General features: G+C 27.8%; 41 protein-coding genes, 5 tRNA genes and 2 other annotated features (1 of these 48 running past the window's edge). Of the genes, 44 read left to right on the forward strand and 2 right to left on the reverse strand.

Features of this window, described 5'->3' with window-relative positions; genetic code table 11:
* Positions 1-1,038: 1,038 nt before the first annotated feature.
* The 12 genes from AZI32_RS00005 to AZI32_RS00060 all read left to right on the forward strand — a co-directional run bounded on the left by AZI32_RS00005 (position 1,039) and on the right by AZI32_RS00060 (position 12,025).
* Complete coding sequence (locus AZI32_RS00005; RefSeq protein WP_061993881.1) at positions 1,039-2,742, forward strand: peptide ABC transporter substrate-binding protein; 1,704 nt, start codon at positions 1,039-1,041, stop codon at positions 2,740-2,742.
* Positions 2,743-2,970: 228 nt separating this feature from the next.
* The gene (locus tag AZI32_RS00010) at positions 2,971-4,668 is read left to right on the forward strand and encodes a peptide ABC transporter substrate-binding protein (protein ID WP_061993882.1); all 1,698 of its coding nucleotides are present in this window, start codon (positions 2,971-2,973) and stop codon (positions 4,666-4,668) included.
* Positions 4,669-5,086: 418 nt separating this feature from the next.
* Positions 5,087-6,778, forward strand: coding sequence for a peptide ABC transporter substrate-binding protein (locus AZI32_RS00015; RefSeq protein ID WP_061993883.1), 1,692 nt, complete (start codon positions 5,087-5,089; stop codon positions 6,776-6,778).
* A gap of 378 nt (positions 6,779-7,156) precedes the next feature.
* Positions 7,157-8,821, forward strand: a complete 1,665-nt coding sequence (locus AZI32_RS00020; RefSeq protein WP_061993884.1) for a peptide ABC transporter substrate-binding protein — start codon at positions 7,157-7,159, stop codon at positions 8,819-8,821.
* An 81-nt stretch (positions 8,822-8,902) separates the two neighbouring features.
* Entirely contained in the window at positions 8,903-9,148 is a 246-nt protein-coding gene (locus AZI32_RS00025) for a small, acid-soluble spore protein, alpha/beta type (protein ID WP_061993885.1), read from the forward strand.
* 167 nt (positions 9,149-9,315) lie between these two features.
* Positions 9,316-10,053 carry a class I SAM-dependent methyltransferase gene (locus AZI32_RS00030; protein ID WP_061993886.1) on the forward strand — a complete coding sequence of 246 codons (738 nt, stop codon included), beginning with the start codon at positions 9,316-9,318 and terminating at the stop codon, positions 10,051-10,053.
* Between the two features lie 38 nt (positions 10,054-10,091).
* Positions 10,092-10,973, forward strand: a complete 882-nt coding sequence (hslO, locus tag AZI32_RS00035; protein WP_061993887.1) for an Hsp33 family molecular chaperone HslO — start codon at positions 10,092-10,094, stop codon at positions 10,971-10,973.
* A gap of 641 nt (positions 10,974-11,614) precedes the next feature.
* Positions 11,615-11,690: transfer RNA gene (locus tag AZI32_RS00040), tRNA-Val, on the forward strand.
* 4 nt (positions 11,691-11,694) lie between these two features.
* Positions 11,695-11,771: transfer RNA gene (locus tag AZI32_RS00045), tRNA-Asp, on the forward strand.
* A 19-nt stretch (positions 11,772-11,790) separates the two neighbouring features.
* Positions 11,791-11,866 (forward strand) — tRNA-Phe (locus AZI32_RS00050).
* Positions 11,867-11,872: 6 nt separating this feature from the next.
* Positions 11,873-11,947, forward strand: a tRNA-Gly gene (locus AZI32_RS00055).
* Between the two features lie 4 nt (positions 11,948-11,951).
* Positions 11,952-12,025 (forward strand) — tRNA-Cys (locus AZI32_RS00060).
* A gap of 253 nt (positions 12,026-12,278) precedes the next feature.
* Here the strand turns inward: AZI32_RS00060 and AZI32_RS00065 are convergent.
* The gene (locus tag AZI32_RS00065; RefSeq protein ID WP_061993888.1) at positions 12,279-12,986 is read right to left on the reverse strand and encodes a DUF6873 family GME fold protein; all 708 of its coding nucleotides are present in this window, start codon (positions 12,984-12,986) and stop codon (positions 12,279-12,281) included.
* A 349-nt stretch (positions 12,987-13,335) separates the two neighbouring features.
* On the opposite strand from AZI32_RS00065, the gene ytxC reads away from it, so the two are divergent.
* The 21 genes from ytxC to AZI32_RS00170 all read left to right on the forward strand — a co-directional run bounded on the left by ytxC (position 13,336) and on the right by AZI32_RS00170 (position 41,656).
* Complete coding sequence (gene ytxC, locus AZI32_RS00070) at positions 13,336-14,235, forward strand: putative sporulation protein YtxC (RefSeq protein WP_061993889.1); 900 nt, start codon at positions 13,336-13,338, stop codon at positions 14,233-14,235.
* A 63-nt stretch (positions 14,236-14,298) separates the two neighbouring features.
* Positions 14,299-14,412: a sequence feature (ribosomal protein L20 leader region), on the forward strand.
* Positions 14,413-14,502: 90 nt separating this feature from the next.
* The gene (gene infC / locus AZI32_RS00075) at positions 14,503-15,000 is read left to right on the forward strand and encodes a translation initiation factor IF-3 (protein ID WP_061993890.1); all 498 of its coding nucleotides are present in this window, start codon (positions 14,503-14,505) and stop codon (positions 14,998-15,000) included.
* Between the two features lie 22 nt (positions 15,001-15,022).
* Positions 15,023-15,220: a 50S ribosomal protein L35 gene (rpmI, locus tag AZI32_RS00080; RefSeq protein ID WP_010293075.1), complete on the forward strand. Its 198-nt coding sequence runs from the start codon at positions 15,023-15,025 to the stop codon at positions 15,218-15,220.
* Positions 15,221-15,237: 17 nt separating this feature from the next.
* On the forward strand, positions 15,238-15,597 hold the full coding sequence (gene rplT / locus AZI32_RS00085) for a 50S ribosomal protein L20 (protein ID WP_010293074.1): 360 nt from the start codon (positions 15,238-15,240) through the stop codon (positions 15,595-15,597).
* Positions 15,598-15,792: 195 nt separating this feature from the next.
* The gene (locus AZI32_RS00090) at positions 15,793-17,112 is read left to right on the forward strand and encodes a TrkH family potassium uptake protein (RefSeq protein WP_061993976.1); all 1,320 of its coding nucleotides are present in this window, start codon (positions 15,793-15,795) and stop codon (positions 17,110-17,112) included.
* Between the two features lie 11 nt (positions 17,113-17,123).
* Positions 17,124-17,783 (forward strand): TrkA family potassium uptake protein, encoded by a 660-nt coding sequence (locus AZI32_RS00095; RefSeq protein WP_061993891.1) that lies wholly within the window; start codon positions 17,124-17,126, stop codon positions 17,781-17,783.
* An 11-nt stretch (positions 17,784-17,794) separates the two neighbouring features.
* Positions 17,795-18,568 carry an RNA methyltransferase gene (locus AZI32_RS00100; RefSeq protein WP_061993977.1) on the forward strand — a complete coding sequence of 258 codons (774 nt, stop codon included), beginning with the start codon at positions 17,795-17,797 and terminating at the stop codon, positions 18,566-18,568.
* 111 nt (positions 18,569-18,679) lie between these two features.
* Positions 18,680-18,905 (forward strand) — a binding site (T-box leader).
* A gap of 215 nt (positions 18,906-19,120) precedes the next feature.
* A complete protein-coding gene (pheS, locus tag AZI32_RS00105) occupies positions 19,121-20,137 on the forward strand; it encodes a phenylalanine--tRNA ligase subunit alpha (RefSeq protein ID WP_061993892.1) in 1,017 nt (338 codons plus the stop codon).
* 28 nt (positions 20,138-20,165) lie between these two features.
* Entirely contained in the window at positions 20,166-22,544 is a 2,379-nt protein-coding gene (gene pheT / locus AZI32_RS00110) for a phenylalanine--tRNA ligase subunit beta (protein ID WP_061993893.1), read from the forward strand.
* A 284-nt stretch (positions 22,545-22,828) separates the two neighbouring features.
* The gene (gene zapA, locus AZI32_RS00115) at positions 22,829-24,046 is read left to right on the forward strand and encodes a cell division protein ZapA (protein WP_061993894.1); all 1,218 of its coding nucleotides are present in this window, start codon (positions 22,829-22,831) and stop codon (positions 24,044-24,046) included.
* 236 nt (positions 24,047-24,282) lie between these two features.
* Complete coding sequence (locus AZI32_RS00120; RefSeq protein WP_061993895.1) at positions 24,283-25,284, forward strand: glycosyltransferase; 1,002 nt, start codon at positions 24,283-24,285, stop codon at positions 25,282-25,284.
* Positions 25,285-25,505: 221 nt separating this feature from the next.
* The gene (locus AZI32_RS00125; protein WP_061993896.1) at positions 25,506-27,863 is read left to right on the forward strand and encodes a U32 family peptidase; all 2,358 of its coding nucleotides are present in this window, start codon (positions 25,506-25,508) and stop codon (positions 27,861-27,863) included.
* Positions 27,864-27,877: 14 nt separating this feature from the next.
* Complete coding sequence (locus AZI32_RS00130) at positions 27,878-30,244, forward strand: endonuclease MutS2 (protein ID WP_061993897.1); 2,367 nt, start codon at positions 27,878-27,880, stop codon at positions 30,242-30,244.
* A 649-nt stretch (positions 30,245-30,893) separates the two neighbouring features.
* The gene (locus tag AZI32_RS00135; RefSeq protein WP_061993898.1) at positions 30,894-31,370 is read left to right on the forward strand and encodes a DUF523 domain-containing protein; all 477 of its coding nucleotides are present in this window, start codon (positions 30,894-30,896) and stop codon (positions 31,368-31,370) included.
* A 49-nt stretch (positions 31,371-31,419) separates the two neighbouring features.
* Positions 31,420-32,433 (forward strand): alpha-hydroxy-acid oxidizing protein, encoded by a 1,014-nt coding sequence (locus AZI32_RS00140; protein WP_061993899.1) that lies wholly within the window; start codon positions 31,420-31,422, stop codon positions 32,431-32,433.
* Between the two features lie 928 nt (positions 32,434-33,361).
* Positions 33,362-34,258 carry a phosphate butyryltransferase gene (locus AZI32_RS00145; protein WP_061993900.1) on the forward strand — a complete coding sequence of 299 codons (897 nt, stop codon included), beginning with the start codon at positions 33,362-33,364 and terminating at the stop codon, positions 34,256-34,258.
* Between the two features lie 85 nt (positions 34,259-34,343).
* Positions 34,344-36,110 (forward strand): indolepyruvate ferredoxin oxidoreductase subunit alpha, encoded by a 1,767-nt coding sequence (iorA, locus tag AZI32_RS00150; protein WP_061993901.1) that lies wholly within the window; start codon positions 34,344-34,346, stop codon positions 36,108-36,110.
* Between the two features lies 1 nt (position 36,111).
* Complete coding sequence (locus tag AZI32_RS00155) at positions 36,112-36,687, forward strand: indolepyruvate oxidoreductase subunit beta (RefSeq protein ID WP_061993902.1); 576 nt, start codon at positions 36,112-36,114, stop codon at positions 36,685-36,687.
* 352 nt (positions 36,688-37,039) lie between these two features.
* Positions 37,040-37,885 (forward strand): hypothetical protein, encoded by an 846-nt coding sequence (locus tag AZI32_RS00160; RefSeq protein WP_061993903.1) that lies wholly within the window; start codon positions 37,040-37,042, stop codon positions 37,883-37,885.
* 309 nt (positions 37,886-38,194) lie between these two features.
* Positions 38,195-39,643, forward strand: a complete 1,449-nt coding sequence (locus tag AZI32_RS00165; protein WP_061993904.1) for an oligosaccharide flippase family protein — start codon at positions 38,195-38,197, stop codon at positions 39,641-39,643.
* Between the two features lie 210 nt (positions 39,644-39,853).
* Positions 39,854-41,656, forward strand: coding sequence for a cell wall-binding repeat-containing protein (locus tag AZI32_RS00170; protein WP_061993905.1), 1,803 nt, complete (start codon positions 39,854-39,856; stop codon positions 41,654-41,656).
* A gap of 118 nt (positions 41,657-41,774) precedes the next feature.
* Here the strand turns inward: AZI32_RS00170 and AZI32_RS00175 are convergent, their stop codons facing one another.
* Positions 41,775-43,265 carry an aminotransferase class I/II-fold pyridoxal phosphate-dependent enzyme gene (locus tag AZI32_RS00175; RefSeq protein WP_061993906.1) on the reverse strand — a complete coding sequence of 497 codons (1,491 nt, stop codon included), beginning with the start codon at positions 43,263-43,265 and terminating at the stop codon, positions 41,775-41,777.
* A gap of 1,071 nt (positions 43,266-44,336) precedes the next feature.
* On the opposite strand from AZI32_RS00175, the gene AZI32_RS00180 reads away from it, so the two are divergent.
* From AZI32_RS00180 to AZI32_RS00230, 11 genes are all read left to right on the forward strand, one after another.
* Positions 44,337-45,404 (forward strand): tetratricopeptide repeat protein, encoded by a 1,068-nt coding sequence (locus AZI32_RS00180; RefSeq protein ID WP_061993907.1) that lies wholly within the window; start codon positions 44,337-44,339, stop codon positions 45,402-45,404.
* A gap of 323 nt (positions 45,405-45,727) precedes the next feature.
* Complete coding sequence (locus AZI32_RS00185) at positions 45,728-47,569, forward strand: nucleoside-diphosphate sugar epimerase/dehydratase (protein ID WP_061993908.1); 1,842 nt, start codon at positions 45,728-45,730, stop codon at positions 47,567-47,569.
* A gap of 267 nt (positions 47,570-47,836) precedes the next feature.
* Positions 47,837-49,156, forward strand: coding sequence for a nucleotide sugar dehydrogenase (locus AZI32_RS00190; RefSeq protein ID WP_061993909.1), 1,320 nt, complete (start codon positions 47,837-47,839; stop codon positions 49,154-49,156).
* Between the two features lie 84 nt (positions 49,157-49,240).
* Complete coding sequence (locus tag AZI32_RS00195) at positions 49,241-50,440, forward strand: glycosyltransferase (protein WP_061993910.1); 1,200 nt, start codon at positions 49,241-49,243, stop codon at positions 50,438-50,440.
* A gap of 22 nt (positions 50,441-50,462) precedes the next feature.
* Positions 50,463-51,599 carry a glycosyltransferase family 4 protein gene (locus AZI32_RS00200; RefSeq protein ID WP_061993911.1) on the forward strand — a complete coding sequence of 379 codons (1,137 nt, stop codon included), beginning with the start codon at positions 50,463-50,465 and terminating at the stop codon, positions 51,597-51,599.
* 12 nt (positions 51,600-51,611) lie between these two features.
* Positions 51,612-52,718 carry a Gfo/Idh/MocA family oxidoreductase gene (locus AZI32_RS00205; RefSeq protein WP_061993912.1) on the forward strand — a complete coding sequence of 369 codons (1,107 nt, stop codon included), beginning with the start codon at positions 51,612-51,614 and terminating at the stop codon, positions 52,716-52,718.
* A gap of 27 nt (positions 52,719-52,745) precedes the next feature.
* On the forward strand, positions 52,746-53,486 hold the full coding sequence (locus tag AZI32_RS00210) for an acyltransferase (protein WP_199869229.1): 741 nt from the start codon (positions 52,746-52,748) through the stop codon (positions 53,484-53,486).
* Between the two features lie 61 nt (positions 53,487-53,547).
* Positions 53,548-54,612, forward strand: a complete 1,065-nt coding sequence (locus tag AZI32_RS00215; RefSeq protein ID WP_061993914.1) for a glycosyltransferase family 4 protein — start codon at positions 53,548-53,550, stop codon at positions 54,610-54,612.
* 17 nt (positions 54,613-54,629) lie between these two features.
* Entirely contained in the window at positions 54,630-55,934 is a 1,305-nt protein-coding gene (locus AZI32_RS00220; protein ID WP_061993915.1) for a flippase, read from the forward strand.
* A 4-nt stretch (positions 55,935-55,938) separates the two neighbouring features.
* Positions 55,939-57,015 (forward strand): leucine-rich repeat domain-containing protein, encoded by a 1,077-nt coding sequence (locus AZI32_RS00225; RefSeq protein ID WP_061993916.1) that lies wholly within the window; start codon positions 55,939-55,941, stop codon positions 57,013-57,015.
* Between the two features lies 1 nt (position 57,016).
* A protein-coding gene (locus AZI32_RS00230) for an O-antigen polymerase (RefSeq protein WP_061993917.1) crosses the window boundary here: on the forward strand, positions 57,017-57,671 show its start. It continues 701 nt past the right edge of the window; the window shows 655 of its 1,356 coding nt (coding positions 1-655); the start codon lies at positions 57,017-57,019; the stop codon falls past the right edge of the window.

The raw sequence follows: 57,671 nt of genomic DNA on the forward strand, positions 1-57,671 counted from the left end.
GAACAGTTGTGGTTATTACTACTCACTTCGTTCCTAGTAATTATCAACGTATCTTTTTATAAATTTGCAAAGCAAATTATATTGATAGATTTTTAAAAATCATTTTCAGAAAGTGGTTGACACTTTCATCCTAAATTCATAATTCATAATTCATAATTCATAATTCTTAATTAACTATATTTGTACTTGTTTTTCTCAACTGATAACAAAAATTTCATGAATAAATTTAAATGGGAGCTTGTATGCCTATATTACTCACTATGCTCCTAATAATGCTAAACATACTTTTTTAGGAACGGCTTTGACTTCTTTAGGTTTTATTGATATCCTTCCGATTTTATTGAAAAAGCAACTTACGGAAAATAGATTTCGGTACGCCTGTCCTTCTTGTTGCCGCTGTAAACTTTGAATATAACTTTAGTTAGTTTTATATCTTTAACTTAGATTTTACCTGCTCTAATTTAAAGAAAATAGTAATTATAAGTTAAAATTTTAGTTTAGAAATCCCTAGGGATAAAGTTAAGCCTAAAAATTCCTAAATTATAGAGTTAAAAGTAATAATGAAAAGAAAGGTATTTTATTTAAATAGGGTTGCTTAGATTTTCACCTATTTTTAAAGCTTTATATAAATGTTCACATTTATATAAAAAAGTTTAAAAATACTAATTTTCCATGTGAAAAAGTATTAAAATAGTTTCCTTTTTAAATAAATAATAAAGATTGTTAACTGGAAAAACTTGCAACAAGCTCGAAGAAAATTGTCAAAAGATAAGGGAAATACCTGTAAAAACCTTTTCAAATCTATAAGCGGCCTTACAATATTCAGAAATTTGAATTTATATTATTAAAATATTTCAAAGTTCATAAAAAAGTAACTTGATTTGAGTAGTAGTTTAATATAATCTATAGATATAAATAAATATTACAATTAAGTAAAAAAAAGTAATTTTTTTAATTATATTCAAATATATATATAAGTATACAATGTGCCAAGTGAATTATTCATTTACTTAGGTTAATAAAAGGGAGGCTATTTTTATGAAAGGTAAAAGATTATTAGCGGCTTTATTAACACTTTCTTTAACTGCATCTTTAGCTTTAACTGGTTGTGGAGAAAGTAAAAAAAATGATGACAATGCAGCAGGTGGAGATAATAAAGAAGAAGCGAAAATGGATGATGAGCAGTATATAAATGCGTGGTTAACTCAAGAACCTAAAACATTAGACCAATCAAAATCAAGTGATTTATATTCATCTATTATTTTAACCAATATAAATGAAGCACTAACAAGAGTGGAAACTGATGAAAGTGGCAAGGAAGTAATTAAGGAGGCTGGAGCAGAAAGTTGGGAAAAATCAGAAGATGGTCTAAAATGGACATTTAAATTAAGGGATATGAAGTGGTCTGATGGTCAGCCGGTAACAGCTGAACAATATGTTTATGGTATAACTAGGACGTTAGATCCAGATGTTGGTTCGCCATATGGATTCTTATTGTTCCCAATTAAAAATGCACAAGTATATAATGGTGGAAAAGGTAAATTGGAAGATGTAGGGGTAAAGGCTATAGATGATAAAACTATAGAATTTACTTTAGAAAATCCATGCTCTTACTTTTTAAATTTAACATATTTTAAAGTAATGCAACCACAAAGAAAAGATATATTAGAAAAGTATGGAGATAAATATGGAACAGAAGCAGAAACTATGATGTCTTGTGGACCTTTTAAAATTAAAGAGTGGGTACACAATAATAAAGTTGAATTGGAAAAAAACCCTGAATATTGGGATGCAGAAAATGTTAAATTAGAAAAAGCAACAATGAAGATTATAAAGGAAACAAGTTCTGCTATGAATGAGCTTTATAATGGTTCTTTAGATATGGCTAATGTTAATAAACCAGAATGGATAAAGAAATTTGATGAAAGTGGAAATTTTGAAATATTAAAAGGTTATGATGGTTCATCAGCATATATGTTCTTTAACCACAAAGACCAATATTTTCAAAATGCAAAAATAAGAAAAGCATTTATGCTAGCAACAGATAGAGAAGGTATGTGTGAAACATTATATAAAGGTTTAGCAGAACCAGCATTAGCTTGGTGTCCTCCAGCAGTTTTAATTGGTGATGAAGAGTATAGAAAAAAAATTGAGTTCAATCCTGTTGAGGAGCTTAAAAAAGAAAACCCAGATGCAAAGGCTTTATTTATAGAAGGATTAAAAGAATTAGGTTTAGATCCAGATCCATCTAAGCATACAATAACATTTTTACAAGCAGGAACAGATGCAACATCTAAAGAATTTGCTGATTTTGAACAACAAAATTTCCAAAATGTATTAGGGGTTAATATAAAATCAGAATTTTGTGAATGGGCTGTTTTCCAAAGCAGAGAAGAACAACTAGATTACCAAATAGCTTCAATGGGATGGACAGGAGATTATAATGATCCTATGACATTCTTTGATATGTGGATGTCTACAGCTGGAGTTGTACACAACGGCTGGAAAAACGAAAAATATGATGAAATAATACAAAAAACAACTAAAACTATAGATCCAGAAGAAAGAGCTAAATTATTTGCAGAGGCAGAAAAAATGTTAGTTTATGATGAAGCGGTGTTTAGTCCAACGGTTTATAGATTTAAAAATTCATATGTTCGTAAGTATGTAAAAAATGCAACAACAAAAACATTTGGTGTTGGAATCATGGATCTTAAATACTTATATACTTCAGGACGTTAATAAAAAAGTTAAGGGTTATTCCAGTTATGGAGTGGCCCTTTTAAAAACATTTAAAGATACAAATTGAAAATAATACATAATGGTAAAAGTTTTATTGGCTATGAATAAAATAATGCAACTGTTAATATATGATTTAAATTATATTAATAAGACTTAAAAATAGAATTACTTAAGCTGGTTAAGAATATATATAAGTGAGGAATAAAAAATCTTAAGGGGGTAGGGAATATGAAAGGGAAAAGGTTATTGGCAGCTATATTGACAATTTCTTTAGGAATGTCTATTTTTTTAGCAGGATGTGGAAATGAAAAAAAAGGTGAGAATAGTAAAAATGACAATAAAGAAGAAGCAAAAATGGATAAAGATCAATATTTAAATATGATTTTAGGTGCAGAACCTAAAACATTAGATCCATCTAAAGCAACAGATACAGTGTCATCTCAAATTTTAGGAAATGCAATGGAAGCTATAACACGTTTAGAAGTAGATAAGGATGGAAAAGATACGATTGTACCAGCTGGTGCAGAATCTTGGGAAATGTCCGAAGATGGAACAAAATGGACTTTTAAAATGAGGGATATGAATTGGAGCGACGGACAAAAGGTTACTGTAGATGATTATATATATGGTATAACTAGAACTTTAAATAAAGAAACAGGTTCTCCATATGCGTATTTGTTATATCCTATAAAAAATGCACAGGCATTTAATACAGGAAAAGCTAAAGCAGAAGATTTAGGACTTAAAAAAGTTGATGAATCTACCTTAGAATTCACACTAGAATCACCATGTACCTATTTCTTGGAACTTACTTATTTTAAAGTTATGGAGCCTCAAAGAAAAGATTTAATAGAAAAGCATGGAGATAAATATGGAACAGAGGCAAATACATTTTTGTTTACAGGTCCTTATATGATAACTGATTGGGTGCATCAAAGCAAAGTTGAGTTAGTTAAAAATCCTAATTATTGGGATAAAGATGCAGTAAAGTTAGAAAAAGTCACTATGAAGATTATAAAAGAAGAAAGTTCAAGAATGAATGAATTATATAATGGCTCTATAGATTTAGCTGGTGTTTCTAAACCGGAATGGATAGAAAAGTTAGATGAAACTAACAATTTTGAGGTTAAAAAAGGTTATGATGGTACTGCTTGGTATATAGCGTATAATTTTACAGATCCATATTTAAAAAATGCAAAGATAAGAAAGGCATTTACTTATGCGATGGATAGAGAAGGAATGAGTAAAACTTTATTTAGAAATTTAGCAGAACCGGCAACAGCTTGGTGTCCTCCAGGAATACAAATTGGTGGAGAAGAGTATAGAAAGAAAGTTAATTTTAATTTCTTAGATGAATTAAAGAAAGAAGGAACTACAGATCCAAAAGCATTATTAATAGAAGGGCTTAAAGAAGAAAATATGGACCCAGATCCAACAAAGCATACATTTAAATACTTAGAATCTGGAACTGATGCTAGATCCAAAGAATTTGGTGATTTTATGCAACAAAATTTCAAAAGTGTTTTAGGGGTAAATGTAGATGTAGATTATGTTGAGTGGCCAATATTCCAAGAAAGAACTAATAAACTAGATTATCAAATGGCCCATAAAGGCTGGCTTGGCGATTATAATGATCCAAATACATTCTTTGATATGTGGATATCAACTGCTAAAATGGCACCTAACGGATGGTCTAGCGAAAAATATGATGACTTAATAAAGAAAGCAGGTCAAACTACAGATCAGAAGGAAAGAGTTAAAATATTTGAGGAAGCAGAAAGATTATTACTTGTAGATGAGGCTGTTATAGGACCAACAGTATTTAGATTTAAAAACACTTATGTTAGAAATTATATTAAAAACTATATGTCTCCAACATGGGGTGAAGTAGAGTTAAAACACACTTATATATCAGGTAGAGAATAGATAAATAAAATAGGCGATTTCAAAATAAAAAAATATTTTGAAATCGCTTTTAGTTTTTAAAGTCAAAAAAAGGGAGAAAACGATAAAAAAACACAAGCTTTATGTATAAAAAATGATGTAAAAGCAAGAAGTTTGGAGGAATGTTTTAAAAAAATTAATAAAGTTATTAAAAAATTAACAAAACGGTTTAAAAATGAACTTCTTACATTAATTGTTATGCAAATGTATATATTTTTAAAATATTGTAAAAAATGTGACAATGTTATTGATTTATTTAAATGTATATATATAATCATAAGTATAAGGTAATTTTAAATTAAAAAATAAACTTTACAGTATACGCTAGTTAGCAAAAAGTAAATTGTTGATTTACTTTTACCTGTGATGGTGCGTAATGGTAATAAAAGGGGGAAATCTTATGAAGAGCAAGAAAATATTAGCGGCTTTACTTACACTTTCATTGACTATGTCAATGGTATTTACTGGATGTGGAAATGCTGGGAAAAGTACTGGGGATGCTGCAGAAGACGGTAAGGAAAATATAGATAAGGAGCAGTATGTTAATTTAATATTGGTAGACGAGCCTAAAACAATAGACCAATCTAAATCAACGGATTTATATTCATCTCAAGTTTTAACAAATGTAAATGAAGCATTAACAAGACTAACTGTAGATGAAGATGGGAAAGATAAAGTAATTGAAGCTGGAGCGGAATCTTGGGAAAAATCAGAAGATGGATTAAAGTGGACTTTCAAATTAAGAGATATGAAGTGGAGTGATGGTCAGCCTGTAACAGCAGAACAGTATGTTTATGGTATAACAAGAACTTTAAATCCAGAGGTAGCGTCACCATATGCATTCTTATTATATCCAATAAAAAATGCACAAGCTTATAACGGTGGAAAAGCAAAATTAGAAGATGTTGGAATTAAAAAGATAGATGATAAAACTCTAGAATTTACCCTTGAAAATCCATGTTCATACTTTTTAGATTTAACGTACTTTAAAGTAATGCAACCTCAAAGACAAGATATAGTTGAAAAATTTGGAGATAAATATGGTACAGATGCAAATACAATGGTATTTTGTGGACCGTTTGTTATAAAAGAGTGGGTTCATAACAATAAAGTAGAATTAGAAAAAAATCCAGAGTATTGGGATGCGGAAAATGTTAAGCTAGAAAAAGCTACAATGAAAATTATAAAAGATGAAAATGCAAGAATGAATGAAATATATAATGGATCCTTAGATTTGTGTACGGTTACTAAACCTGAGTGGATAGGAAAACTTGATAAAATGGAGGCCTTTGAAGTTAAGAAAAGTTATGATGGTTCAACAACTTACACAATGTTTAACACAAATGACAAGTATTTTAAAAATAAGAAAATAAGAAAGGCATATGCTATTGCTAAGGATAGAGAAGGTTCTTGTTCTACTTTATATAGAGATTTAGCAGAGCCAGCAACAGCTTGGTGTCCTCCAGCTGTTAAAATTGGAGATGTTGAATTTAGAGAAAAGATTAAATTTAATGCTTTAGATGAAATTAAAAAAGAAAATTCTGATCCAAAGGCTTTATTAATAGAAGGATTAAAAGAAGAAGGCCTTGATCCAGATCCATCAAAACACACATTTAAATATTTAGAATCTGGAACAAGTGCTACACATAAACAATTTGCTGAATTTGAACAACAAAATGTTAAAGAAGCCTTAGGTGTTAATGTAACAGTTGACTATGTTGATTGGCCTATATTCCAAGATAGAACTAAACAATTAGATTTCCAAATAGCTTCTCAAGCTTGGGGTGGAGATTATAATGACCCTATGACATTCTTTGATATGTGGATGTCTACTGCTGGAATAGTTCCAACAGGCTGGAAAAGTGAAAAATATGATGAGTTAATAAAGAAAACAACTGAAACAATGGATACTGAAGAAAGAGCTAAACTTTTTGCAGAAGCAGAAAAATTATTATTAGTTGATGATGCAGTTATAACTCAAGGTGTATGGAGATTTAAAAACACATATATTCGTAAGTTCGTTAAAGGATATGTATCTCCTACATTTGGAACTCCTGATTTAAAAAATGTTTACACTTCAGGAAGAGAATAATATAAATATGAAAAAACAAGAAAAGTGGCGTTATGTACGTCACTTTTTTTATTTTAAACTATAACTACGCACCCATTGTGTATTTTGTTTGAACTGAAAAATTCTCACTTGATAAAAGTATAAGTTAAAAATTAAAACGCTATATAAATTAAAAGATTATGTATTAAAAATTTAAGATTATTTCCCTTATAAGATTTATATGATAATATATTAATATAATTGAATATTTACATATAATTAATATATAGATATTTTTATGAAGTGATGAATTAAAGAAAATTTAAAAAGATATCACACTAATTATGAGAAAATTATCTATTTTGCTAAAAGTATAAAAAGATTTAACAGAGTCTTAGTATAAGTTAAGGAGTAGTAGAGATGAAGTTTAAAAATATATTTAAAATATCTATTGCAGTTATTTTTTGTATGATTGCTTTAGTCGGATGTAATAAAGGAAAAGAAAATAAAGATAAAATAGTAGAAGAGGATAAAAATCATCTCCAAGTGCTTTTGGATTCTGATCCTAAAACTTTAGATCAATCAAAAACAGTAGATACTTATTCATCTCAAGTTTTAACTAATGTTATGGAAGGTCTTACTAGAATAGAAGTTGATGAGAATGGCGAAGATATCATAAAGCCAGCAGGAGCTGAAAAGTGGTCTGTATCTGATGATGGATTAGTCTGGACTTTTAAGTTAAGAGATATGAAGTGGAGTGATGGTCAGCCGGTAAAGGTAGAGGACTATATATATGGGATAACACGAACATTATCTCCAAGAGTAAATTCTCCATATGCTTTCTTATTATATCCAATAAAAAATGCAGAAGATTTTAATTTAGGACAAGTTTCTGAAAGGGAATTAGGAGTGAAGAAAATAGATGAATCTACATTGCAAATAACTTTAGAAGTACCAACGGCATATTTTTTAAACCTAACTTATTTTAAAGTTATGGAACCTCAAAGACAGGATGTAGTAGAAAAATATGGGGAGCTATATGGTTCAGGTTCGCAATATATGGTTTATACAGGACCTTTTATTATATCCAGTTGGACTCATGATGATGAAATTCAACTTTTGAAAAATAAAAATTATTGGGATGAAAAATCCGTCAAATTAGAAAAAATTACAATGAAAGTTGTACAAGATGAAGAGAAAAAGATGAATGAACTTTTAAATGGAGATTTAGACATAGCAAATGTTTATGATAAAATAACTATTGAAAAATTGAATGATAGTAATAGCTTTAATATTAAAAAGGGGTATGACGGTTCAGTAAATTACACTATATTTAATCAACAGGATAAATATTTTAAAAATAATAAAATAAGAAAAGCATTTATAATTGCAGCTGCAAGAGAAGAAGCCTGTGAAGATGATTTCAAAAATTTAGCAGAGCCAGCATTAGGTTGGTGTCCCCCAGGTGTTCAGTTGGGTAGTGAAGAATATAGAACAAATGTGAATTATTTCCCAGTGAATAACCTGAAAGAAGAATATAGCAATCCTAAACAATTGCTGATAGAAGGACTTAAAGAGCTTGGTTTAGATCCAGATCCTAAAAAGCATACATTTAAATATTTACAATCAGAGATAAATGAAAAATCTAAATATTATAGTGAGTTAGAAAAGAGTGTTTTTGAGAAAAAATTAGGCATAAATATAGATATAGAATATGTTGGTTGGGTTGAATTTCAACAAAAGACAAGGGCTATGGATTATCAAATGGCAGCTCAAAGTTGGATTGGTGATTATAATGATCCAAGTACGTTTTTTGATATATGGTCTTCTACAGCTGGAATAATACAAACAGGGTGGTCTAATGAAAAGTATGATAGATTAATAAGAGAAGCTTCTAGAACTAATAATCAAAAGAGTAGAATGGAATTATTTAATGAGGCGGAAAAAATATTGGTAGAAGAAGATAGTGTTATTAGTCCGTGTTTATGGAAGATAAGGAATATATATGTTAGAAAAGAAATTAAAAACTTTACTAGACCTATGTGGGGGACTATAGATTTTAAATATACCTATATTGAACAATAAAAGGACTTGCGTTTTGCAAGTCTTTTTATGTATAAAAATCCTTTTATCGTAAAGAATATTAATACGATAGGAGGGGTTTTTATGGGAAAAACGCCATTAAAAAAAGTTATAAAAGCAAAGTTGAAGAGCAATAGAGAACTAACTCCTTATGAAAAATTGAGAGAAAAAATGAAATATGAAATAGCAGAAGAGTTAGGACTTAAAGATAAAGTTGAAAAACATGGTTGGAGCAGTTTGACTACAGAAGAAAGTGGTAGAATAGGTGGTTTGATGACTAAAAAGAAAAAACTACTTAAAATACCCAAAAATAATGAAATAAATGATTAATAAAAAACCTTCTTGTGTGTATTTTAACAATTTAGTATTATATATTAAGAAAAGATATAAAATATTAAATTTTATATATTGTATAGAATAAGGAATTTTTAATATATATTGTAGGAGATTTAAAGATAAAGATATATCTATAATATATAGAGGATGGAGGTACAATAGTGAGTTGTTATAAAGATTTTGCTACTATTTATGATGAACTTATATATGGAGACGTTGATTATAAAAAATGGGCAACTAAAATATTAAGCATATGTGATGAATCTAATATAGAAAGAAAGAATTATTTAGATTTGGCTTGTGGGACTGGAAATTTAACTGTTGAAGTTGGTGAAAAATTTCAAAATGTATATGCTGTAGACTTATCGCAAGAAATGCTTACTGTGGCGGAGGAAAAATTAAGAGAAAAATCTATAAGAGCAAAGGTACTTTGTCAAAATATATGTAATTTAAAAATAAAAAATAAATTTGATCTTATTACATGTTGTTTAGATTCTACCAATTATATAACAGAAGAAGAAGCATTAGAGGATTATTTTAAAGGTGTTTATGAAGTGTTAAATGTAGGTGGAATGTTCATTTTTGATATGAATTCTAGTAATAAATTATTAAATATATTAGGTAATAATGTATTTAATTATGATAGTGAAGATGTTGTTTATATTTGGGAAAATTATCTTGAAGATGACATAGTAAATATGTATCTAACGTTTTTTGTTAAAGAAGGACAAGTTTATAAAAGATTTGATGAAGAACATGTAGAAAGAGCATATGAAAATGAATTTATATTAAATGTTCTAAATAAAATAGGATTTAAAGTAAATTGTATATTAGATTGTTATGAAGATAAAGAAATAACAAAAGACAGTGAAAGAATAACTTACGTAGTAAGAAAATAACATTGTAATATTAATTGCAAATAGGAGGTTGGAAGTTTATGGATAAAATAATAAGAGCAACAGCTAAAGATGGAGAGGTTAGAATAATAGCAGCTATAACAACAGATATGGTGCAAAAGGCGACTAAAATACATAATTGTACACCTACAGCATCTGCGGCATTAGGAAGAATGCTTACATCAGCAGGTCTTATGAGTGCTATGTTAAAATCAGAAAATGATAGTTTAACATTACAAATAAATGGAGGGGGAGAGGCAAAAGGTGTTGTGGTAACAGCTCATACCGATGGAAAAATTAAAGGATACATAGGAAATCCTAGTGTAGATCTTCCTTTAAATAGTAAAGGAAAACTAGATGTAGGTGGAGCTATAGGAACAGATGGATATCTACAAATTATAAGAGATATGGGATTAAAAGAGCCATATGTAGGTCAAGTGCCAATATGTACTGGTGAAATAGGTGATGATTTAGCATATTACTTTACTGTTTCAGAGCAAACTCCTTCAGCAGTAGCAGTTGGCGTTTTGGTTGATAGAGATTTAAGTATAAAAGCTGCTGGCGGATTTATAATACAAATGATGCCAGGTGCATCTGATTTTGTAGCAGATATTATAAGTTATAGACTTCAAGAAATACCTTCAGTTACAACAATGATAAGTGATGGAAAAACAGTACAGGATATTATAAATTCTTTATTTGATGATATGGATGTAAAGTTTTATGATGAGGATATTTTAGAGTTTGAGTGTGATTGTTCAAGAGAAAAAGTTGAAAATGCATTAATAAGTATAGGAAAAAAAGATTTACAAGAAATATATGATGATGGAAAAACAGAAGAACTTAAGTGCCATTTCTGCAATAAAAGCTATGACTTTACTCAAGAGGATATAGGCAACTTGTTAAAAGAAATTGAGAAATAATGAAATAATAATGTAAAAATTTAAAATATAGGATTCCAAAATAAATATTTAACTTATGTAACGGTATTGTTTAAGGATATAGGTTGAATTTTAAGATTGGAATCTTATATTTTATAGGGAAACAAGCTCAAATTTAAATTTATTCAATAACTTTAAAATATTTTCATACAAAATGTAGTGTTGAATTCTAAGCGATTCAGAGCATGTCTCACTATTTGGGGTATCCAAGTTTTGAAATGGATAATTTTAAAAGTCAACTTGGAACCCTATATAGAGTTCCAATCTTAAACTTATTCATTTATCAAGTGAGGAAACTCAAACTAATATTTTATCAATAACTAATAAATTGTTTTAGTTAAAAGTTAAGGGTGAATAGTGAACAGTTGTACTTATTTTCCTCAACTGATAACAAAAATTTGATGTATAAATTTAAGTTATAGACAGTATCCCTATATAAATAATAGAACATAAAAAGAAAATTTAAGCATTATATATAAAAAATAGATTATAAAGAAAAATAAAGAAACAAGAATGAAATAAAAGAAAAATAAAAATAAATTAATATAATTAATTACTGAAGTGTTGACATATAGCTAAAGATTTTGTATTATGTAAATGTGCTCAGTAAGAGCACGAGAGATGGTCGCATAGCTCAGCTGGGAGAGCATCTGCCTTACAAGCAGAGGGTCACAGGTTCGAACCCTGTTGTGACCACCATTTTGGCCTAGTGGCTCAGTTGGTTAGAGTACCGGCCTGTCACGCCGGGGGTCGAGGGTTCGAGTCCCTTCTAGGTCGCCATTAAATTAAATGAATTTTAGGCTCGATAGCTCAGTCGGTAGAGCAGAGGACTGAAAATCCTCGTGTCGCTGGTTCGATTCCTGCTCGAGCCACCAGAAAATGCGGGAGTGGCTCAGTGGTAGAGCGTCACCTTGCCAAGGTGAACGTCGCGGGTTCGAATCCCGTCTTCCGCTCCAATTTGGCGCCATAGCCAAGTGGTAAGGCAGAGGCCTGCAAAGCCTTTATCCCCAGTTCAAATCTGGGTGGCGCCTCCAAAAACTCATTACATTTGTAATGAGTTTTTTTGCGTTTAAAAAAATATTCTGGTACATATTTAGAAAATTTAGAGTTAAAGCTACATTAAAAATTAATTAGTCTTAAATAAGCTATTAAATTTCAAATGTAACTTTAAAAGATATGTTTAATTAAGTTTAAAATTTGTAAATTTACAAATTTAAAAGTCGAAGTTAATTTTTAACAAAAAACTGCAAATCAAAATATAATAAATTAAGAGTCTAATCTAAAAGCTTAAATATCTAAAAAGAAAATACTTCCTCTATCTGTTAACGTTGTATTAGATAGATAAATAGGTGTGATGTTATGTTTATCTAAAAAATTTAGGATATCATCTTTAAATTTATATTGATTTAAAGAACCATAAAAAACTAAATGCTTAGTATCTAGCAAGCCACAGGTTCCACCAATAAATCCATAGTCTAGACCAGGAAGATTTATGTCTCCTGATGGAAGTAGCAAAACATCTAAATCATCATGTGACAAAGCACTATAAATAGATTTATCAGTAGTTATCAATGCTTTTTCATTTATTATTGCAGTGGAACATTTAGTGTATCCTTGTTTAACATTTATTAAATTTTTATGCGAAACTAAATTTAAAAGTTTCTTATCTGTATATTTTAAAGCGTGTATAAAATAGTTATCTAAATTTACTGCGTTTAAAAATATATCATAAGGATATTTATCTGTAAGTCTGTTATTTGAATACATAAAAGAGATATTATATTTGTTTTTCAAAACGTTAATAAAATCTGTATTCATATCAGGATGTACTATTAGTTTGTTATTAGAAATTACAGTTAGGAGCATGTCTGGATGTCCGCAGACCGCATCATAAAGTTTATTACAAGGAGGACATTTCATTACTATACAATTTAAATTTTCAAGAGCTCTAAGTTCTTCTTGAGAAATTCTAAAATCAACTAATGCTAATTTCAATGATAAACACTTCTTTCTTTGAGTTTTGGTGAGAGGTTTTAGATTTAATTTATACATTAAATTTTTACTATCAATTGAGAAGGATAACTATCTACTAACATGGATTTTAGTCACATGAAGATTTCTCATTTGACAAATGGATGAATTATAACTTCAACTTAAAACCTATAAGTTTGAATTTTACAATTTGGCTGTCGATAATTGTTAAAAATATTAATGTATATGAATTTTTATAAAACACATAATAATTACGAAATATAATTTTTTATATATTATCATTTAAATAATATGTTTACAAGTTATAGCTTTTATAGTTAGGTAGTTACCATGCTAAAAAGGAGTGAGCTATATGTTGATGCTAACACTTATAAAAGAAAATTCTAGAGATTATTTAATAGATGCTATAAGAAATGCAAGAGAGTATTTTAAAATTAAAGGCGTAAGAATAGGAGTTTCTGAGAGTATAGAAAACAAACATCATATTATAAAGATTTATTGCGATGACGAAAATTATGATGCAAAATTCGGAAAAATGTTTAACTTGTATATAGCAAATATTTTGTTTAAAGAGCTTGTAGATGACTTTTGTGAAAAAAATCTTTCTAAGTATTTAGTTGATAATTTTTACTTTTTAAAATGTGAAGATATTATAGAAATAAAGAAAGAAGTTTTAAATATTTTACAAAAGGAAAATAGTCCAATAAATGAAAATATGATTTACTATATGAATAGAAAAAATGATATTGTAGATAAAATAGTATTATTTTTAGAAGAAAACAATGATATAAATATAGATGGATTTATAAAATTTAGAATGAAGCAATTTTCATGTGAAATACAAGATATAATTGAAAAGATAGTAGAAAAATTTATGGTTGAAAAAGAATATGATGAGTTTATAAAATTATTAAAGTATTTTATAGATGTTCAAGAAAGCAAAATAGATGAACTTCACATAATCATAAATAATGATGGAAATTATGCTCTTGTGGATAAATTAGGCGAAGATGTTCTTCAAAGTATAATGGATGAACTTTCTGTAGATAATTTAAATTTGAATGTAACAATTGAGGATTTAATAATAAGTGGATTGATTACAACAGCACCGCAAAAGGTTATAATGCATTGTGTTCAAAATTGTAAGAGTAAAGAACTTATAGAAACTATAAAAAAAGTATTTGGAGATAGAGTTTCCTTTTGCGATGAATGCATAAAATGCAAGCAAATAAAAAGTTTTTTAAAAGTTTAAAAAAAAGTATTGACATTAAATCGAAATTAAGTTACAATACATGATGTTGAAATAAATAAAAGATTAAACAAGAAGAAACAGCCGTTTCTCACCTTGCAGTTATGCTAGTAAGGTTACACTGTAATAAAATTATTCTATGAATGCAGTAGGACGGCTTTGCCGTCCTTTTATTATTATATAAGTATAATCAGTGTTAGAAATATATTTAAGATATATTCTATATATTACACCAGGAGGTGAATTGCTATTAGTAAAAATAAAGACTTCATGATGAATGAAGATATAAGGGAAAAAGAAATTAGGGTTATTACTGATGAAGGTGAGCAATTAGGAGTTTTAACATCTAGAGAGGCATTAAGAATTGCCGAGGAAAAAGAATTAGATTTAGTTATGATTTCTCCGAATGCAAAACCACCAGTTTGTAAGATTATGGACTTTGGTAAGTTTATCTATGAACAACAGAAAAAAGACAAAGAAGCTAAGAAAAAGCAAAAAACAATAAGCATAAAAGAAATCAGATTGAGTGCTACTATTGAAGAAAATGATATAACTATAAAAGCTAATAGAGCGAAAAAATTCTTATTAGATGATGATAAGGTAAAAGTTACTGTGAGATTTAGAGGTAGAGAAATTGAAAACTCACAAGTAGGACATAAGATATTGAACTCTTTTGTTGAAAAGTTAGGTGATGTTTACACTATAGAAAAGCCAGCTAAACAAGAGGGAAGAAATATGATATTAATATTAGCTCCAAAAAGAGCATAAACACTGAGAGGAGGAATTTATTATGCCAAAAATGAAAACTCATAGAGGTGCAGCTAAAAGATTCAAGAAAACAGGAACAGGAAAGTTAAAAAGAGCAAAAGCTTTCAAAAGCCATATATTAACTAAGAAAAGTTCAAAAACAAAAAGAAATCTTAGAAAAACTGGATACGTTTCAGTTACTCAAGAGAAAGCAATGAAAAAATTACTACCATATTTATAATTTAGGAGGTATTTTAAATGGCAAGAGTAAAGAGAGCTATCAATGCTCGTAAAAAACATAAAAAAGTATTAAAACTTGCAAAAGGATACTACGGTGGAAAGAGCAAGTTATTTAAGACTGCTAATGAGTCAGTTATAAGAGCATTAAGAAATGCATATGTTGGAAGAAAGTTAAAGAAAAGAGACTTCAGAAAACTTTGGATAGCTAGAATAAATGCAGCTGCAAGAATGAATGGTCTTTCATATTCAAGATTCATGAACGGAATGAAACTTGCAGAAATAGATATAAACAGAAAAATGCTTTCTGAGATAGCTATAAATGATCCAAAAGCATTTGCTGAATTAGTTGAAGTTGCTAAAAAACAATTAGGAGCTTAATTAAATACAATACATAAAAATGTAGCCTTGTGCTACATTTTTGTATTATCTAATTATTTTTAAAAAATAAATAAAAATACTATAATATATTAGGAAAAGAGTATATAATTACATTCAAGAGAAAATATATGATTAGAGGTGTTATTGGTGAAATCAAAGCTAGGCAATTTTTTTAAGATACAAAATTTCACAGCTATGCAAATATTAGCCATTGGTTATGCCGGAATTATATTCTTAGGAGGAGTATTATTAAGTTTACCTATATCAAGTAAAGATGGAACTGTTACTCCATTTATAGATTCGGTATTTACATCTACATCAGCAGTATGTGTAACAGGTTTAATTACGGTAGATACTGGTACTCACTGGAATTATTTTGGCAAAACAGTAATAATATGTCTTATACAAATAGGTGGATTAGGGTTTATGGCTTTTGCAACAATGTTATCATTACTTATAGGTAAAAAAATAACACTGCAGCAAAGGCTAATAATGCAGGAGTCCATGAATTCAACCTCACTACAAGGAATAGTTAAACTTGCAAAGTATATACTTATATTTACTTTTTCAGTAGAAGGTCTTGGAGCATTATTATTAAGCACACAGTTCATACCAGAATTTGGGTTGATAAAAGGAATATATTATAGTATATTTCATGCTATATCTGCATTTTGTAATGCTGGATTTGATCTTATGGGTAACTTCAATAGTTTAGTTAATTATGGAGACAATGTTGTTATAATATGTACAATAGGAGCACTAATTGTAATAGGTGGATTGGGCTTTTTTGTATGGGATGAAATATATAACTATAGAAATAGAAAGAAATTATCACTACATAGTAAAGTAGTAATAGCTATGACTTCTACTTTATTAATTGGAGGAACAATACTATTTTTTGTATTTGAATACAATAATCCTGAAACTATGAGAAATATGGGTATAAAAGAAAGACTTTTAGCATCTATGTTTGCATCTGTAAGTCCTAGAACGGCAGGATTTAACTCTATATCTGTAGCTGGAATGACTATTCCATCTATTTTTTTAACAATAATATTGATGTTTATAGGTGGTTCACCAGGGTCTACAGCAGGTGGATTAAAAACATCTACAGCTGGCATACTTTATATGACAGTGAGATCAGTTATAGCTGGTAGTGATGAAACTGTCATATTTAAAAAGAGAATTAATCAAGATATAGTGTATAAATCTTTTGCGATTATGATTATAGCAATAGGACTAGTGATTACAGTTTCTGTATTATTAGCTATAACACAATCGGCTAGTGGAGAACCTTTTGAATCTTATATATTTGAGGCTACATCGGCCTTTGGTACAGTTGGGGTGACTATGGGTTTAACTCAAAAGTTAAACACTATGGGAAAAATAATAGTGGCACTTACAATGTATGCTGGAAGAGTTGGTCCATTAACATTAGTTTTAGCTATTGCGAAAAAAAGAAAAAATAAAAAAGTTTGTATAAAATATCCGGAAGATAAAATTTTAGTTGGGTAGAGGTGATTATTATGGTTAAAAAGCAATTTATTATAATTGGACTAGGTAGATTTGGAACATCTGTTGCAGAAACATTGTATGCACTAGGAAATGATGTTTTAGCATTGGATAAAGATGAAGAAGTAATACAAAATATATCTGATAAAGTTACTCATGCAGTACAAGTTGATGCTAATGATGAGCATAGCTTAAGAGCATTAGGAATTAGTAATTTTGATGTTGCAATAATAAGTATAGGATCTGATGTCCAAGCAAGTATATTATCAACATTATTAGTTAAAGAATTAGGTGTTAAACATATAATAACAAAAGCTAATAATGCTTTACATGCAAAAGTTTTATATAAAATAGGAGCTAATAGAGTAATATTCCCAGAAAAAGATATGGGAGTAAGAGTAGCTCATAACTTATGTTCTTCTAATATTTTAGATTATATAGAACTTTCTCCAGATTTTAGTATTGCAGAGATTGTAAGTTCACCAGCTTGGTATGGTAAGACTTTACGAGAACTTAACTTAAGGGCAGAATACGGAATAAATATTATGGCTATAAAAACTCATAATGAAATAAACGTTGCTCCATCACCAGATGAAAGAATACAAGAAGAAGATATAGTAGTAGCTATAGGTGAAACTAAGCAATTAAATAATCTTGAAAAATTAATTAGATAGGGGTTTAAATGTTGCAGTACATTAGTAGTAAAGAAAATGCATTAATAAAAAATGTAAGAAAACTAAAAGAAAAAAAACATAGAAATTCTCAAAGGTTATTTTTAGTTGAAGGCTTTAGATTTATAGAAGAAGCAATAAAATCTGAATTTAATATAAAATATATATTTATAAGTGAAAATTGTACTAGTGAAAATTATGATAGATATATAAATTTCTCAGGAGACGTTTATACAGTAAGTAGTAGTATTTTTAAAATCATAAGTAGTACAGATACTCCTCAAGGTGTCATTGCTGTAGTGGAAAACAAAGTATTAGATTTATCTAGTAATGATGGGGTATACATTTTGGTAGATAAAATTCAAGATCCTGGAAACCTTGGAACTATAATAAGAACTGCTCATGCATCTAATTGTTTAGGCGTTATAATCACAAAAGGAACAGTTGATATATATAATGAAAAAACATTAAGATCAACAATGGGGTCAATATTTAATATTCCAATAATTGAAGATAAAGATTTATCTTTTGTAAAAGAGTTACAAGAACGTGGATATAAATTAGTTACTAGCTCTTTAGATACTGAGAATAATTTCTATGACATTAATCTTACGGGAAAAGTTATTATAGCTGTAGGCAATGAAGGAAATGGAATTAGTGATGAAATTTATGAACTTTCCAATGAAAAGGTAAAAATTCCAATGCCAGGTGGAGCAGAATCATTAAATGCTTCAGTTGCAGCATCTATAATGATGTATGAGGCAGTAAGACAAAAAAATATTAAATAAAATGTTGAATTTAAAATGAAACATGGGTATAATAGAAACTATATTTAAAAATTAATATTTGAGGCATATTGTATTAAATGATAAACTAAGCATTATTATATTAATTTATGTGTCTAAACTGTGAAGGAGAAAAGTAGTTATAAAAAGCATACAGGGAATAAGAATCATAGATTGAGAGTTCTTATATGAAATGTTTTATAGTGAAGTTCACTCTGGAGTTCTAATTGTGAAGTTATAAAAATGGTAGTAATTAGCGGGTTAAACCGATATCTTTTAACTAAGAGAAACTTATTTTAAGTTTAATTAGGGTGGTACCGCGGATATATCCGTCCCTTTGTAGGGGCGGATTTTTTATATGCAAAAATATAAAAATAAATATAAAACATTATTATTTGATAAATGCATAAACTTAAAGTTAATCTTAAAAATCTATGTAATTTATAAGATTAAATTAAAATTTTTAGTCTAGGATTAAGATAGTAAATGTTATATAACTTATAACAGTTTTACATAAAGGTTTAATTTATTTTAAAGAAGGGAGTTTATTTAATTATGAAGGAAAAATTAGAAGCAATTAAGTCTTCAGCATTAGAAGAAATAAAAGCTGTTGTAGAAAAATCTAACCTTGAAGATATAAGAGTTAAGTACTTAGGAAAAAAAGGTGAACTTACTCATATATTAAGAGGAATGGGAGGTTTATCTAAAGAAGAAAGACCTGTGATTGGAAAACTTGCCAATGAGGTTAGAAGTGCTTTAGAAGCGTCTATAGAGAAAGTAGCTACTGACATTGCTAAAAAAGAAAAAGATAATAAACTTAAAAATGAAGTTATAGATATTTCTATGCCAGGCAAAAAACAAACAATAGGTAATAGACATCCTTTAGATTTAACACTTGAACATATAAAAGAAATATTCCTATCAATGGGATTTTCTATAGAAGAAGGACCAGAAGTAGAGAAGGATTACTATAATTTTGAAGCTTTAAATATACCAAAAGATCATCCAGCAAGAGGTGAACAAGATACTTTCTATATAAATGACAATGTAGTGTTAAGAACACAGACATCTCCTATACAAATAAGAACAATGGAAAACCAAAAGCCACCTATAAAAATGATAGCTCCAGGTAAGGTTTATCGTTCTGATGCAGTTGATGCTACTCATTCACCTATATTTTACCAAGTTGAAGGACTTGTTATAGATAAAGGTGTAACATTTGCAGATCTTAAAGGTACATTAGAATCATTTACTAAAAAGATGTTTGGTGATGTTAAAACTAAATTTAGACCACATCACTTCCCATTTACCGAACCTTCAGCAGAAATGGATGCAACTTGCTTTGTATGTAATGGAGAAGGTTGTAGAGTATGTAAAGGTAGTGGTTGGATAGAAATACTTGGATGTGGAATGGTACATCCAGAAGTTCTAAGAAAATGTGGAATAGATCCAGAGGTTTATAGTGGATTTGCATTTGGATTCGGATTAGATAGAATGGTTATGCAAAAATATGCGATTGATGATATAAGATTGCTTTATGAGAGTGACATGAGATTCTTAAATCAATTTTAGTAGATTATAATTTAAAGGAGGAAGAACAATGAAAGTTCCAGTAAATTGGCTTAAAGATTACGTTGATATAAATGTTTCACCGAAGGAATTAGCAGATGCGTTAACATTATCAGGATCAAAGGTAGAAGAACTTGTAATTACAGGAGATGATATTACAAATGTAGTTACAGGAAAAATAACAAAAATAGAGAAGCATCCTGATGCAGAAAAATTAGTAATTTGTGAGGTAAACATTAATAAAGAAGAACCAATACAAATAGTTACAGCTGCAACTAACATGAAAGAACAAGATATAGTTCCAGTAGCATTACATGGAGCTACATTACATGGAGGACTTAAAATTAAAAAAGGTAAATTAAGAGGTGTAGTATCTCAAGGTATGTTCTGTTCAGAAGAGGAACTAGGAACAGCTGGAGATGAGCCAGTACACGGTCTTCTAATATTACCAGGGGATACTCCAATTGGTGTAGATATAAAAGAAGTTGTTAAAATGGGCAGTGCAGTTATTGAGTTTGAAATAACATCTAATAGACAAGATTGTTTAAGTGTTGTGGGTATAGCAAGAGAAACTGCTGCTACTTTAAGAACTACTTATAAAATGCCTAAAATAGAATATAATGCAAAGTGTAATGAAAATATTTGTGATAGCTATAAAGTAGATGTAAAAGATGATTTATGTAGAAGATTTATGCTTAAAGGTATAAAAAATGTTAAGATAGAGCAATCTCCAGGTTGGATGCAAGAAAGACTTTTAGAAGTAGGTGTTAGACCTATAAATAACATTGTAGATATCACAAACTTTGTTATGATAGAGCTTGGTCAACCATTACATGCTTATGATGCAAGAGAAATAAAAGCTAACAATTTCGTTGTGGAAAGAGCTGTAAATGGTGAAAAGTTTACTACACTAGATGAGATTGAAAGAGAGTTAGATGAAAATGTATTATGCATAAAAGACGGAGAAAAGACAATTGGTCTTGCAGGCATAATGGGTGGATTAAATTCAGAAGTTAAAGATGATACAACTATGGTTCTTTTAGAATGTGCAAATTTTGAAGGTGTAAACATAAGAAATGTATCTAAAAAGTTGAATTTAAGAACAGAAGCGTCATCAAAATTTGAAAAAGACTTAGATCCAAATCAAACAGAAATAGCAATTTCTAGGGTTTGTGCTTTAATTGAAGAATTAAATGCAGGAGAAATAATGGAAGGAACTATAGACATTTATAATGAAAAAAAAGAAGATAAATATCTAGAAGTTGATAGTAATTGGGTAAATAAATTCTTAGGAACTTTATTGACAAAAGAAGAGATGAAGAAATACCTAGATAGCTTAGATTTAACTACTGAAATAGAGGGAGAAACTTTAAAAGTTAAATCTCCAACTTTTAGAAGTGATATAAATATTAAAGAAGATATTGCAGAAGAAATAGTAAGAATATATGGTTATAACAATGTTCCATATACAATGCCTTTATGTGAAGCTAAAAAAAGTGGAAAAAGTGAAAAACAAAATTTAGAAGAAAAAACTATAAATACTTTAATTAATAGTGGATTAAACCAATCAATAAGTTACTCTTTTGTAAGTCCTAAGATCTTTGATAAGCTTTTAATAAGTGAAGAAAGTGAATTAAGAAAAGCAGTTAAAATTAAAAATCCATTAGGTGAAGATTTTAGCATAATGAGAACAACAACATTAGCATCTGCTATGGAATCTTTAGCAAGAAATAATGCTAGGGGTAATAATATTGTAAGATTGTTTGAAATAGGAAAAGTATATATACCAACTGAAGATTCATATGAATTGCCAGAAGAGAGAAATATAGTTACTTTAGCAATGTATGGACAAATGGATTATTTAGATTTAAAAGGTGTAGTAGAAAATATTACTGATGAATTAGGAATTGAAAAAATCTCATTCAAAAGAGAAAGTGAGAATTCATCATTCCATCCAGGAAAGACTGCTGCATTATATATAGGCAAAGAGTATGCAGGGGTTTTAGGTGAAGTTCATCCAGATGTAGCTGAAAATTATGATATAGAAGAAAGATGTTACATTGCTGAATTAAATTTAGATGTATTATTTAAAAATGCTAAACTTGATAAAAAATATCAACCACTTCCAAAATTCCCAGCTGTAACTAGAGATATAGCAATACTTGTGGATGAAGAAATTTTAGTTCAAGAAATTGAAGACACTATTAAAAAACAAGGTGGAGCAATACTTGAAAGTTGCAATTTGTTTGATGTATACCAAGGTAAACAAATTCCAAAGGGAAAGAAAAGTGTTGCATATGCTATAATTTATAGACATAAGGATAAAACATTAACAGATAATGATGTAAATAAAGTTCATGATAAAATATTAAGATCTCTTCAGCATAAGTTAGGTGCAGAGTTAAGATAGAATATATAAAAGCAAAACAAATTTATTTGTTTTGCTTTTTTGTGATTTTAGATATAGAAACAGGTATAATAGAATTAAGGAATTTATAGGAAGATAAACATAGACGTAAAACTAAGCCTAAAAATTCCAAAATTATAGTGTTAAAAGTAATAATGAAAAAATTAAAATGCTAGTCTGCGAAAATTTCAAAGAAACTCTAAAAATAAAATGGTTAGATATGGTTTATTTTACTACAGTTTTATGATAAAATATTAGCAACTATAATCTTTAAGAGGGTGTTTTTTTTGAACATTATAACCGTTAGAATAAATGGAATTGAATATAACTTAAAAGGCGAGGAAAATGATCAATACTTGCATAAGGTAGCTAAATATTTAGATAATCGTATTCAAGATTTAATGTCCACAAATAAAAAATTAAGCCCAGGAGATGCTACAGTTTTAGCAGCTTTAAATATGGGAGATGAAATTTTAAAAAGTGAAGAAGGCTATAAGAAGTTACTAGAAAACTATAAGAAGGTTGGAAATGATAATAAACTTCTAATTTCTGAATTAGAAAAAATGAAAAATGAAATTGAAGGATTAGAAGAAGAAAATTCAAAACTTATATCTAATAATGAAATTTTAGAGAAAAAATATTTAGAGATGGAACCAAAAATTAATGAGCTACAAGAAGAGGCTAGTAAATTAAAAGTTTTAGCAATAGATTCTAGTGAGAGAGATTCTGAATTGAAAAATGTAAAAGCAGAATTAGAAGAAAAAGAAAAGACTATTTTTTCAAAAGAAAAAGAACTTAATTTTATAAAAGAAGAATTAGAAAAGAAAAATGAGGAACTAACTAATTGGATTAAAGACGCTGAAGAGAAAAATGAAGAAATAAAATCTAAAGATATGGAATTATATATAAAAAATGATGAAATAAAAGAAAATGATATAAAAATAAAATCCATATCAGAGGAATTGGAAAGAAAAGATTTGGAACTTCAATCTATGGAAGAAGAGTTAGCACTTACAAAGGAAAAGTTACAATATAAAGTTGAAGAGATAGAAAATCAAAATTTAGAGATAGAATCAAAAGATATAGAAATTCAAAATAGAGAAAGTCAGCTTAATGATAGATTAAAAGAGTTTGAAGATTTTAGAGAAAAAACTAAAATGAAAAATGAAAAGTTGACTAAAGAATTAGAAGAAATAAAAATAAAAAATAATGGTGAAGTTAAAGAAACTGAAAAGTTATTAAAGGAAATAGATCAAATAAATGAGGAACTTTTAATAGTAACTGATTTTTTAAAAGAAGTAAAAAAAAAGAATGATGACTTAGATAGAGAAAAGTTTATATTAACAAATGGAAATAAAAAATTATTAGCAGAATTAAAAAAATTACGATTAGAAAAAAGTGAACAATTAGCTAGAAATAAACAATTAGTCTTAGAGTTACAAGACTTGAGAAAAGAATTGACTAAAGAAAAGTTGAAAATTAATCCTTTATTGAATATAAAATAGCTTGTAGGTATTATATCTTACAAGCTATTTTCCTTTACGATGATTATAATTAAAAATATTAAAATGAAAAAAATTGTCTTTAAAACTTTATAAAATATACTTTAAACATACGAAATTTGAAGTTTTTATGTATAAATTGTATGTATTTTATTAACAATTGAAAATATAAGGTGCTAAATGCTACTTATAGTGCATAGTTATATTCTAACAGTTCACTATAGGAGGAAAGATGTGGCATGAAAGTTTTGTTGTGTGTAAGACAAGACTACTTGAAAAACACAGGTAGCGATACGGCTATAATAAAACAAGTTTATAAACATTTAAGATTATTAGATATAAATGTTACCATAAATAATGGGAATATTTATTCTTTTAAAGGCTATAATATAGTTCATCTTTTTAATATTAATGAAATAGGTCAAATTTATAAATATCACAAAGAAGCAGTAAAATGTAAGTGCAAGTTAATAATAACACCTTTGTATTTCAATATGGAGAAGTATTATAAATACAAAAATGAAGAGGATAAATTAAAATTTTGGAAAAGTTCCAATTTATATAGAGAAGAAGTGTTAAATAAATGTAATTTAATAGTTTGTAATAGTCAATGGGAAAAAAATGTATTACAGAAGGATTTTAAAGAATATAAAAATATTATAATTTTAAAAAATGGTGTAAGTGAAGTTGAAGATGAAGATGTTCCATTATATAATTTTGAGAAGAGATATAATGTAAGTAACTATGTTTTGGCTGTAGGAAGAATAGGAGCAAGAAAAAATCAGTTAACACTTAGTAGAATTTGTAATGAATTAAATATTGATTTAGTTTTAATTGGTGCAGTAGATGATAAAAATTATTTAAAAGAATGCTTAAAATATAAAAATGTAAAATATTTAGGATTTATGGATAATTATAATTTGTTTAATGCATATAAATTTGCAAGAGTATATGCAATACCTAGCTTTATGGAAATTACAAATTTGGCTGCATTGGAAGCTGCTGGAAGCGGGTGCAATATGCTTATAACAGAAGAAGGTGCAATGTCAGAGTATTTTAAAGAGCTAGCTGTATATTGTAATCCTTATGATGATCAAACTATAAAAGAAGGAATTTTAAAAGCTTACTATAAAAGAAAAAATGATTGTTTGAAAAATTATGTATTTAAAAATTATAGTTGGGAATCTACAGTAAATATACTTTTAGATGAATATAATAAGCTTTTAAATAGATGTCAATAAAGTGTATATAGGGTTCTAAGATAGGTGTTTAATTCTTCACTTGATAAAAGTATAAGTTAAAATCCTAACTTAGGACCCTATATAAATTATTGTTGGATTTATATTATTACAATTGTTATAATTGTATAAGGCATTGTAAAAGATTTATAATAAAAGGTAATGGAAATAGTTTTTAAGATATCAAGTTCAAAACTAAAGGCTCAAAATAGGAGTGAGAAATGATGAAAAAAGTGGAGTTACTAGCACCAAGTGGAAGTATGGAAAGCTTGTACGCAGCAGTGCTTTCAGGGTGTGATGCAATATATATGGGCGGAAGTAAATTTTCTGCTAGAGCATATGCAAATAATTTTGATGATGAAGATTTAAAGAATGCAGTAGATTATTGCCATATTTATGGAGTAAAAGTATATATTGCAGTTAATACATTAATAAAAGAAGAAGAATATAATGAGGCAATAGAATATATAAGATTTTTATATAAAATAGGTGTTGATGCGCTGATAATTCAAGATTTGGGATTATTTTATGGATGTAAAAAGTTATTTCCAGATTTTGAGTTGCATGCATCTACTCAAATGACAGTACATAATGGCGATGGTGCACTATTTTTAAACAAATTAGGATTTCAAAGGATAGTTTTATCTAGAGAGTTGTCGCTAAAAGAGGTAGAATACATATCTAAAGATTTAGGCATTGAAACGGAAATATTTGTTCATGGAGCTTTATGTGTTAGCTATTCAGGACAATGTCTTATGAGTAGCATAATTGGCGGTAGAAGTGGAAATCGTGGTAGATGTGCTCAACCTTGTAGGCTTCCATATACTTTAATAAATAAGAAAAGTGGATTAAATAAGTCAGGATATTTATTATCTCCAAAGGATATATGTACCTATGATGAAATAAAAAAAATAGTAGATAGTGGCACTTCTTCTTTAAAAATAGAAGGTAGGATGAAAAGACCAGAGTATGTTGCTGGTGTAGTTGGAAGTTATAAAAAGGCTATAGATAGCTATTATAATAATAAACCTATTGATGTTAAAAATGAATATAAAAAGCTTACTCAATTATTTAATAGAGAAGGATTTTCAAAGGCTTATATGTTTGGAAATGTTGGAAAAGACATGATGGCATATAATTGTCCTAAAAATAGTGGCATATACCTTGGTAAAGTTCAAAAGGACTTAACGATAACATTAGAAGAAGATATACATTTAAAAGACGGCATTAGAATTAAGGATGATGGATTTGCCGTGTCTGGAATAAAGCTAAACAAAAATGATGTTGAATATGCTAAAAAAGGAGAAAAAGTTACGTTAAAGCCAACTAAATATAAATCTGGAGATGTCCTTTATAAAGCAGGAGATATAACTTTATTAGAAGAACTTTCTAGCATATATGAAAATCTGTATGCTAAAAAATTACCAATAGATTTACAAATTGAGTTTAAGGTTGGATATTCTTTGAAATTAATTGGTAAATTTGAAGAAAATGAATTTGAAGTAAGTGGAGATATAGTACAAAAGGCTTTAAAAAGACCACTTGATAAAGAAGGATTATTAAAATCTTTAAATAAATTAGGGGATACTCCCTTTGAGTTAAACAAAATAGAGTTTTTAGACTTTGAAGAAGGGTTTATGGCAGTATCCTCAATAAATGCTATTCGTAGAGAACTTACAGACAAAATAATAAATTTCCTAATATTAAAGTATAGAAGAGAAGATAAAGTTAAAAAAGATATTAGTTATATTTCAAAGAAACCTAAAGAAAAAGCTGATCTTCCAGAATTTATGGTGGTGGTAAGTAATATAGAACAACTTAATGCGGCGGTAGATAGTGGCGTTAAGGATATAGCACTGGACTGTTTCTTTAAGGGCAGTAAAATACGAATAGAAGAAGTTACAAATATTGAGGGAGTGAATGTGTATATAAAAACTCCTAATATAATTAAAGAAGAATTAGAAGGAATTTGTGGCTTAATAGAGAAACACATAAGTGGAATAAAAGGTATAGTTACTTCAAATTTAGCTATAATAGCTAGATTTTATAGTAGGATTAATATAATAGGTGATTATAAGCTAAATATATTTAATAGTTATAGTTCACAGTTTTATAGTGAATATTTAGATGGTGCAGTTATGAGTGTTGAACTAAATAACAAAGAGTTAAATAATTTAGCAAAAAAATCAACGTTAAAACCTCAAGTGATTGTTTATGGAAAGTATGAGCTTATGGTTAGTGAGTATTGTCCAATAGGTAGTTTGTTTGGAGGAAAGAGCAGCAAATTTTCATGTTCTGAAAAATGCTTTGAAGGAGATTATGTGTTAAAAGATAGAAAAGGTGAGGAATTTAAAGTTTTAACGGATAAATACTGTAGAAGCCATATTTATAATAATGTACCATTAAACCTAATCCCTAATATGAAGGAATATAGAAGAAATAATATAAATTCATTTAGAGTAGATTTGATAGATGAAGATTATAACAAATCTAAAGAAATAATAAAAATGGCTATGGAAGAGAAATTTGAAGGTGATTATAAAAGGTATACAAGAGGTCATTATAAAAGAGGAGTAGAATAAAGTAGGTGATATAAATGCAAGAAAAAACTTTAAGAGTATTAGAATATAATAAGATAAAAGAACAATTAAAAAAATATACAAAGACTACTGCAGCAAGAGAGCTTATAGATAAGTTAGCTCCTTATGATAATCTTTATGAGGTAAAAGAACATCTTGAGGAGACTAAAGAAGCATTTAAACTGTTAACAACAAAAGGAAATCCTCCTTTTGAAGGTATATATGATGTTAGAGAAGCAATAAATAAGGCTAAAAAAGAATCTGCATTAACTTGTGAACAGTTATTAAGAATTGCATCTATGCTTAAATGTAGTAGAAGTTTTAAAGAGTATATATCTCATAAAGAAGAAGAAGAAGGCTATAGGGTTTTAGAGGATATATGTATAGGAATAGTACCTATAAAAAAATTAGAAGATGAAATCTTTATGGCAATAGTAAGTGAAGAAGAAGTGTCAGATAGGGCTTCAGATGATCTTTATAATATTAGAAGAAAACTTAAACAAAAAAGTTCATCTGTAAAAGAAAAAGTAAATTCACTTTTAAGAGCTAATTCTAAATATCTTCAAGAAAATTTATATACTATAAGAGGCGATAGATATGTTCTTCCAGTTAGAGCAGAATATAAAGATCAAGTGCCAGGTCTTATACATGATCAAAGTGCTACTGGAGCAACTTTATTTATAGAGCCAATGAGTCTTGTAAATTTAAATAATGAGATAAGAGAGTTGTTTATAAAAGAAAAAAAAGAAGTAGAAAGAATATTACGAGTGTTATCTAAAAAGGTAACAAACAATATAGAGTTAATAGAAAATGATGCAAATATATTATGGGAATTAGATTTTATATTCGCAAAAGCTAAGTATGCTAGTGAAATAAATGGAATTTGTCCAGAAATAAATGATAAGGGAATTATTGACTTAATTGAAGTAAGACATCCATTAATTGATGCTAAAGTAGTTGTTCCTAATAGTGTATATCTAGGCAGAGAATTTACATCTTTAGTAATTACAGGTCCTAATACTGGAGGGAAAACTGTAACTATAAAAACTGTAGGGTTAGTTCATTTAATGGCAATGAGCGGAATTTTAATTCCAGCAAGGAGTAATTCAGTAGTAAGCTTTTTCAAAAATGTTTATGCGGATATCGGTGATGAACAAAGTATAGAACAAAGTTTATCAACTTTTTCATCTCATATGACTAATATAGTTGGGATAATAGAAGAAGCAGATGAAAATTCTTTATGTTTATTTGATGAACTTGGTTCTGGAACAGATCCTACAGAAGGTGCTGCCCTTGCTGTGTCTATATTGGAGAACTTGAAAGAAAGAAGATGTAGAGTTGTTGCTACAACTCACTATAGTGAGCTAAAAGGATATGCATTAAAAACATTAGGCGTTGAAAATGGATCTGTTGAATTTAATGTAGAGACATTGAGTCCAACTTATAAACTATTAATAGGAGTTCCAGGAAAATCTAATGCTTTTGAAATTTCTAGAAGACTAGGACTTCCAGAATATATAATTAAAGATGCGAAAGAAAACATATCTACAGATAGTTTGAATTTCGAGGAACTTATTCAAAGTCTTCAAGCTAAGAGTATAAAAGCAGAGAATGATGCAAGAATAGCTGAAGCTCTAAAAAAAGATGCAGAAAAATTAAAAGAAAAATACGAAGAAAAGCTTTATAAACTTGAAAAGGCTAGAGAAAATGCACTATATTCAGCACAAAGAGAAGCTAAAAACCTTATAAAACAGGCTAAGGAAGAATCAGATACAGCTCTTAAAAATATAAGAGAAATTGAAAGACTTGGATATAGCTCTGATGCTAGAAAAAAACTTGAAGAAGAAAGAAAGAAAATAAAAGACAAACTTGAACATGCAGAATTAATAGAAACTAAAAAGCAAGAAGCCACAGGAGAAAAACTTAAAAAAGTTAATGAAGGTGATGAAGTATACCTTCCAAGATTGAATCAAAATGTTATAGTAATTTCGAAAGTAGATTCAAAAGGAGAAGTTCAAGTTCAAGCTGGGATAATGAAAATAACAGTAAAATTTGAGGATTTAAGAAAATCTAAATCAATTAAACCAGATAAAGCCATAAGAAAAATGGAAAAAAGGGAAGCTAAATTAAGACTTAAAAATACTCCTACATCAGTTGATTTAAGAGGTATGGATTCAGAAGAGGCTATATACACTGTAGATAAATATTTAGATGATGTATATATAGCTGGACTTGGTGAAGTGTCTATAATTCATGGAAATGGTACAGGAATTTTAAGAAGCTCAATAAATGATTTGTTAAAAAGGCACCCACATGTAAAGTCGCATAGACTTGGAAAATATGGTGAAGGTGGAACTGGTGTTACAATTGTAGAGCTTAAATAAAAATATATTACAAAAGTTCCATTGATATATGCTATCATTGGAACTTTTATAATATAGAAATATAAGCGTAGGCGTAAAGGTTTTGGGTGAGTACTTATTTTAGTATTTTAAATTTTAAGATTACATTTGTAAAATATTTTGAAAAAAGATTTCTATAAGATATAATTAAATTATTCAAGTTATATAGGGAAATAATCATATGCGTAAAACTAAGCCTAAAAATTCCAAAGAAACCCTAAATCAATTTTCAATGAATAGCTTATTTAAATTCTTTATTATTACATAATGTAGTAATAGCTTAAAAGAAAAATATTTTATTGGAATAAAGTGTTTTAGCTTTATGCACATGGGGTTCTAAGATGAATTTTAAATTTATGTATTTATCAGATGAGAAAACTTAAGATTAACAGCATATTAATAGTTGACAGCTTATTTTAGTTAAGAGTTAATAGTACATAGTTATGATTAATTACTAGTTGATGTACTTCTAGTAATACTGAACGTACCTTTTCTAGGACAGGCGTTGTTTAATATAGATTTTATTGCTAAACTTTTAACTTTTAAATAACTATAGTTGTGTTTATTTTTCTTGACTGATAATAAAGATTTAATGAACAAATCTAAATAAAATAACGTGGGAGTGGTAGGCATGATATTAGTTAGTGGATGCTTGTGTGGAGTAAATTGTAAATATAATGGCGGTAATAATTTAGATGAAAGAGTTTTAAAATTATTACAAGAAGGAAAAGCTATGCCTATATGTCCTGAACAACTTGGAGGACAGGCTACACCAAGGGTGGCTCATGAAATAATAGACGGTGATGGAGCGATGGTTTTAGATGGAAAGGCAAGGGTTTTGAGTCCAGATAAAAATGATGATGCTACTGAAGAATTTCTAAAAGGTGCAAATGAGGCGCTTAATATAGCAAAATCTATAGGTGCAGAGTATGCAATATTAAAAGCAAGAAGCCCATCTTGTGGTTTTGGGAAAATATATGATGGAACTTTTAGTGGCAATAAAAAAGATGGTAATGGAGTAGCTGCAGAGCTTTTATATAGAAATGGTATAAAAATATTTACAGAAGAAACTTTAGAAGAGTTTTTTAGTAAAGAGAACAATAAATAGTATATTATTTTAAATTTATTATATAAATTATGGAGGGGTTGACACAAAAATGAACATGAATGATATTAGAAAAAATGCTAGAGAAAATTTAAATGGAAGTTGTAGAGTTTGTAAAAATTGCAATGGTGTGGCTTGTGCTGGTGAAGTTCCAGGAATGGGTGGAAAAGGTACTGGTGAAGCATTTAAAGCTAATTTTGATGCTTTAAATAATATAAAATTAAATATGAGAGTTATGCACGATGCAAAGGATATAGATATCTCTACAGAGTTTTTTGGGAAAAGAATGGATATACCGGTTTTTGCAGCACCAGTTACAGGTACAACTTTAAATATGGGTGGAAAATTTACTGAAGAAGAGTACATAACTTGGGTAATAGAAGGTTGTTTAGATTCTGGTATATATCCTATGGTGGGAGATACAGCAGTAGATTCATTCTTAATGACTAACCTTGAAGTGTTAAAAAAATATGATGGAGATGGAATTGTATTTATAAAACCATGGGAAAATCCTAATGTTATAGAAAAAATAAAATTAGCGGAAAAGTCAGGAGCTTTTGCAATTGGTGTAGATATAGATGCATGTGGACTAATAACATTAGCTTTACATGGAAAACCAGTTATGCCTAAAGGGATAGAAGAAATAAAGGAACTTGTAAATAGTACTAAGTTACCGTTTATATTAAAAGGAATAATGACTGTAGATGAAGCAATGCTTGCTGTAGAAGCAGGAGTAGATGCTATTGTAGTTTCCAATCATGGTGGAAGAGTTATAGACCAAACACCAGGAACTGCAGAAGTATTATCAGATATAGCTAAAGCTGTTAAAGGTAAAGTAAAAATACTTGTAGATGGTGGGGTAAGAACAGGAGTAGACGTATTAAAAATGTTAGCACTAGGTGCAGATGGAGTTCTTATAGGAAGACCATTTGTTACAGCTTCTTTTGGTGGCAGAAATGAAGGTGTAACTTGCTATGTAAACCAATTAAAAGGTGAATTAAAATCAGCAATGGTATTAACAGGATGTAAAGATATTGAAAGTATTAATGAAAGCATAATATATTAAAAATAACATATAACTTATTAAGTTAAGGGAAACAGTAAGATTAAAAAAATTATAAAATCTTGCTGTTTTTTATTACATAATATATTAAATTACACATAAATATAAATAAATTTGATAAAAATACAAAAAAAGTAAAACAAATTTACATTTTTTTGATAAAATTTAGCTGTTAAAATTGACATTGGAATTCAAGGAGGTATACTTTAATTAAGAATATTTATAATATTCTTAATTAGTTATAAAACTAAAAAAAATGTATATGTATATAATGTATTTAAAAATTTGAATTTTAAATGTACAAGCAAGTATTACGTAGTAATACAAATTCGGATTAGAGTTTGTTATAAATTAAAAATGTTAAAAAACATCATAAGAGTTTCTAAGCTATAACTATAGGGAAACAAGCTCCAACTTAAATTTGTACATGAAATTTTTGTTATAAGTTAAGAAAAATAAGTACAAATATAGTTATTTATGAATTATGAATTTAGAATGAAAGTGACAACCACTTTCTGAAAATGCTTTAAAAAAATCTATCAATATAATTTGCTTTACAAATTTATAAAAAGATACGTTGAGAATTACTAGGAACGAAGTGAGTAGTAATAACCACAACTGTTAACTATTCACTCTTAACTCTTAACTAAAATAATCTGTTAGTTATTGATAGAAATATTAATTTGAGTTTTCTCATCTGATAAATGAATAACTTTAAAACTTAACTTGGACCCTATAAGGTTAATAAAGATAAAATAAAAAAAGGTAAAGGTATATAAAAGAAAATAATAGTCTAGAATTTCAAATTCTATTTTGTGAAACACAAGCATATCAGGGGAGCTTAATGAAGGAGTATCAAAAATAGATAAGAGGTTTTATCTATTATTTAATTAAATATGCCTAAAATTGCAAAGCAGTGAAGGGGGATATTATGATAACTAAATTAGAAGAAATAATTGAAAAAGCTAAAAGTGGTAAAAAGAAAACATTAGCAATTGCTGTAGCGCAAGATGAAGTAGTTTTAAAGGCAGTTTATGAAGCTGTTAGTGAAAATATAATAAATGCTGTTTTAGTTGGTGATGAAGATAAAATAATCAGTATAGCTAAAAATTTAAACATAGATTTATCTAAATTTAAAATTATAGATGAAAAAGATATAAAAAAAGCAGCAGCAAAAGCTGTTCAATTAGTAGTAAATAAGGAAGCAGATTTTATAATGAAGGGAATGCTTGGAACAGCAGACCTATTAAGGGCTGTTTTAAATAAAGAATGTGGTCTTAAAACTAACAATTTATTATCGCATGTAATGGTTTATGAAACTTCTAACTATCATAAGTTAATCTTATTAACAGATGGGGGTATGGTAACATATCCAGAGCTTAAAGATAAAGTAGGTATAATAAAAAATGCAGTTAATCTTGCTCATGTTTTAGGTATAGATTGTCCTAAAGTTGCACCAATTTGTGCAGTTGAGGTGGTGAATTCTAATATGCAAGCTACTTTAGATGCAGCAGCGTTAACTGCTATGAGTCAAAGAGGGCAACTTAAAGGTTGTATTATAGATGGGCCGTTAGGCCTTGATAATGCTATATCAAAAGAAGCTGCAAAGCATAAAGGAATAATTAGTGATGTTGCAGGGGATAGTGATATATTATTGGTTCCTAATATAGAAGCAGGAAATTTTTTGGGAAAATCTTTAACATATTTTGCAGGTGCAGAAAGTGCTGGAGTTATATTAGGTGCTAAATGTCCTGTAGTATTAGTTTCAAGAGCAGATAGTGCTCAATCTAAATTATATTCAATAGCTTTAGGAGCTACACTTGTTTAGTTAATATATAAGTTTTATTATGTTATAGTAAGTAAAAATTTTACTTTATAGTTAATATATATATTTGGGGATTTGGAGGGATATTATGAAAAAGGTAATTATGACTGGAAATGAAGCTATCGCAAGAGGAGCTTATGAAGCAGGTTGTCATATGGCGTCAGCTTATCCAGGCACACCAAGTACAGAAATATTAGAAAATTTTGCAACATATGAGGGTGTATATGCAGAGTGGGCACCTAATGAAAAAGTTGGATTTGAGGTTGCATCAGGTGCATCAATAGGTGGTGCAAGAGTATTATGCACTATGAAACATGTTGGATTAAATGTTGCAGCAGATCCATTGTTTACAATGGCTTATGAAGGCGTAAATGGAGGATTTGTAGTAGTAACAGCAGATGATCCAGGTATGCATTCATCACAAAATGAACAGGATAATAGATATTATGCGCCTCATGCTAAAGTTGCACTTATAGAGCCATCGGACTCACAAGAGTGTATAGAATATATGAAAAAAGCTTATGAAATTAGCGAAGAGTTTGATACTTTAGTATTATTTAGAACAACCACAAGGGTTTCTCACTCAAAATCTGTGGTTACAGTAGGTGAAAGAAAAAATGTAGAAGTAAAACCCTACGAAAAAAATGTTAAAAAATATATTATGACACCAGCTAATGCTAGAGCTAAACATTATGAAGTAGAAGAAAGATTAGAAAAGCTTAGAAAATACTCAAATAATTGTGAGTTAAATAGAATTGAAATGGGAAGTACTAAAGTTGGAATAATAACAAGTGGTGTTTCTTATCAATATTGTAAGGAAGTTTTAGGTGATAATGCATCTTATTTAAAAATAGGATTAAGTTATCCATTGCCAGATGAAATGATAAAAGAATTTGCAAGTAAAGTAGAAAAATTATATGTAGTTGAAGAAAATGACCCATATATAGAAACAACAGTAAAAGCAATGGGAATAAACTGTATAGGAAAAGAAATTATACCTGTATGTGGCGAGTTAAACCCTACAATTGTAAGAAAGGCTATTTTAGGTGAAGGTTCTGTAATAAACTATAAATCAGATGTAAGACCACCATCAAGACCACCAGTATTATGTCCTGGATGTCCACATAGAGGAATTTTCTATGCAGTATCTAAATATAAGGATGTAATATCTACAAGTGATATAGGATGTTATACTCTAGGTATGAACCCTCCTTTAAACGTAGGGGATACAGTAATTTGTATGGGTGCATCTATTTCTGGTGGAATAGGTATAGAAAGAGCATCTATAGTAGGTAAAAGGGAAGGAAAAAAAGTATTTTCATTTATAGGAGATTCAACATTCTTCCATTCAGGGGTTACAGGACTTATAAACTCTGTTTATAATAATACTCCAATAGTTACTGTGATTTTAGACAATAGAATAACAGGGATGACTGGCCATCAAGAAAATCCAGGAAGTGGAAAAACACTTCAAAATGAACCAGCTCCTATGGTTGATATAGAATCATTGGTAGTATCTTGTGGTGTGAAGAAAGAAAATATTAGAGTTGTAGATCCTTATAAATTAAAAGAAACAGAAGATGCTGTTAAAGATGCCCATGATAGCAAAGAACCATTTGTAATAATAACAAAACAGCCATGTGCATTAATAAAAGAAGTTTTAAAGAAGAGAGCAAATTTAAGTTGTAAAGTAGATAGTGAAAAATGTAAAAAATGTAAGAAGTGCTTAAAGACAGGTTGTCCAGCACTTAAATTCCAAAATGGAATTGTTTCTATAGATGAATCCATGTGTAATGGTTGTGGATTATGTAAAGAAGTTTGTCCATTTGATGCAATAGAAAAGGTTGGTGAATAATATGAAGGATGTAAAGAGTATATTATTTATAGGTGTTGGGGGACAAGGTACAATACTTGCATCTAAAATATTATCTGAAGGATTATTAAGACATGGATATGATGTTAAAATGTCAGAAGTTCATGGTATGGCACAAAGAGGTGGAAGTGTTACAACTCAAGTAAGATTTGGAGAAAAAGTGTATTCTCCACTTATAGAAGAGGGCAAAGCAGATGTAGTTGTTGCTTTTGAAAAAAGTGAGGCCTTAAGGGCGTTACCATTTTTAAAAGAAGGTGGACATTTAGTAGTAAATGAATATGAAATACATCCAGTACCAGTGCTGATAGGAGAAGAGAAGTACCCAGAAGATGTGATTGGTGAATTGAAAAAAAGAGTAGAAAAATTAGTAGTTCTAAATGCTGCAAATATAGCTGAAGAATTAGGAAATATAAAGGCTCAAAATGTAGTTCTTTTAGGAGCATTATTAAAAGCATTAGACTTAAGAGAGATAGATTGGGAAGAGGTAGTTTCAACACTAGTACCAAAAAAAGCTGTAGAATTAAATAAAAAAGCTTTAAAATTAGGTATGGAAGCATAATATAATTAAGAGCTATTTCAAAATAATGATAAAATTTTATTTTGAAATAGCTCTAATTTTATTTCTAAAATCATATGGAATTATAGGAATTTTTAAAAAATTTGATATAATGTATTTATACTTTTAAATAAATAGTTTTTAATAAGTAAGAACTTTTTAAATACTATATGGTTCCAATCATAGGCGTAAAGCTAAGCCTAAAAATTCCAAAATTATAGTGTTAAAAAGTAATAATAAAAAAATTTAAAATGCTAATCTGTTAAATTTTCAATGAATAGCTTATTTAACTATAGTAACAATATTTAAAGGCATATAACTTAGTGAATTTGGATGAACAAGGGAGGAATATTTTATGAAACTGTATGATAAGCCATCAAAGGAATTAATGGACAAACTGTTGCCATATAAAAAATCAATAGAAAATATAGAAATATCTAAACCTATAAGTCATAATAAAAAGCTTTACAGAGAAGTAATATTTGTAAAAAAATTTACTAAAAATTTAAGTGTAGAACCTGAAAATTATATGTATATAGATGAGGATGATAATATTGTAGAAGATAAGATTCTATGTGAAAGGTTAGCTAGAATTTTTTATTATATGGATATATATTTAAATGAAGAAAAGGGAAGTATACTAGCTGCACTTCAGGATGAAGCAGATATAAATAAAGATAAAAATGATTATGAAAGTGTTCTAGAAGGGTTAGAAATTATAAAAAAAGGTCATCCTGAAAACATTGATAAGGTAACGTATGTAATAGAAAGGTTGCCTTTACTTAGGGTGAAAACTAACGAGAAATTAAAAAAATTAAAGGCAGTAATAGAAGAAGAAAAGGAAAAGAATGAATATTTTAATGAAAGAATGATTGAAGTATTACATCCATATTATAGACAGGTTATGGAAGTGAATTATGAAAAAATATTACTTATTGGAAAAGGTAAGGATTACTATTCTGATATTAAAAAGAAGGCAGATAAGAAAAGAAGAGTAAATAGCATTTTATTTAATACAAGACATAATGAAAAACTTATGAGAACAAATTATTTATTAGGTTATTATAATAATTTACTTAAATCATATGGCAACGTTCTAAGTATGAATTACAATCAATATATGAGGACTTTAGATAATGCTGGTATGAAAATGGCAGCTAATAAAATGTATTTATTAAGAAATAATGTAATGAAAAAGTAAAAATCATATTAATAAGTATAAAGTGAAATACTTATAAACTCCTATAATTTTTATAGGAGTTTAAACTGAAATCTTAATTTATAGCTTTATTAAATGAGAATTTTAATGGATGATTATAGATTAAACAGAGTAAATAGACTGTTTAGTTGATTAAATTTTTTACTCTAGATATAGTTCTGAAAATAGTTATAGGAAAGGGAAAGCTTAGGATAAAACTAAAATTTAGTTTATAATAGTATTATTGACATATTAATTTATCCATATATAATTTAAGTTATGTTTAATTTAATTTTGAAGAAGGTATAAAATATGAGTAATAAGAGTTTATTAAATAAGTTTTTATCCTTTTCTGTAGGAAGTTGGATAACTTTTTTGATTGGAATAATTAGTACACCAATTATAACAAGAATGTTTTCGCCAGTACAATTTGGTATATATTCTCAGTTTGAATTGTATTCTAGTTTAGTTATGATTATATTAGTATTTGGTATAGATCAAGCTTTTGTAAGATTTTTTTATGTTGAAAAAGAAGAAAATAGAAAGCTGTTATTATTAAGATGTGTAAAAATTCCAGCTATAATAAATATATTGTTAATAATTTTAGCCATCATATTTAGAGAGTATGTATCTAAATTCATATTTGGAAGTTATAATTTAATATTTTTAATAATTATTATAGTTCATGTAAGCTTTTTATTAATTAATAGGTTTGCATTATTAGTTGTTAGAATGCAACAAAAATCTAAAACATATTCATTATTAATTGTTATGAATAAAGTGTTTTATTTATTTATGATATTTATTGCAGGATACTATCTTAAAGATAATTATATGGCTTTAGTTTTAGCACTATTATTTTCTAATGTTGCAGTTACTATAATGGCTATAATATGTGAAAGAGAATATTGGAATATATTTAATATAAAAGATGGTGAAATGAACCTACAAACTGATACGAAAGAAATTTTAGTATATGGTGCACCATTGGTTATAACAGCGGCTATACATTATATTTTCCAATCAGCTGATAGAATTGCAATACAAAGTTTTTGGGGGGCAGAGGAACTAGGGATATATAGTTCGGCAGCAAAGGTTGTTGCATTACTTACTATACTACAGGGCTGTTTTACTACGTTTTGGGTACCAGTAGCTTTTGAAAGATATGAGAAAAACCCAGAGGATGTAGAGTTTTTTGAAAAGGCAAGTTTAATTGTAACTATTGCTATGTTTTTTTGCACTATTGGATTAATTTTATTTAGAGACATAATTATTTTATTTTTAGGTTCTGAATATAGAACTGCTGCGTATATAATACCATTTTTAAGTTTTATGCCAATAATGTACACAGTTTCAGAGACTACTGTTTTAGGAATTAATTTTAAAAAGAAGCAAAGAAAGCATATATACATATCTGTAGTTTCATGCGTTGTGAATATAATAGGAAATTTCATATTAGTTCCTAAATTAGGAGCTGTAGGCGCAGGAATTTCTACAGGATTATCTTATATAGTGTTTTTTTCAATAAGAACATATATAGGACTTAGATATTACAAAGTAAATTATCATCTTAAAAGATTCTATATAATGACTTTTGCATTGTGTATATACACATTTTATGCTACATTTTTCAAATTTGGGTATTTATATATTTTATTAGGTATTTTAGAATTATTATTACTATATATTCTTTATAGAAAATATATTAATGCACTGATTAATATGTGTAGGGATTTATATAAAAAGAAAATAAAAAGATAAAATAAAACCTATTAAAATCAAATTTTATAAAATTTATTTTAGTAGGTTTTGTTTTTATTTTGTAACACAAAAATAAATAAAAAGAATAAAATATATTGTGTAAAAAAATAAATTTAATTGAGTTTATTCTTAGTTAAAGAATAAATGAGAAAATTATAAAATAATAAATATATTTTTGCTATGGTTAAAGTATTATTTGGGGGAGATGTAATGAATAAAAAATATAGAAATACAAGAACGATAAACTTAAGAAGAAAGAAAAGGGAAAAAAGGAAAAAAAGAAAAAAGATATGTGCTACCGTAATAGCAATGATTTTAATTGTATCTTTAGGTATGATATCTAAACAAATATATGTAAAAAATCATAGCTGTAAAATTTTAGTTAACAATGAACAAACTGTTGAGGAGATTGAACAAGCAACTGAAAACTTGAAGGGGAAAACTATAAGATTAAAAGGTAGTGATATATATAATAAATATATAGAAATGAGTAAATCCCTAAAAAGTAAAAATATTGTTTTGGTAAATGGAAATAATATGCTAGAAAAGTTATTAGCTATGCCATTAGCTAGTTATAAAAATGCATCAGTGTTAGTTATTGATAATGATAATATACCAGATGATGTTAAAAATGAAGTGAGTAGGATAAATCCTGAAGAAGTATATATAGTAGGAAATGACACAAGTATATCTAAAACTGTTGAAAGTCAGATTGATTCAAATAAGAAAATAAAAAGGATATGCGGAAAAGATATATGTCAGTTAAGTAAAAATATAGCAAAAGAGATGAGCGGATATAATACTGTTTTTGTAGCATCAGAACAAGATAAGGATAAAAATACACTAATAGCATCAGTAGCATCAAAATTAAAAGCTCCTATTTTATTTTCAACAAAAGAAGATGTAAAAAATAACAAATTTATAACTAAAGTTGAAAAAGAAAATAGATATATTTTAAATGAAGGATTATTTTCTAAAGAAAAATTCAATGATGAATCTTTAATAGATATTAAAGATTTCAATAATTCTAGTATAAAAATAAATAATAAGTTTTTTACAAAGTCTAATTCAATTATAGTTTTAGACTCAAAGGAACAAGAAGATATATTAGCATCTTCAATGCTAAAAAGACCAATAGTTTTCTATAAAGATAATATTACAGAAGATGAAAAAGGCTATTTAAAAAATAGTGATTTTAAAAATATATATTTTGAATCAAAAATACCTAACGAATTTCTAGAAAAAACTTTAAATATAAAAAATAATTTAGAACCTGGAGAACTTAAGTTTACTAAACCTAAAGCAGCATTTTTCTTTAGCCATCAAGATGATGTAATACTATTTGCTCATTCAGCAATAATGAATGCAGTAAAAGAGTTAGGACCAGAAAATGTTAAAGTTGTTCTTATAAACAGAGGAAATGGATCTTTTGTTTATAAAAGAATAAAATCAGGAAAATTAAGTCCTAAAATACCATCGACAATGACATTAGAAGAATTCGCAAAAGCAAGAACAAATGAATTTGACAAAGAACTAGATGCCTATGGAATACCTGATGAAAATAGAACATATTTAGACATACCAGATAGTAGTACTAAAGAACATATAGATGAATTAAGAACGGATATAAGAGAGTTTATAAGTGATGGACAGGATTATCAATTCTTTACTTTTAGCTATTTTAAGGAGCCACAAAGTGATCATTCAGCATTAGGCAGAGTATTTAGAGAGCTTTATGATAATCAAGAAATAGATAATGTATATTTTGTAAATAAACCTAAGGCTTATGAGGCTTTAGATAAAGATGTTAAGTTTAGTACCAATATAAAGACAGATGAAGATATGCAAACTGTTAGAAATGCAATGAACTCATATGCTGTTTATGAACCAGAAAATGGATTATATGGTATAGGGATAATATCAGTTAGGGATATGTTTGAAACTTTAGAATATAATCTACAAAATGGCGGATATATATATGGAACTATACCAGGACAAAAAGATAGTAATTAATAAGGCATAATCAAATAAATAATAGATCAGTATTCTCGCATATTTGGGCTATTATTTATTTTCATATGACTAATATAAAAAAATAAGCTCTAGAATTATTAAAATTCTAGAGCTTATTTTAATTTACGTCTATATAAACAGCATCTTCTTCTTTAACTACTTTTATATATTCAACATTAGGGTCTTCAGTCCCTTGAACATAAAGACCGGTGTCTTTTAGTTTTTGAACATAATTTATTATTTCTTGTGTAATTTTTTCACCAGGACAAAGTACTGGTATTCCAGGAGGATAAGCCATTAAAAATTCGCCGCTTATCATTCCAACACTATCAGAAATTTTAACAGGTGTATTAACACTATTAAATGCTTCACTTGGTATTTGCATTTGCTCTGGAATTGGTGGTATATCTATAAAATCAGCTTTTTTAGCACCTTTTCCGTAATATTCATCACTTATTTCTCTTAATGCAATAAGTAATCTTTCCATGCCATCTTTTGTATCACCAAAGGAACCTACAATAAGAATATTATATAAGTCTGAAAGCTCCATTTGAATATGATACTTATTTGATAAAATCATATCTAAATCATATCCAGTTATACCTAAATCTCTACAAGTTATAGTTATTTTAGTAGGATCGAAAGCATAAGCACCTGATTTCCCAAGTATTTCTTCGCCAAAACAATAAAAACCAGGAATTTTATTTATTTCTTCACGAACATAATTTGAAAGTTCTATTGTTTTATCTAAAAGTTCTTTTCCTTCCAAAGCAATTTGCTTTCTAGCAGTGTCTAGAGAAGCCATAAGGATATAAGATGGTGATGTTGTATGCATTAAATTTATAACTTGTCTAACTCTTCCAATGTTTATTCTTTTAGAACGAACTTGAAGTAAAGATCCTTGAGTTAAAGCTCCAATAATTTTATGAGTACTTTGAGCACATATATCAGCACCAGCCTCCATAGCAGACATTGGAAGTTTTTCATTGAAGTTTAGATGAGGTCCATGTGCTTCATCTACTATCAATGGTATATCATATGAATGCACAATATCTGCAATTTTATTTATATCTGTAGCAACACCATAATAGGTTGGATTAATAATTAAAACAGCTTTAGCATCTGGATGTTCTTTTAAAGTACTTTCTACAGTTTCAGGAGAAACACCATGAGCTATACCAAGTCTTTTATCTAGCTCAGGTTGCATATAAACAGGTATTGCACCAGCTAAAATAATTCCTCCAGTTATAGATTTATGTACATTTCTAGGGATTATAATCTTATCTCCAGCACCTACAACAGAAAGTATCATTGCTTGGATAGCCCCAGATGTACCGTGTACTGAGAAAAAGCAAGAATCTGAACCATAAGCATCAGCTGCAAGTTCTTGAGCTTTTTTTATAGGACCTGTTGGATGGTGATAACTATCAACAAGTTTAAAAACAGTAACATCAATTTTAAAAGGATTTTCACCCATAAAATCCTTGAATTCTTTATAGGCACCAATGCCTTTTTTATGTCCAGGAACATGGAATGGTAGAGTATCTCTATTAACATATTCCATTAGGGCGTCAAATAGCGGTGTTTCATGTTGATTTAACTTATACAATCTAATCCCCTCTTTCTCTATAAATAAAGCATCTCAATGCTTGTTAAGCGTAGAAATATAATTTTTACAATGAATATATAAAACATGTTTTTGCAAAAACATGTTTTACTGCTACTCAAAATATGGACAAAGATACCCATATTGAGATTATTCCTTATTCAACGTATTCCATTTTGCATAAGCTACTTTGGTTGATACAGCACTTCAAAGGTGTAAATTCCCATCTAGACAACGATACATACCTATAAAATCTTTTTTAATATGATTATTTATAGGCTCGTAGCATTCCATCTCCTTTCTATTTACCAATAAGCATTATCAAGATTCTACTCTATAGTTATAACAGTACTTTCGCTCTGTTAATATTTGTTTTTCGCTTATTTCGTAACCTTTTTCGATGAAAAGATAAAAGTATTTTATAGTCATGATGGACTTTACGTATATTTAATTACTTTTTTCAATAAATTTAGCAACTATTTATTGTTCCTTAATTTAAAACAAATTAATTATAAGATAATAAAATTGTAAATGCAATAGATTTTACTTTAATATAAAATTCCAAATTTAACTTATACATTAAGACTTTGAATCCAACTAAAAAATAGCAATAACTATTCATTAATATATTGTTTAGGTTAATTTTAAAATTTTTTCTTTATTAGAGTATTAAGATATTATTTTACAATTTTATATAATATTCATTAATATATATTTTGCAATATATATTATTTTATTAGGTATATTTTAATATTGTATGATATAATTCCCTATAAATGAATTTTAGTTGTATTTATTAATATTTTTATTTCAACATACTATGTTGTATAATATTTAAAAGGAATTGTAAAGTTTTAGATTTAAGTAAATATAATAAAAATATTTTATGAAAATTATATTTTGTATAATATTGTTTTCATATGGTAATATACTTAAATGAAATATTTTTAAATAACAACTTAAATAATGTAGATTTAGATTTTATAATTTTAAAAATCGTATTATTAAACTTAGTTTACAGTAAATTGAGTTTTTAATACATTAATTTAAACATTTAGATTAGGATGGTGAACTATGAATAATATAGAAAGTCATTTTTTAAACAAATTGTCAAAAATTTTATTTTTGGAAATAAAAGAGGGAACTAAATTTAATTCTTATGAATTTAAGGAAAATGTTTATTTACCAGTAAGAAGTGAAGATGTAGTTGGAAAGGCAAAAGATGGAGATGATTTAAAAAACATTCCAGTAACATTATTTTTAGAAGGAATATTTTTTGTTCTAGGCTGTGATAAAAAATTTAAGTTTAATGAAGTATACAAAGAAATAATAAGGGATATAGATGGTAGCGTGAAATTTATTAAAGGTATCATATTTAATAATGTAAAAAATGAAAAATATGAGGATGCATATATATTATTGAAGGGGCTTTTAGAAATAGAAAAAGCAAAAGAAAACTATAATAAAGCGCTATTATTATTGGATGGATTAAGAAATAAAAATACTAAATATAAAGAAGAAGAACTTCTATTGATAGAAGAATGTAAAAAAATAGATGATTTCAGCACGCCATATTTTTATGAAGCAATACTAAAAAAAGAAGATAAAGATTTAGAAGGTGCATTATTTGCTATAAATCAGTATATTTCTTTAGGTGGAGAACAAACAAATGATGTTTTAGAGTTTAAAAATTCCCTTGAAATAATAGGGAAATATGAAGATGGTAAAGAGTTAGTCTATGAAGATCCTAAGGCAGCTTTAGAAATATTGTTACCCTTAATAGACCAATTAGGAAATACAGTAGAAATTTATTATTATGTTGCTATTGCATATAGAGTTTTAGAGAATAATGAAAAAGCTATATATTATTTAAATGAAGCTCAAGCAATAAATAGTGACGATGTAGCTGTAGTTAATGAATTAGGAATAAATCTTGCATGTATCGGTGATTATCAAAATGCAATAAGATATTTTAGAGCAGCATTTGAAGTTACAAAAGAAGTAGATATATGTACTAATTTAATTATGTGTTATTTAAACTTAGGGGACATGGAACAGGCGAAAGTTCATTTAGAGTTGGCAGAAAAAATTAATCCAGAAGATGAAGTATTAAAGGAAATAAAAAAATTAAATCTTAATTAATCTTCCAATGTAAAATGTAAAAAATGTTTCAATTAACAAAGAAAAAATCAGATTTAAATAGAATGGATTTTATATAAATGCTAAAATTATAATGAAAAATGACAATAACAATGGTAAAATGGCATTAAAAGGTTAAAAAAGCAGTTGATTTATTGCAAAAATGTTGTAAAATTATAAAGGGATTTGAACAATTGATATAATAACAGTTTTTTATGAATTTTTATTAATTAAGAATAAGATTATTTATAGAATAAGAATCCTTTAAATAAAATGATATGAATAAAATTTGTATTAAACAATATAAAGGCTTAGGAAGTGAAATTATGAAAAATGACAAAAGAATAATGATATTAGATATTTTGTTCGTAATATTATCATTGTATATAGCCTTAGTTTTAAGATTTGATTTTAATATTACAAAAAACTATCAGTTATTTTTTAAGGTCTCTATAATACCACTTATTATTTTCACATTATTTTTCAATAAAATATTTAAGTTGTATGATAATATATGGAAATATGCATCTATTGATGAATTGTTTTCTATAGTATATTCTGTTAGTTTAACAAATATAGTGTTTGTGATTTATAGCTACTATATAAGTTATACATTTTTAAGAAGTCCATATTATAGATTTCCTATGAATGTTCATATAATTTTTTGGGTGTTAAGTGTTTTAAGCTTAGGCGGTCTTAGGTTTATACTAAGATTATTAAGTAATAAAGAAACACCAAAAGGAATTTGTGGAAAAAAAGTTAATACTCTTTTAATTGGCGCAGGTGATGCTGGAGCTTTAATTATAAAAGAGGTAAAAAAACATTCGGATTTGAGCTACAATATAGTTGGAATTATAGATGACAATGAGAATAAAAAAGGAAAGCGTATTAATGGAATAAAAGTATTAGGTGGAAGAAAGTCTATAGTAAAAGCTTGCAATGATTATAAAGTTGAAGAAATAATTTTAGCAATGCCATCAGTAGAATTACATGATAAAAAGGAAATATTAAACATATGCAAAGAAACTAAATGCAAATTAAAAACAGTTCCAGGTGTATATGAACTTATGAATGATAATTTTAGCATGGGACAACTTAGAGATGTAAATATAGAGGATCTTTTAGGCAGAGAACAAATTAAGTTGGATAATGAAAATGTTGATAAGTATATAAAAGACAGAGTAGTATTAGTAACTGGTGGAGGTGGATCCATAGGTTCTGAGTTATGTAGACAAATAGTAAAGTTTAAACCAAGATTATTAGTAATACTTGATATTTATGAAAATAATGCATATGACTTAGAAATGGAGTTGAATAGAAATCATCCACAACAAGAGAAAAAAGTTATTATAGCATCAATTAGAGATATGGAAAGATTAAGAGAAGTATTTAGTAATTATAAACCAGATGTTGTATTTCATGCAGCAGCACATAAGCATGTTCCGTTAATGGAAAATAATCCAGCGGAAGCAATAAAAAATAATATTGTAGGAACATATAATCTTATGAAGTGTTGTGATGAGTTTAAGGTAAAAAGAGTTGTTCAAATAAGTACAGATAAGGCAGTAAACCCAACAAACGTTATGGGTGCAACTAAAAGATTTTGTGAACTTATAATTCAAGCATTTGATAAAATAAGTAAAACTGAATTTGTTGCTGTAAGGTTTGGAAATGTGTTAGGTAGTAACGGATCAGTTATACCATTATTTAAAAAGCAGATAGCAAATGGAGGACCTGTTACAGTTACACATCCTGAGATAACAAGATTTTTTATGACTATACCAGAAGCTGCTCAACTTGTTATACAAGCTGGTGGAATGGCTAAAGGTGGAGAAATATTTGTATTAGATATGGGTAAACCTGTAAAAATGGCTGATTTAGCAAAGGATTTGATAAGCCTTTCAGGCTTTAAGCCAGATATAGATATTAAAATAGAGTATGTAGGATTAAGACCAGGAGAAAAACTATATGAAGAACTTTTAATGGATGAGGTTGCATTAACATCTACAGACCATAAAAAAATATTCATTGAAAAACCTATGGATGTTGATATGAAATTTATAGAAAAGTCTGTTGATGAATTTAGAGAAGTGCAAAAAATAGAAAAAGAAGATATAATATCTTTACTAGAAAAAAAAATCCCAACATATAAAAGAAAACAAAATTAATATAAAATAATTGAAATACGGTATATAAGATTAAATAGTATAGAAAAACATATAACTGATAAAACTAAATCTATAATATTTATTTATAATTTAAATCAGTAAAAATACAATTTATAGATTATATAAGATAATAGTACTAAACATTTGCTTTACCACTATGTCCAGAAATAACTTTCAATTAGTAGCATATGCAACTGATAAGTTAAAAGAGTTTTTTCAAAAGTAGTGCAAAATAGATTAGTCTAACTTGAATTAGGAGGAAGTAAAATGTCAAATAAATTAAAAGAAGAATTATTATTAAAACTAAAAAATAAAACTGCTAAATTAGGGGTAGTTGGCTTAGGTTATGTTGGATTACCATTAGCAGTAGAAAAGGCTAAAGTTGGCTACGAAGTAATCGGTTTTGATGTTCAAGATCAAAAGGTTGCAATGGTAAATGAAGGACGTAACTACATAGGCGATGTAGTTGATGACGATTTAGCTAACTTAGTTAAAGAAGGAAAATTAAAAGCTACAACAGATTTTAGTTTTGTTTCAGAAGTTGATACTGTATGTATAGCTGTACCTACACCATTAGATTTATACAAACAACCAGATTTATCATATGTTGTAAGTTCAACTAAAAGCGTAGCTAAATATTTACATAAAGGAATGTTAGTTGTTCTAGAAAGTACTACATACCCAGGAACTACAGAAGAGGTTATAAAACCTATATTAGAAGAAACTGGATTAAAATGTGGAGAAGATTTCTTCCTAGCATTCTCACCAGAAAGAGTTGATCCAGGTAATAAAGATTTCAATACTAAAAATACTCCAAAAGTTGTTGGAGGATGTACAACTTGTTGTACAGAAGTAGCTGCTCAACTATACAGAAATGTATTAGAAGGAGAGATAATGGAAGTTTCATGTCCGGCAGTTGCAGAGATGGAAAAAATACTTGAAAACACATTTAGAAATATAAATATAGCATTAGCTAATGAAATGGCTATATTATGCAAGAGAATGGGAATAGATGTTTGGGAAGTTATAGATGCAGCAAAAACAAAACCTTATGGTTTCATGGCATTCTATCCAGGTCCAGGATTAGGTGGACACTGTATACCACTAGATCCGTTCTACCTAGAATGGAAAGCAAAGGAGTATGATTATCACACTCAATTAATAGAGACTTCAGGAATAATAAATGACTCTATGCCAGAGTTTGTTATTGAAAATGTTATGAATCTATTAAATGGAGATAAAAAAGCACTTAATGGTTCTAAAGTATTAGTTATGGGAGCTGCTTATAAGAAAGATATCGATGATATGAGAGAATCTCCAACACTAAAAGTAATAGAATTATTAGAGAAAAAAGGTGCAAATGTTTTAGTAAATGATCCATATATCCCATCATTTAAACATAAAGGTAAAGAATATGTATCAGTTGAGTGGGAAAAGGAAATAGAAAGTGCAGATATAGTTCTTATAACTACAGACCATACTTGTTATGATTATGAAGCAATAGTTGAAAAAGCTAACTTATTATATGATACTAGAAATGCTACTAAAAATGTTAAAAACAATAGACATAAGATAAACAAACTATAATTAATTATTGCACTTTGTTTGAAATTGAAGCACATAGGGTTATTAACTATGTGCTTTATCTAATAAAAAACGGGGAGAAATTTTATGAATATACTAGTAATATCTCATATGTATCCTAATAATTATAATGAAAATAATGGGATATTTATTCATAAACAAGTTAAAGCATTAAAAAGCTCTAAGGAAAATGTGAATATAAAAGTTATATCACCAATTCCTTATACACCATACATACTTACATTACTTTCAAAGAAATATAAAGGATATTATAGTATACCTAAAAAGACTGTATGGGAAGGGATAGAAGTTTTTTATCCTAGAGTAGTTTTTCTACCTAAAAATTTAAATTTTAGATCTTCAGGTAAAATTTTATATAAAGGAATTAAAAAGATAACATCAAAATTATATAAAGAGTTCAAGTTTGATTTAATACACGCACATGTAGCATTACCAGATGGATATGGAGCTATTATGTTAAATGAACATTTTAATAAGCCTTTATTAACAACAATACACGGTCAAGATATGAATTATACAGTTAATTTAGATGAGGATTTTAAAAATAAAGTGGTTCATGTATTTGAAAAATCAAATAAGGTTATATTTGTAAGTAATAAATTAAAAAGAGAAGCGGAGAATATAACTGGGCAAAAAAATAATTATGCAGTTATACCTAATGGTATAGAGTTAAATGATATTGTATCAAAAAAAAGCAAAAGTATATCCCAGGAATTTCACGGGAAAAGATATATTTTAGTTGTTGGTAATTTAATAAAAACTAAAGGTATAGATTATGCTATAAAAGCTTTTTCAGATATACATAATGATTATGAAGATTTAAATTTAGTTATTATAGGAAGAGGAATTGAAAGAGAAAATTTAGAGAAGCTAGCTTTTGAAAATGGTGTTGCAGATAAAGTTATCTTTAAAGGTGCATTACCTCATAATATAGTTATGGAATATATGAAGAATTGTTATATTTTTGTGTTACCTAGTTATAAAGAAGGTTTTGGAGTGGTTTATATAGAGGCTATGGCACATGAAAAGTTAGTAATAGGGTGTAAGGGTGAAGGAATTGAAGATGTAATAGAAAATTTTAAAGATGGTATATTGATGGAACCAAGAAATTTAGAAGACTTAACAAATAAAATGAAATATGTACTAGAAAATGATAGCATAAGAAAAGACATAGAAAGAAATGCTAAAATAAAAGTTGAAACTAAATATACTTGGACTCAAAGTGCTAATAGTTTATATAGTGAATACTTAAGATTGTATCAATAAAAAGTGAATAGGAGCTTAGGTGATGAAAATATGTATACTCACAACTGGTCATAGTCCAACAGACTCTAGAATATTTCATAAGGAAGCGAAATCTCTTTTAAAAAAATATAAGGATATAACCATAGTTGCACCATATGAAAAAGGAATTCACGAAATTGATGGTATAAAAGTAGTAGGTATAACAAAGCCTAAAAATTTAAAAGATAGATTTCTAATTCTAGAGGAATTAATAGATAGGGCCATAGAAGAAAAAGCAGATATATATCATTTTCATGATTTTGAAATTATATATAAAGCAAAAAAAATAAAAAAGAAATTACCTAATTGCAAAATAATTTATGATGTTCATGAGCATTATCCGGATATGGCTAATATGTCAAATAAGATACCAAAGGTGATAAGACCTTTATCTACATTTTTTGTAGATAAGACTGAACTTATTATTTCAAAGGGATTTGACTATATAATTACTGCAGATGAAGCAGTTGAAAAAAGATTTAAGGTAGTAAATAAAAATGTAGAGGTAATCCATAACTTTACACAATTTATTCCTGAAAAGAAATATGATGTAGAAAAAAAATATGATATGATTTATCAGGGAGGAATTACAATCGAAAGAGGAGCATTACAAATTCTTAAGACTGTTAATATAATTAAAAATAAATATAAATATAAAGATATAAAAATGATATTTGTAGGTCCCTTTGGTTATGATAAGTGTGAAGATATTTTAAAAGAATATATTAAGGATAATAACTTAGAAAAAAATGTAGAATTCACAGGAAAAGTAAAACATGCAATGGTAAGAGAATATATGTATAAATCTAAAATAGGATTAGTTACATTATTACCATTACCTAAATACTTTAAAAATATACCTACTAAACAATTTGAATATATGAGTTGTGGTATACCTGTAATCGGAAGTTATATGCCACCTATAAAGGATTATATTACTGCATACAATTCAGGATTAGTAGTTAATCCAGAGGATGAAAATGAACTAGCAGAAAACGTTATTCGTCTTTTGCAAGATGATAAATTAAGAGACGAAATGGGTAATAACGGTATATATTCTATAAAAGAAAAGTTTAATTGGAAAAAAGAAGAAGAAAAATTATGGAAAATATATGAAGAACTTTGTAATAGAGAAGCGTAGGAGGGAATTATTATGAAAAAATTTAAATTTGCGGTTATAGGTTGTGGAAGAATATCTTACAAGGGCGTAGAAGCTATAATAAATAATAAAGAAGAGGCTGTTTTAGTAGCCACTTGTGATGTAGCAGAAGAAAAAGCTATCGCTAAAAAAGATGAATATATAAAAAATATGAATTGTGAATGTGATGTTAAAGTATATACAGATTATAAAAAAATGATTGAAGATATGGAAATTGATATAGTATACATTGCTACTGAAAGTGGATATCATCCAGAGATAGCAATATATTGCATGAATAAGGGAATAAACGCTATAGTTGAAAAACCAATGGCTTTATCTGTAAAAGATGCTAATGAAATGATAGCTGTTGCTAAAAATAATAATGTTACTCTATCTATATCTCATCAAAATAGATTTAATGCACCAATACAAAAATTAAGAAGTGCAATAGAAGCAGATAGATTTGGTAGACTTGTAAATGGTACAGCAAGAATACTTTGGAATAGAAATATGGGATACTATGAGCAAGCACCATGGAGAGGAACTTGGGCTCAAGATGGTGGTACATTAATGAATCAATGCATACATAATATAGATCTTCTTCAATGGATGTTAGGTGGAGAAGTAGATACAGTATATGCTCAATGTGACACATTCTTAAGAGATATAGAGGCAGAAGATTTTGGAGCTATAGTAATAAGATTTAAAAATGGAGCTATAGGAATTGTTGAAGGTAGTGCATGTGTATTCCCTAAAAATTTAGAAGAAACTTTAAGCGTTTTTGGAGAAAAAGCAGCAGTATGCATAGGTGGAATGGCTGTTAATAAAATTGAAACTTGGAGATTTGAAGACGAATTAGAAAAAGAAGAAGATGTAATAAAAGAAGCATCAGGTGAAGTTGACAATGTTTATGGTGCTGGACATACAGCATTATTTAAAGATGTTATAGATGCTATAAATAATGGAACAGAGCCATTAGTTAGTGGAGAACAAGGAAAAAAAGCTATGGAAATAATTCTTGCAGCTTACAAATCAAGATTAACAGGAATGCCAGTTAAGTTCCCAATGGAAAACTTCGCATCAATTGAAATGAAAGATATAAAAAAATTAAAAAACTAATTTTTTAAGTAGAAAGTGAGAACGATGATGAATTATATTTCAGATAAAAGTAAAATCGGACAAAATGTAAAAATAGGAAGATTTGCTGTTATAGAAGATGATGTAGTTATAGGTGATAATTGTATTATAGGACACAATGTAGTTATTCATAGTGGAACTGTTATAGGTGAAAGTGTAAGAATAGATGATAATACAATTATTGGCAAGTTGCCTATGAGAGGTGTAAATAGCATATTTAAAGATGAAGAAAAATTAGAACCAGCTAAAATCTCACATGAATGTTTGATAGGTGCATCTGTTATAATTTATGCTGGATGTACTATCGGAAGTAAAACTCTTATAGCTGATATGGCAACAATAAGAGAAAATGTAACTGTAGGAGATAAGAACATAATAGGTAGAGGTACTACTATTGAAAACTTCTGCAAAGTAGGGAATAACTGCAAAATACAAACAAATGTGTATTTAACAGCATATTCAGAAGTTGAAGATAATGTATTCATCGCACCATGTGTTGCAACATCAAATGATAATTATGCAGCCCGTTCTAAAGAAAGATTTGGAAAGTTTAAGGGAATAACAGTAAAAAAAGGTGGCAGAATTGGAGCAGGAGCTGTAATTTTACCAGGAAAAATAGTTGAAGAGGATGCGTTAGTAGCAGCAGGAAGTGTTTTAACTAAAGACGCCCCAAAGGAAAAAATAGTATTAGGAAATCCAGCAAAAGTATTTAGAGAAGTTCCAGAAGACCAACTTTTAAAAAATCAATAATAACTTAAAAAAGTTAGTTTTATATTTAGTATGATAATATGAAAGAATAAGGGGTGTGTATATGACTAAGTTATGTATATTAGCAGATGCTGATAGCATTCACACACAAAAATGGTTAGATTATTTTTCAGGGTTAAATTATGATATACATTTAATAAGCATGAGGGAAAGTGACTATAAATATAGTGGAAACGTAAAAACCTATGTTTTAAAGCCCATGTATAAGAATAAAAGTAGTTACATTTTCTTAGCGCATAAGGTTAAAAAACTTGTAAAAAAGATAAATCCAGACATACTACATAGTTATTATGCATCTAGTTACGGTTTTTTTGGAGCTGTAAGTGGTGTTAGACCGTTTGTAGTTTCAGTTTGGGGAAGTGACGTATATCTTTTCCCAAAATCGAATGGTATATATAAAAAAATATTGAATTATGTATTTAATAAAGCAGATGTATTATGTTCAACAAGTTATGACATGGCAAAAGAAATAAAAAGCTATAATAGTGAAAAAGAAATTGTAATTACACCTTTTGGGGTGGATGTTAATTTATTTAGTAAGACATCAGAGATTTTTGAAAAAGAAAGTATGACTATAGGTATAGCAAAAAGTCTTGAAAAAATTTATAGCATAGATACTTTAATAAAGGCTCTAAGAATGGTTATTGATAGAACAAAAGATACCAATATAAAATTAAAAATTATTGGTGATGGTAGTGAACGAAAAAACCTTATAAATCTTACTGAACAATTAAATTTAAATGAAAATGTTGAATTTGTTGGAAGAGTTAAAAATACAGAAGTTCCGCAATATATAAATAAAGTTGATGTGATGTGTTTATGCTCATTAAGTGAAAGCTTTGGAGTATCTGCAATTGAGGCATCAGCTTGTGAAAGACCTGTAATAGCTTCAAATTGTGGTGGATTAAAAGAAGTTATAAAAGATAATGAAACAGGACTTCTATTTGAACCACAAAATGAAAATGAATTAGCCGATAAAATTGAATATTTATATAAGAATAGACGTGTGGCTAAGGAAATGGGAAAAGAAGGTAGAAGAGTAGTGTTAGATGTGTATGATTGGGAAGAAAATGTTAAAACAATGTCAGATTTATATGAAAGATTATAATTTGGAGGTATTTGAATTTGAGTTATGCAAAAAATATAGCTAGTAACTTTATCACACAAATAATGATAATGGGTTTTTCATTTATTACTAGCTTGTTGATAACAAGACAATTAGGTCCAAGTGGAAAAGGTGATTTGGCATATTTAACTTTAATTATATCAACCATATCAGAATATGGACATTTAGGAATAACATATTCGTTACCTTATTTCTATAAGAAAAGTAAAAGTTCGCCACAGGATATATTTAATACTAACATTTTAACAATAATTGCTATATCTTTAATAATTACAATGATTATTATTGGATGGAAAATAGGTGGAAATTTAAATTATAATTGGCTAATAATAGGAATAATGATAGTTACTATTATTGGATCATTATTTGCAAATTTATTTACATCTTATTATGTTGCTGATGAAAAAATATACATGGCAAATAATATAAATTTAAAAAATAATTTTATGAAGACAGCAGTATTACTTATTTTAGTATTCACAGGATGGTTGAACTTAGTATCTTATTTAGGCGTGCAACTTATATTTATATTAATAACAATACCTTTATTATTTAGAAATGTAAGAGCATATAAGTTAAATTTAAGTTCTTATGATAAAAAATTATTAATAGAGCAGCTTAAATTTGGTGGAATGATATATTTAGGAAACTTATTTGTTTTCTTAAATTATAAGCTAGATCAATTTTTAGTTCGTGATATGTTAGGACAAGTACAATTAGGAATATACAGCGTATCTGTTACTTTAGCAGAGATGTTATTTTTAATTCCCTCTAGCGTAGGAACTGCTATAACTGGAAGACTATATAATATTTCAGATGATGCACATGAGCAAAGAAAAATTACTACTGCACTTACAGTTAAGTATGTTTTCTATGTTACTCTAATTTTTTCTATAGGAGCAATACTATTTAGTCCATTAATTATTTGGCTTTATGGAGAGGAGTATGCATCATCTCAACTTCCCACTCAAATATTATTTGTAGGTATAGCATTTGCTTCTATTGGAAAAGTGTCCGGAGGATATTTTCAAAGCATAGGAAAACCATATATACATACGATTATTGCATTTTCAGTATTTATGATTAATTTTGCCTTTAATTTAATATTAATTCCTAAATGGGGTATTAATGGGGCTGCAATAGCATCTACCATATCATACACGGTATATGGTTTTATATATTTGGGAATGTATATATTTAAAGAAAAAATTTCGGCTAAGCATTTATTAGGAATTAGTGAAATTGATAAAGGTATAAAAGATAGAGTAGTAAAATCAATAAAAGCAAGGCTAGCTAAGAGGTGATTAAATGAAAAAAGCGGATTTAAAATTATCTAAGGATAAAATAGTAAAGTATAAATTTTCTATAGCCATTGTAAGTATTGTAATTTTAAGTTTAATAATTACTTTAATGATGACATGGAGAAAATTTGACCCCAATTCATTTAAAATAGAATTTCCAGATAAGAAATTAGAAAAAGCGATTAAAGATGAATTAGGAATTAGATGGAGAAGTTTATATATTGAAGATACTAACCGTGTATCAGTTTTAAATTTAGCAGATTATGAAATAACAGATTTAACTGGTATAGAGAATTTTAAAAATTTAAAAGAGATAAACTTAAATAAGAATAAAATAGAAAATTTGGAACCATTAACAAAATTGCATAAACTTAATACATTAAAGTTTGATGATAATAAAATATACGATATAAGTCCTTTAGGGAATGTTAAATCATTGATGAATTTAAGTTTAACTAATAATTATATTACAGATATTAGTTCATTGGCATCTTTAAATAATTTAGTTGAATTAGATTTAGCTAAAAATAATGTATCAGATGTGACATCTTTATCTAATCTTCAAAGTTTACAAAGATTGAATTTAACTTTAAATAGAATAAATTCGATAGAATCTCTAACGGAGTTAAAAGAATTAAGATTTTTAGATATTACATCTAATTATATAAATGATGTAAATTCTATAAATAAAATAACATCATTAGAAGAATTGAAGATGAATAATGATGGAATTTCTAACATGCCTGATTTATCACCACTAACAAATTTAGAAGTTTTACAATTATCAAATAATAAGTTAACTAACATAGATTTTGTAAAAAATAATAAGAATCTTAGAGAATTAAATATATCATATAATGACATTAGTGATATTAGTCAACTTGCTAGTTTAGAAAATATAGAGATACTAAACATAAGGCTAACTAAAGTTAAGGATATAAGTGTATGCTCAAATATGAAGCAGCTTAATGAAATCTATTTAGATAAACATATAAATAGAGAGCCTATAAAACATTTAGTTAATAATTTTAGTCAAGCAGATGATGAAACAAAACTATATCTACTAGAGGAAAGGTATAAGTAATATGGATATTATATTTTTCAAGTTAATATTAATATTTTCAGGATTAGCACTTTCTGCTTATTTATTTTATAAGGCATCAGGTACGTTAATGCCTAATAAATTAAATTTAATTTCATATACCTTTTATCTTATTATTTTACAATCATATATAGGGGTTAGTTTAGCATATTTAGGTGATAGAAAGCACTATATGATTGGATATATTATAGAAGATAAAAATATAGATAAAACTTTCTATTTATTATTGTTTACCATTATAGTAATGCCATTAACTATATTATTAATTGAAAAAATATTTAATGTTGATGCTAAAAGAGACTATGATATATATTTAAAAAAAGAAGTTGAGACAAGTAATGAAAAAAATGTATTTTTAATTACAGCAGCTGTATCAGCATTTTGCATAATGGTAATGACATATATGTTTGTTAGAATTGGTTATATACCAATCTTTAAACTAATATTTAAAGATCCTAATTTGGATTTAGCTTTAGAAAGAATTAGAATATCAAACATAACATCATATGTAGCAAATATTTTTGTATTAACATTCATACCAATGTTATCATATTTAGCATTTACATTTTGTATGAATGTTAAAGATAAAAAGTGGAAAATATTATTTTCTATATTATTCATAAGTTCGATTTTAATAA

This window comes from Clostridium sp. ATCC 25772 (assembly GCF_001573875.1).
Lineage (GTDB): Bacteria > Bacillota > Clostridia > Clostridiales > Clostridiaceae > Clostridium_J > Clostridium_J senegalense.

What these genes read in the sequence shown, in the direction of transcription:
- AZI32_RS00155 (WP_061993902.1), top strand. Translation starts at nt 36,112, where the DNA reads ATGAAGGATGTAAAGAGTATATTATTTATAGGTGTTGGGGGACAAGGT.
- AZI32_RS00010 (WP_061993882.1), top strand. Translation starts at nt 2,971, where the DNA reads ATGAAAGGGAAAAGGTTATTGGCAGCTATATTGACAATTTCTTTAGGA.
- AZI32_RS00025 (WP_061993885.1), top strand. Translation starts at nt 8,903, where the DNA reads ATGGGAAAAACGCCATTAAAAAAAGTTATAAAAGCAAAGTTGAAGAGC.
- AZI32_RS00015 (WP_061993883.1), top strand. Translation starts at nt 5,087, where the DNA reads ATGAAGAGCAAGAAAATATTAGCGGCTTTACTTACACTTTCATTGACT.
- AZI32_RS00225 (WP_061993916.1), top strand. Translation starts at nt 55,939, where the DNA reads ATGAAAAAAGCGGATTTAAAATTATCTAAGGATAAAATAGTAAAGTAT.
- AZI32_RS00165 (WP_061993904.1), top strand. Translation starts at nt 38,195, where the DNA reads ATGAGTAATAAGAGTTTATTAAATAAGTTTTTATCCTTTTCTGTAGGA.
- AZI32_RS00205 (WP_061993912.1), top strand. Translation starts at nt 51,612, where the DNA reads ATGAAAAAATTTAAATTTGCGGTTATAGGTTGTGGAAGAATATCTTAC.
- AZI32_RS00125 (WP_061993896.1), top strand. Translation starts at nt 25,506, where the DNA reads ATGAAAAAAGTGGAGTTACTAGCACCAAGTGGAAGTATGGAAAGCTTG.
- ytxC (WP_061993889.1), top strand. Translation starts at nt 13,336, where the DNA reads ATGTTGATGCTAACACTTATAAAAGAAAATTCTAGAGATTATTTAATA.
- AZI32_RS00020 (WP_061993884.1), top strand. Translation starts at nt 7,157, where the DNA reads ATGAAGTTTAAAAATATATTTAAAATATCTATTGCAGTTATTTTTTGT.
- iorA (WP_061993901.1), top strand. Translation starts at nt 34,344, where the DNA reads ATGAAAAAGGTAATTATGACTGGAAATGAAGCTATCGCAAGAGGAGCT.
- AZI32_RS00195 (WP_061993910.1), top strand. Translation starts at nt 49,241, where the DNA reads ATGAATATACTAGTAATATCTCATATGTATCCTAATAATTATAATGAA.
- pheS (WP_061993892.1), top strand. Translation starts at nt 19,121, where the DNA reads ATGAAGGAAAAATTAGAAGCAATTAAGTCTTCAGCATTAGAAGAAATA.
- AZI32_RS00090 (WP_061993976.1), top strand. Translation starts at nt 15,793, where the DNA reads ATGCAAATATTAGCCATTGGTTATGCCGGAATTATATTCTTAGGAGGA.
- AZI32_RS00120 (WP_061993895.1), top strand. Translation starts at nt 24,283, where the DNA reads ATGAAAGTTTTGTTGTGTGTAAGACAAGACTACTTGAAAAACACAGGT.
- AZI32_RS00185 (WP_061993908.1), top strand. Translation starts at nt 45,728, where the DNA reads ATGAAAAATGACAAAAGAATAATGATATTAGATATTTTGTTCGTAATA.
- AZI32_RS00135 (WP_061993898.1), top strand. Translation starts at nt 30,894, where the DNA reads ATGATATTAGTTAGTGGATGCTTGTGTGGAGTAAATTGTAAATATAAT.
- AZI32_RS00160 (WP_061993903.1), top strand. Translation starts at nt 37,040, where the DNA reads ATGAAACTGTATGATAAGCCATCAAAGGAATTAATGGACAAACTGTTG.
- AZI32_RS00190 (WP_061993909.1), top strand. Translation starts at nt 47,837, where the DNA reads ATGTCAAATAAATTAAAAGAAGAATTATTATTAAAACTAAAAAATAAA.
- hslO (WP_061993887.1), top strand. Translation starts at nt 10,092, where the DNA reads ATGGATAAAATAATAAGAGCAACAGCTAAAGATGGAGAGGTTAGAATA.
- AZI32_RS00170 (WP_061993905.1), top strand. Translation starts at nt 39,854, where the DNA reads ATGAATAAAAAATATAGAAATACAAGAACGATAAACTTAAGAAGAAAG.
- AZI32_RS00005 (WP_061993881.1), top strand. Translation starts at nt 1,039, where the DNA reads ATGAAAGGTAAAAGATTATTAGCGGCTTTATTAACACTTTCTTTAACT.
- AZI32_RS00200 (WP_061993911.1), top strand. Translation starts at nt 50,463, where the DNA reads ATGAAAATATGTATACTCACAACTGGTCATAGTCCAACAGACTCTAGA.
- infC (WP_061993890.1), top strand. Translation starts at nt 14,503, where the DNA reads ATGATGAATGAAGATATAAGGGAAAAAGAAATTAGGGTTATTACTGAT.
- rplT (WP_010293074.1), top strand. Translation starts at nt 15,238, where the DNA reads ATGGCAAGAGTAAAGAGAGCTATCAATGCTCGTAAAAAACATAAAAAA.
- AZI32_RS00145 (WP_061993900.1), top strand. Translation starts at nt 33,362, where the DNA reads ATGATAACTAAATTAGAAGAAATAATTGAAAAAGCTAAAAGTGGTAAA.
- AZI32_RS00130 (WP_061993897.1), top strand. Translation starts at nt 27,878, where the DNA reads ATGCAAGAAAAAACTTTAAGAGTATTAGAATATAATAAGATAAAAGAA.
- AZI32_RS00180 (WP_061993907.1), top strand. Translation starts at nt 44,337, where the DNA reads ATGAATAATATAGAAAGTCATTTTTTAAACAAATTGTCAAAAATTTTA.
- AZI32_RS00095 (WP_061993891.1), top strand. Translation starts at nt 17,124, where the DNA reads ATGGTTAAAAAGCAATTTATTATAATTGGACTAGGTAGATTTGGAACA.
- AZI32_RS00215 (WP_061993914.1), top strand. Translation starts at nt 53,548, where the DNA reads ATGACTAAGTTATGTATATTAGCAGATGCTGATAGCATTCACACACAA.
- pheT (WP_061993893.1), top strand. Translation starts at nt 20,166, where the DNA reads ATGAAAGTTCCAGTAAATTGGCTTAAAGATTACGTTGATATAAATGTT.
- rpmI (WP_010293075.1), top strand. Translation starts at nt 15,023, where the DNA reads ATGCCAAAAATGAAAACTCATAGAGGTGCAGCTAAAAGATTCAAGAAA.
- AZI32_RS00210 (WP_199869229.1), top strand. Translation starts at nt 52,746, where the DNA reads ATGAATTATATTTCAGATAAAAGTAAAATCGGACAAAATGTAAAAATA.
- AZI32_RS00140 (WP_061993899.1), top strand. Translation starts at nt 31,420, where the DNA reads ATGAACATGAATGATATTAGAAAAAATGCTAGAGAAAATTTAAATGGA.